Annotated in this window: 51 protein-coding genes and 2 pseudogenes (2 of these 53 cut by a window edge); 25 read left to right on the plus strand and 28 right to left on the minus strand. The window is 58.2% G+C overall.

Annotated features, from left to right (window positions below; all coding sequences use genetic code 11):
- Positions 1 to 755, minus strand: the 5' portion of a protein-coding gene (locus SGN16_RS14545) for an alpha/beta hydrolase (RefSeq protein ID WP_210638731.1). It extends 7 nt beyond the left edge of the window; 755 of the gene's 762 nt are visible here — the first part of the coding sequence; the start codon lies at positions 753 to 755; its stop codon lies beyond the left edge, outside the window.
- 114 nt (positions 756 to 869) lie between these two features.
- Here SGN16_RS14545 and SGN16_RS14550 point away from each other — a divergent pair, with 114 nt between their 5' ends.
- The 8 genes from SGN16_RS14550 to SGN16_RS14585 all read left to right on the plus strand — a co-directional run bounded on the left by SGN16_RS14550 (position 870) and on the right by SGN16_RS14585 (position 8769).
- A complete protein-coding gene (locus tag SGN16_RS14550; RefSeq protein WP_335944824.1) occupies positions 870 to 2303 on the plus strand; it encodes an HD domain-containing phosphohydrolase in 1434 nt (477 codons plus the stop codon).
- Positions 2304 to 2498: 195 nt separating this feature from the next.
- Entirely contained in the window at positions 2499 to 3065 is a 567-nt protein-coding gene (locus SGN16_RS14555) for a response regulator transcription factor (protein ID WP_335944825.1), read from the plus strand.
- A gap of 375 nt (positions 3066 to 3440) precedes the next feature.
- Positions 3441 to 4145, plus strand: coding sequence for a heavy metal response regulator transcription factor (locus tag SGN16_RS14560; RefSeq protein ID WP_210638734.1), 705 nt, complete (start codon positions 3441 to 3443; stop codon positions 4143 to 4145).
- Positions 4145 to 5518 carry a heavy metal sensor histidine kinase gene (locus tag SGN16_RS14565; protein ID WP_210645278.1) on the plus strand — a complete coding sequence of 458 codons (1374 nt, stop codon included), beginning with the start codon at positions 4145 to 4147 and terminating at the stop codon, positions 5516 to 5518. Before SGN16_RS14560 ends, SGN16_RS14565 begins: the two co-directional genes overlap by 1 nt.
- A 160-nt stretch (positions 5519 to 5678) precedes the next feature.
- Positions 5679 to 5939, plus strand: coding sequence for a DUF2790 domain-containing protein (locus SGN16_RS14570; RefSeq protein WP_335944826.1), 261 nt, complete (start codon positions 5679 to 5681; stop codon positions 5937 to 5939).
- A 43-nt stretch (positions 5940 to 5982) separates the two neighbouring features.
- Positions 5983 to 7035, plus strand: a complete 1053-nt coding sequence (locus SGN16_RS14575; RefSeq protein ID WP_335944827.1) for an oxidoreductase — start codon at positions 5983 to 5985, stop codon at positions 7033 to 7035.
- Positions 7036 to 7104: 69 nt separating this feature from the next.
- Entirely contained in the window at positions 7105 to 8427 is a 1323-nt protein-coding gene (locus SGN16_RS14580) for an MFS transporter (protein WP_210638737.1), read from the plus strand.
- 45 nt (positions 8428 to 8472) lie between these two features.
- Positions 8473 to 8769, plus strand: coding sequence for a lipocalin-like domain-containing protein (locus SGN16_RS14585; RefSeq protein ID WP_335944828.1), 297 nt, complete (start codon positions 8473 to 8475; stop codon positions 8767 to 8769).
- A 363-nt stretch (positions 8770 to 9132) separates the two neighbouring features.
- Here SGN16_RS14585 and SGN16_RS14590 read toward each other — a convergent pair whose 3' ends face one another.
- From SGN16_RS14590 to SGN16_RS14605, 4 genes are all read right to left on the minus strand, one after another.
- A complete protein-coding gene (locus tag SGN16_RS14590; protein WP_335944829.1) occupies positions 9133 to 10245 on the minus strand; it encodes a class II histone deacetylase in 1113 nt (370 codons plus the stop codon).
- Positions 10246 to 10279: 34 nt separating this feature from the next.
- Complete coding sequence (locus SGN16_RS14595) at positions 10280 to 11443, minus strand: MFS transporter (RefSeq protein WP_210638740.1); 1164 nt, start codon at positions 11441 to 11443, stop codon at positions 10280 to 10282.
- A 22-nt stretch (positions 11444 to 11465) separates the two neighbouring features.
- Positions 11466 to 12341 carry a transporter gene (locus SGN16_RS14600; RefSeq protein WP_335944830.1) on the minus strand — a complete coding sequence of 292 codons (876 nt, stop codon included), beginning with the start codon at positions 12339 to 12341 and terminating at the stop codon, positions 11466 to 11468.
- Positions 12342 to 12478: 137 nt separating this feature from the next.
- Complete coding sequence (locus SGN16_RS14605) at positions 12479 to 13456, minus strand: helix-turn-helix transcriptional regulator (RefSeq protein WP_210638742.1); 978 nt, start codon at positions 13454 to 13456, stop codon at positions 12479 to 12481.
- A gap of 369 nt (positions 13457 to 13825) precedes the next feature.
- On the opposite strand from SGN16_RS14605, the gene SGN16_RS14610 reads away from it, so the two are divergent.
- Positions 13826 to 14461, plus strand: coding sequence for a hypothetical protein (locus SGN16_RS14610; RefSeq protein WP_210638743.1), 636 nt, complete (start codon positions 13826 to 13828; stop codon positions 14459 to 14461).
- Positions 14462 to 14503: 42 nt separating this feature from the next.
- Here the strand turns inward: SGN16_RS14610 and SGN16_RS14615 are convergent, their stop codons facing one another.
- The 8 genes and pseudogenes from SGN16_RS14615 to glyA form a co-directional block, all read right to left on the minus strand.
- On the minus strand, positions 14504 to 15049 hold the full coding sequence (locus tag SGN16_RS14615) for a hypothetical protein (protein ID WP_135845472.1): 546 nt from the start codon (positions 15047 to 15049) through the stop codon (positions 14504 to 14506).
- A 96-nt stretch (positions 15050 to 15145) separates the two neighbouring features.
- Positions 15146 to 15406: pseudogene (locus SGN16_RS14620) on the minus strand (amino acid transporter); the annotation flags it as partial.
- Complete coding sequence (folK, locus tag SGN16_RS14625) at positions 15400 to 16020, minus strand: 2-amino-4-hydroxy-6-hydroxymethyldihydropteridine diphosphokinase (protein ID WP_335944831.1); 621 nt, start codon at positions 16018 to 16020, stop codon at positions 15400 to 15402. The pseudogene SGN16_RS14620 and the gene folK, both read right to left, overlap by 7 nt.
- A gap of 51 nt (positions 16021 to 16071) precedes the next feature.
- Positions 16072 to 17418, minus strand: coding sequence for a gluconate:H+ symporter (locus SGN16_RS14630; RefSeq protein ID WP_335944832.1), 1347 nt, complete (start codon positions 17416 to 17418; stop codon positions 16072 to 16074).
- Between the two features lie 220 nt (positions 17419 to 17638).
- Positions 17639 to 18532, minus strand: a complete 894-nt coding sequence (purU, locus tag SGN16_RS14635; protein ID WP_335944833.1) for a formyltetrahydrofolate deformylase — start codon at positions 18530 to 18532, stop codon at positions 17639 to 17641.
- Positions 18533 to 18543: 11 nt separating this feature from the next.
- The gene (gene folD, locus SGN16_RS14640) at positions 18544 to 19446 is read right to left on the minus strand and encodes a bifunctional methylenetetrahydrofolate dehydrogenase/methenyltetrahydrofolate cyclohydrolase FolD (RefSeq protein WP_335944834.1); all 903 of its coding nucleotides are present in this window, start codon (positions 19444 to 19446) and stop codon (positions 18544 to 18546) included.
- A gap of 99 nt (positions 19447 to 19545) precedes the next feature.
- A complete protein-coding gene (locus SGN16_RS14645; protein ID WP_335944835.1) occupies positions 19546 to 20877 on the minus strand; it encodes a D-serine ammonia-lyase in 1332 nt (443 codons plus the stop codon).
- A 62-nt stretch (positions 20878 to 20939) separates the two neighbouring features.
- Positions 20940 to 22211 (minus strand): serine hydroxymethyltransferase, encoded by a 1272-nt coding sequence (gene glyA / locus SGN16_RS14650; protein ID WP_335944836.1) that lies wholly within the window; start codon positions 22209 to 22211, stop codon positions 20940 to 20942.
- A gap of 128 nt (positions 22212 to 22339) precedes the next feature.
- Between glyA and SGN16_RS14655 the strand changes: the two genes are divergently transcribed.
- From SGN16_RS14655 to SGN16_RS14685, 7 genes and pseudogenes are all read left to right on the plus strand, one after another.
- The gene (locus tag SGN16_RS14655) at positions 22340 to 23239 is read left to right on the plus strand and encodes a LysR family transcriptional regulator (RefSeq protein ID WP_335944837.1); all 900 of its coding nucleotides are present in this window, start codon (positions 22340 to 22342) and stop codon (positions 23237 to 23239) included.
- Between the two features lie 457 nt (positions 23240 to 23696).
- The gene (locus SGN16_RS14660; RefSeq protein ID WP_335944842.1) at positions 23697 to 24680 is read left to right on the plus strand and encodes an amino acid ABC transporter substrate-binding protein; all 984 of its coding nucleotides are present in this window, start codon (positions 23697 to 23699) and stop codon (positions 24678 to 24680) included.
- A gap of 57 nt (positions 24681 to 24737) precedes the next feature.
- Positions 24738 to 25916: an amino acid ABC transporter permease gene (locus SGN16_RS14665; RefSeq protein ID WP_339101647.1), complete on the plus strand. Its 1179-nt coding sequence runs from the start codon at positions 24738 to 24740 to the stop codon at positions 25914 to 25916.
- Between the two features lie 10 nt (positions 25917 to 25926).
- Positions 25927 to 27024: an amino acid ABC transporter permease gene (locus SGN16_RS14670; protein WP_339101648.1), complete on the plus strand. Its 1098-nt coding sequence runs from the start codon at positions 25927 to 25929 to the stop codon at positions 27022 to 27024.
- A gap of 10 nt (positions 27025 to 27034) precedes the next feature.
- Positions 27035 to 27799, plus strand: coding sequence for an amino acid ABC transporter ATP-binding protein (locus SGN16_RS14675; RefSeq protein WP_003205299.1), 765 nt, complete (start codon positions 27035 to 27037; stop codon positions 27797 to 27799).
- Positions 27800 to 27847: 48 nt separating this feature from the next.
- A pseudogene (locus SGN16_RS14680) lies at positions 27848 to 27979 on the plus strand (hypothetical protein); the annotation flags it as partial.
- A gap of 1084 nt (positions 27980 to 29063) precedes the next feature.
- Positions 29064 to 30611 carry a TerC family protein gene (locus tag SGN16_RS14685; protein WP_335945461.1) on the plus strand — a complete coding sequence of 516 codons (1548 nt, stop codon included), beginning with the start codon at positions 29064 to 29066 and terminating at the stop codon, positions 30609 to 30611.
- Positions 30612 to 30729: 118 nt separating this feature from the next.
- Here SGN16_RS14685 and SGN16_RS14690 read toward each other — a convergent pair whose 3' ends face one another.
- The 8 genes from SGN16_RS14690 to SGN16_RS14725 all read right to left on the minus strand — a co-directional run bounded on the left by SGN16_RS14690 (position 30730) and on the right by SGN16_RS14725 (position 39468).
- Positions 30730 to 31698, minus strand: a complete 969-nt coding sequence (locus SGN16_RS14690) for an oligopeptide/dipeptide ABC transporter ATP-binding protein (RefSeq protein WP_335945462.1) — start codon at positions 31696 to 31698, stop codon at positions 30730 to 30732.
- Complete coding sequence (locus SGN16_RS14695) at positions 31698 to 32687, minus strand: ABC transporter ATP-binding protein (protein WP_335945463.1); 990 nt, start codon at positions 32685 to 32687, stop codon at positions 31698 to 31700. The genes SGN16_RS14690 and SGN16_RS14695 overlap by 1 nt, the downstream gene beginning before the upstream one ends.
- A 2-nt stretch (positions 32688 to 32689) precedes the next feature.
- Positions 32690 to 33571, minus strand: coding sequence for a D,D-dipeptide ABC transporter permease (ddpC, locus tag SGN16_RS14700; protein WP_335945464.1), 882 nt, complete (start codon positions 33569 to 33571; stop codon positions 32690 to 32692).
- 1 nt (position 33572) lies between these two features.
- Positions 33573 to 34589 (minus strand): ABC transporter permease, encoded by a 1017-nt coding sequence (locus tag SGN16_RS14705; protein WP_210638753.1) that lies wholly within the window; start codon positions 34587 to 34589, stop codon positions 33573 to 33575.
- A 76-nt stretch (positions 34590 to 34665) separates the two neighbouring features.
- Positions 34666 to 36246 carry an ABC transporter substrate-binding protein gene (locus SGN16_RS14710; protein WP_210638754.1) on the minus strand — a complete coding sequence of 527 codons (1581 nt, stop codon included), beginning with the start codon at positions 36244 to 36246 and terminating at the stop codon, positions 34666 to 34668.
- A gap of 163 nt (positions 36247 to 36409) precedes the next feature.
- A complete protein-coding gene (ddpX, locus tag SGN16_RS14715; RefSeq protein ID WP_335945465.1) occupies positions 36410 to 36949 on the minus strand; it encodes a D-alanyl-D-alanine dipeptidase in 540 nt (179 codons plus the stop codon).
- Positions 36950 to 36987: 38 nt separating this feature from the next.
- Positions 36988 to 37842 carry a MurR/RpiR family transcriptional regulator gene (locus tag SGN16_RS14720; RefSeq protein ID WP_335945466.1) on the minus strand — a complete coding sequence of 285 codons (855 nt, stop codon included), beginning with the start codon at positions 37840 to 37842 and terminating at the stop codon, positions 36988 to 36990.
- Positions 37843 to 38088: 246 nt separating this feature from the next.
- Positions 38089 to 39468 (minus strand): hypothetical protein, encoded by a 1380-nt coding sequence (locus SGN16_RS14725; protein ID WP_335945467.1) that lies wholly within the window; start codon positions 39466 to 39468, stop codon positions 38089 to 38091.
- A 214-nt stretch (positions 39469 to 39682) separates the two neighbouring features.
- On the opposite strand from SGN16_RS14725, the gene SGN16_RS14730 reads away from it, so the two are divergent.
- Positions 39683 to 40312: a LysE family translocator gene (locus SGN16_RS14730; RefSeq protein ID WP_210638758.1), complete on the plus strand. Its 630-nt coding sequence runs from the start codon at positions 39683 to 39685 to the stop codon at positions 40310 to 40312.
- Positions 40313 to 40361: 49 nt separating this feature from the next.
- On the opposite strand, the gene SGN16_RS14735 is transcribed toward SGN16_RS14730, so the two are convergent.
- Positions 40362 to 41603 carry an OprD family porin gene (locus tag SGN16_RS14735; protein WP_335945468.1) on the minus strand — a complete coding sequence of 414 codons (1242 nt, stop codon included), beginning with the start codon at positions 41601 to 41603 and terminating at the stop codon, positions 40362 to 40364.
- A 123-nt stretch (positions 41604 to 41726) separates the two neighbouring features.
- Positions 41727 to 43010 (minus strand): MFS transporter, encoded by a 1284-nt coding sequence (locus tag SGN16_RS14740; protein WP_335945551.1) that lies wholly within the window; start codon positions 43008 to 43010, stop codon positions 41727 to 41729.
- A 254-nt stretch (positions 43011 to 43264) separates the two neighbouring features.
- Between SGN16_RS14740 and SGN16_RS14745 the strand changes: the two genes are divergently transcribed.
- The 8 genes from SGN16_RS14745 to SGN16_RS14780 all read left to right on the plus strand — a co-directional run bounded on the left by SGN16_RS14745 (position 43265) and on the right by SGN16_RS14780 (position 51580).
- On the plus strand, positions 43265 to 44212 hold the full coding sequence (locus SGN16_RS14745; RefSeq protein ID WP_335945469.1) for a LysR family transcriptional regulator: 948 nt from the start codon (positions 43265 to 43267) through the stop codon (positions 44210 to 44212).
- 91 nt (positions 44213 to 44303) lie between these two features.
- Positions 44304 to 45107: a putative hydro-lyase gene (locus tag SGN16_RS14750; protein WP_210638760.1), complete on the plus strand. Its 804-nt coding sequence runs from the start codon at positions 44304 to 44306 to the stop codon at positions 45105 to 45107.
- A gap of 40 nt (positions 45108 to 45147) precedes the next feature.
- A complete protein-coding gene (locus tag SGN16_RS14755) occupies positions 45148 to 45687 on the plus strand; it encodes a hypothetical protein (RefSeq protein WP_335945470.1) in 540 nt (179 codons plus the stop codon).
- A gap of 77 nt (positions 45688 to 45764) precedes the next feature.
- Positions 45765 to 46685 carry a LysR family transcriptional regulator gene (locus SGN16_RS14760; protein WP_335945471.1) on the plus strand — a complete coding sequence of 307 codons (921 nt, stop codon included), beginning with the start codon at positions 45765 to 45767 and terminating at the stop codon, positions 46683 to 46685.
- Between the two features lie 236 nt (positions 46686 to 46921).
- On the plus strand, positions 46922 to 48301 hold the full coding sequence (locus SGN16_RS14765) for a UDP-glucose/GDP-mannose dehydrogenase family protein (RefSeq protein WP_210638763.1): 1380 nt from the start codon (positions 46922 to 46924) through the stop codon (positions 48299 to 48301).
- A gap of 175 nt (positions 48302 to 48476) precedes the next feature.
- Entirely contained in the window at positions 48477 to 49184 is a 708-nt protein-coding gene (locus SGN16_RS14770; RefSeq protein WP_210638764.1) for an HPP family protein, read from the plus strand.
- 134 nt (positions 49185 to 49318) lie between these two features.
- On the plus strand, positions 49319 to 50425 hold the full coding sequence (locus tag SGN16_RS14775; protein WP_335945472.1) for an enoyl-CoA hydratase/isomerase family protein: 1107 nt from the start codon (positions 49319 to 49321) through the stop codon (positions 50423 to 50425).
- Positions 50426 to 50428: 3 nt separating this feature from the next.
- Entirely contained in the window at positions 50429 to 51580 is a 1152-nt protein-coding gene (locus tag SGN16_RS14780; protein WP_210638766.1) for an acyl-CoA dehydrogenase family protein, read from the plus strand.
- Positions 51581 to 51706: 126 nt separating this feature from the next.
- On the opposite strand, the gene SGN16_RS14785 is transcribed toward SGN16_RS14780, so the two are convergent.
- The 5 genes in view from SGN16_RS14785 to SGN16_RS14805 are tightly spaced (at most 16 nt apart) and all read right to left on the minus strand, a layout consistent with a single transcriptional unit that may run on beyond the window.
- A complete protein-coding gene (locus tag SGN16_RS14785) occupies positions 51707 to 52480 on the minus strand; it encodes an enoyl-CoA hydratase (protein ID WP_014338306.1) in 774 nt (257 codons plus the stop codon).
- 13 nt (positions 52481 to 52493) lie between these two features.
- A complete protein-coding gene (locus SGN16_RS14790) occupies positions 52494 to 53621 on the minus strand; it encodes an acyl-CoA dehydrogenase (protein ID WP_210638768.1) in 1128 nt (375 codons plus the stop codon).
- A 9-nt stretch (positions 53622 to 53630) separates the two neighbouring features.
- Positions 53631 to 54818, minus strand: a complete 1188-nt coding sequence (locus tag SGN16_RS14795) for an acetyl-CoA C-acyltransferase (protein WP_335945552.1) — start codon at positions 54816 to 54818, stop codon at positions 53631 to 53633.
- Positions 54819 to 54830: 12 nt separating this feature from the next.
- Entirely contained in the window at positions 54831 to 55592 is a 762-nt protein-coding gene (locus SGN16_RS14800; RefSeq protein WP_210645284.1) for an SDR family NAD(P)-dependent oxidoreductase, read from the minus strand.
- Between the two features lie 16 nt (positions 55593 to 55608).
- Positions 55609 to 57037: the 3' portion of an AMP-binding protein gene (locus tag SGN16_RS14805; protein WP_335945473.1), read on the minus strand. Its footprint extends 236 nt past the window's final position; 1429 of the gene's 1665 nt are visible here — the last part of the coding sequence; its start codon lies beyond the right edge, outside the window; its stop codon occupies positions 55609 to 55611.

A 57037-nucleotide genomic window follows, 5' to 3' on the forward strand; every position in this document is an offset into this window, starting at 1 on the left:
CTCTTCTGAACAGCCTGGATGATGACTTTTGCAACATCGGCCGGGCGCGATTGTTGCGGCACGTGGCTGGCGTCGATTTCGGTGACCTTGGCACCGATCTTCTTGGCGAAAGCCCGCTGCAGATCAGGCTGGATCATCCGGTCTTCCTTGGCCACGACGTACCAGGATGGCTTGCCTTTCCAGGCGGCGGCGCTGGTTTTGTCATCGAATGCCGAGGCGCGGATCGGCCCTTGCGTCGCCGCCATTACCGCGGTTTGCTGTGCGGAAAGGTCCTGGGCAAAACCGGTGGCCATGCCCTCGGCGGTCATGTACAAGAAACCGTTTTTGTCGGCGGCGATGTCTTTCACGCCGGACGGAGCAGGGTAGTCCTTGCCCAGGTCTTTACTGGCTTGACCGGCATCCGGAGCGAACGCGGCGACGTACACCAGGCTGCGTACTTTCTTGTCGGTGCCAGCCTCGCTGATGACGGTACCGCCCCAGGAATGGCCGACCAATACGACGTCGTTCTCCTGGTTGTTCAGTACACGCTGCGTGGCGGCGACATCGTCAGCCAGCGAGGTCAGCGGATTTTGTACCACGGTGACCTTGATGCCTTCCGCCTGCAGCAGCGGGACGACCTTGCCCCAGTCGGACCCGTCGGCGAAAGCGCCATGGACGATGACGACAGAAGGTTGCTGCGCCGCGGCATGGGCCGCGCCACCGAACAATGAGCAGGTCATGGCGAGTGTGAGGGCAAGGGCCTTGGGTTTGAACATGATGCGATCTCCTGTATGGGGTGAGCGCAGTTTCAGCGATACTCGGCGGCTGAGGTATCGGTCATTTATCCGAGGCCATCAATAATGTTCAAGCGGATGCCCGGAGGAAACGACATGTCGGCAGGTGACTGTATCGAATTGGAAGACGCGATCCTGGCGTTGTCCATGGTGGGTGACCTGAGCATGGGCCAGCCGTTCGATCAGTCGCGCCGCACCGCCCGCTTGGTGCAAATGCTCGCGCAGGCGTGCAACGGTGCTGGCGAGCACACCGAGATCGGACGCCAGGTGGCCTTGCTGCGCTGGTCAGGGTGCACCGCCAATGCGCAGGGTTTCACCCGACTGCTGGGCGATGACGTCGAGGGCCGCAACGCGATGCTGACGCATACCCTCAGTGCGGCGGGCCAGCGAGCGATGCGCAGGTCCACGCCGCTGGCACAGATTCATTGCGAGGTGTCCGGTGATATCGCCCATACATTGGGCTTGAGAAGCGAAGTCGAACACGGGCTGCGTCATGTGTTCGAGCAATACGACGGGGAGGGGAGGCCGTTCGGCCTGCGTCATCCGCAGGTGCCTGAGGTGGTTTATCAGGTGTTGCTGGCAGGGGATCTGGAAATTCTGTCCCGCAGTCACGGTCTGGAGGTGGCATTACAGTGGATCAGCAGCAAGCGTGACCGACGTTATCCAGCAGCGCTCGCCAGCGAAATGTTGAAACACGCTGAGGGCTGGTTGGATCAACTGCGGACGCCACAGTCTGTTGATCCACGGGAAACCACCGCACAGGTGCCGCTGACCCTGGTCGGCGATGTGATCGACCTCAAGCTCCCGTGGCTGTCGGGATATTCGCGCTGCTCCTCAGAACTGGTGCGCGAGGCCGCCAGGCTTTCCGGCCTGTCGGCATCGGCCGTTGACCATCTCGGCCAAGCGGCGCTCATCCATGGCATTGGCCGCGCGGCAGTGCCCAATCGAGTCTGGAACATTGCGGGAGCGTTATTGGAGGGCGATCTTGAGCAAGTGCGGTTGGTGCCTTACTGGACGTCGCGGGCCTGCGGCCAGATACCGGCGCTGGCAGTGTCGGGGCAGATAGCGGCTCACGCGTACGAGCGACTGGATGGCAGTGGTTACTTTCGCAGTCTCAGCGGTAACGCGCTGCAAAGCGAACACCTCTTGCTTGCCGCAGCCCTGGCTTGGCAAGCGTTGCTGAGCGAGCGACCGTGGCGACCGGCCTTCAGTCATGACGATGCCGCCCGCTTGTTGCTGGACGAGTCGGACCAGGGACGCTTTGACCGACGCGCCTGTCAGGCGGTCATCGCGGCGGCGCGCGGGGACACAACGATGACCGCCTGCAAGCCTGGCGGTGGCCTGCTTTCGGAGCGTGAAACCGAAATTCTACGGCGCATCAGCGCAGGGGGAAGCAACAAGGAAGTGGCGCGCCAACTGGGCATCAGTCCGAGCACGGTCCGTACCCATGTGGAAAGCGTGTTTCGTAAACTTCAATGCACCACCCGTGCGGCTGCGACCCTCAAAGCTCTGACACTAAGGTTGATTTGAGACCAAGCGCAATTCGCCGATAGTTGTTTATTGCGCGACATATCATTTATTCGAAACAAAAATAACTTATCCGACTAGCGAAGAAATATTATTTTGATTTTGATCGAAAAGATGCAACGCGCTTTTTAGTAAATCTACTTAAGATTAAGCGACGGACCTGCAAACAAGATTGAATAAAATAACCAGGAGCTGAGCATGATGGACCTGAACGGTTTTAGTTGCCTTTCAAGCAATGCCGAGAGCCATGCCATGGCCGCTCATCATGTCTGGCGCATTCCTGGAGCACTTCCAGACGACGGTTTTGAAAAGAGAGCGGGGGTGCCTCATTGGACGTCGCCTGCCTGCGGCCGGCCTGTTGGACGTTCGTTGGCAGCTCAGGGGGCGGTTCAGTCTTATGAGCGGCTCGATGGCCGCGGTTACATCCGCGGCTTCGAAGGGGACTCAGAACAGATCCACTATCGGCTGCAGGTTGCAACATTGACCTTACAGGCATTGCGCAACCTGCATCCGCGCGAACCCAGCTTGAGCGAGGAGGGCAGCCACGCCATGGCCGCCTCCAGAACAAGCAGCAGCCCGCTCTCCGAGCGTGAGGCCCAAATCTTGCGCTGTATCAGTGAGGGAGGCAGCAACAAGGAAGTGGCACGTCAGCTTGGCATCAGTCCGAGTACGGTGCGCACTCACGTCGAAAGCATGTTCCGCAAGCTGCAATGCACCACTCGCGCAGCGGCCACACTCAAGGCGCTGAGCCTGGGTTTGATCTGACTCAGAGTGGAATATGCGGCCTCGACAGCATCTGGCGCAGCCCCATGATGGACAGATGTGAATCTGTCGAGCCAAGTGAGCCTCGTGCGCGAAGAAGCGAGTTGTACGCTAGACCTGGCCCATTTCAGTCGGTTTTTCCAGCGCTACGCGCAAGTCACTCCTGGAGAGTACCGCCAGCGGCTGCGGGGTTTGCGTTGCGCAGTACTGCGACGGGTTCAGACGCCGGTCAATTCTGACAAGAATGTCAGGAAGCGGTCAGGTTCAGGACACCTTTGTTCTGTAGTCTGGAAAATGGTGCACACAGCCTGTCCAGGATCCTTGAGAGATGGATGAAGTCTGTCTCGACCCGCGCCGATTCTACGGAGGAGTTACCTAATGCGTTTGCTCATCGTCGAGGACGAAGAAAAGACGTCCTCTTATGTGCACCGTGGCTTGAGCGAGCTTGGCTACATCGTTGATGTCGCGACTAATGGCATCGATGGCCTGCACTACGCGCTGGAAATGGATTATGACGTCGTTATCCTGGATGTCATGTTGCCGGGCAAGGACGGCTACGGCGTGCTGCAGGGCTTGCGCCTGTACAAGAAAACCCCGGTCATCATGTTGTCGGCAAGGGGCACGGTGGATGATCGCGTCCGTGGGCTGCGAGAGGGCGCCGATGATTACCTGGCCAAACCTTTTTCATTTGCCGAACTGGTCGCGCGCATCCAGGCATTGATCCGGCGTCTCGCCGATGACACGGCCGACCCGACGCACTTGCGCATCGATGACCTTGAGGTCGACCTGCAAGCGCGCAAGGTTACCCGGGCCGGGTTGCGGCTGGACCTGACGGCCAAGGAGTTCTGTCTGTTGAGCCTGCTGGCGCGGCATCAGGGCGAGATTCTTCCCAAATTGATGATCGCCGAGCAGGTCTGGGACATGAATTTCGACAGTGACGCCAACGTGGTCGAGGTTGCGATCAAGCGTGTGCGAGCCAAAGTGGATGCACCTTATCCTCGCAAGCTGCTGCATACCGTCCGTGGCATGGGCTATGTACTGGAAAGCCGCGAAGCCGATGGCAGGCAAAACGGTACGCCCTGATGAAAGGATCGATATCCAGGCGGCTCGGCCTGATGTTTGCGCTTTCGGTCATGCTGATCACCGCGGTCAGTGCGACGCTGTTGCGCTGTTCCTTGAAGCAGTCGCTCGAAGATCAGATGCAGAACGAGCTGATCCTGCGTCATTCCGTACTCGACCCGGTGCTCGCAAAATACGATTCACCGGCGTTCTGGGTCGGCTTGCGTGAGAAGCTGGATGGCCTGACGCCCGCGGACGAGCGGGTGCGTTATTGGGTCCTGGTTGACGACCCGGCCTACAGTTATGGCGGGGCCATGCCGGACGGCCAGGATTGGTCGAAGCGCCCGGATGGATTCTCCACGGTCGAGATAGCTGACCGGCATCGTCCCATGGTCCTGCTGGTCAAGACCATCGCCGCCATGGGCAGCCGGCCGGAGTTGCGCTTTATCGTGGGGCTCGACTCAACGCCGTTCATGAAGACCTTGGACCAATTCACCAAGACGTTGATCCTGATTTCGGCGCTGGGCGTTGTGCTGGTTGCATTGCTAGGTTACTGGATCGCACGTTTTGGCCTGGGGCCGGTCAGGCGCCTGAGCCGCCAGGCCAACAGCCTGCCGCCGGGGGATTCGAAGCAGCGACTGGACACCGAGGCGCTGCCAAGCGAATTGCAGGAGTTGGCGGTGTCGTTCAACGGCGCCTTGGCTCGCCAGGAAGCAGCCTGGTGCCAGCTCGAAGGGTTCAATGCCAATGTGGCCCACGAGCTGCGCACGCCGCTGACCAATCTGATCGGGCAGACCCAGGTTGCGTTGGCCCACGGGCGGGACGTGAATGAGCTTCAGGATCTGTTGCAGTCCAACCTCGAAGAACTGGAACGGATGGGCACCATCGTCAATGACATGCTGTTCCTGGCGGGCGCCGAGAGTGGGCAGCGGGCAACCGAGCTCAGTGATGTCTCGCTTTATGAAGAGGCGTCGAAGACGGTGGAATACCTTGAGCCTGTCTTGCACGACAAACAGCTGAGCGTGGAGATCGAAGGCGACATGCGCGTATGCATCGACCGACGCCTGTTTCACCGCTCCCTCGCCAATCTGATACAGAACGCGGCGCGATACGCGGTGCCGCAGAGCGTCATCATCGTCCGCCTGGAAAGCCATGGCATGCAGGCCGAGGTGAGCGTTTCCAATGCGGGAGAACCGATCGACAACGTGCATCTGGAGCGTTTATTCGAACGCTTCTATCGCGCCGACGCCGCCAGGGCCCGGAGCGACGCGCACCATGGCTTGGGGCTTTCCATTGTGCGGGCCGTGGCGTCCATGCACGGTGGACGAGTGTTTGCCCACAGCAAGGATGGGCTCAATACCTTCGGATTTTCCCTGACGAACCAAGCGGCGCACTAGTCGCAGGCCCCGGTTGAGGGCTGTTGCGTCTTGACGAACGCCGGTGTTTCCCCAGCATCGGCGTTTGACATCTTCCTGTCAGTCAGCAGTCACCTTGACGTCAGTGTCCCCCTCCTAGAGTGCTACGACCATCCCGGTAAAGGCAGTCGTGGAGTCCATCATGAATATCCAAAACCTGTCGATCGCCAGTCTGCTGGCCGTCATCACGTTGAGCGGTTCGCCTCTGTTTGCCAAAGAAAACACGGAACCACCGGCTTACGAATATGGCATGCCGCTGGACATCGCCCACGCCATTCGCATCGAGGTCCCGAGCTCGCAAGTGTGTGAGGTTGTGCGGGCAAAAATGACCTATGTGGATACGCAAGGGGAAATTCGCCAAGTCAGCTATCTGCAACAGGCTGAGGCGTGCTCCATCCAGTGAGCGCCCACCGTGTTGGTTCATTATTCAAATAGAGGATTCAACCATGTGGAACACAACAATCTCCGCAATCGGCCTTCTGAACACCATAAACCCGCTGAAGAGGCTGGGCCGAGCACTTGTCGCCGGTGTCGCGCTGCTCAGTGCCGTAAGTATCGAAGCGTCGGCTCGTGTCGCACCGAAACCCGACTGGTCGACCAACGACATACCGTCGCAGAAGGGCCGGATCGCCCTGATCACCGGTGGCACCAGCGGCATGGGTTATGAGGATGCGCTGGCACTGGCGCGTGCCGGCGCGCAGGTGATTATCGCCGCTCGCAATCCAGAGCGCGGGGCGCAGGCCATTGCACGCATTCAACAGTCGGTGCCCGATGCCAAGGTGCAGTTCGAGGCCGTGGACCTGGCCAACCTTTCGTCCGTGCGCGACCTGGCCCAACGTCTTAATCAGAGGCTGCCGCGCCTCGACGTGTTGATCAACAATGCCGCCATCATGGCGCCGTCCGAACGAGGTACATCAGCAGATGGTTTCGAACTTCAGTTAGCAACCAATTACCTGGGGCACTACGCGCTGACCGGCCTGTTGGTGCCACTCCTGCGTCAAAGCCAGGACGCCCGCGTGGTGAGCCTTTCAAGCATTGCCGCCACTCGCGGCGCGATGAACTTTGACGATTTGCAGGCCGAGCAGAAATACGACCCCTATCAGGCATACGCGCAATCGAAACTGGCCATCCTGCATTGGGCGTTCGCGCTGCAGCGGCGCAGCGATGCCGAAAACTGGGGCATTCGTAGCATCGCCGCGCACCCCGGCGTTGCCGTAACCGAGTTGGTCGAACGCGGCCCCGGCCTCAACAGTGAATTCGGCCAGCGCTGGGCCCAGGATCGCGACGCCTACCACTCAGCGGCACAAGGGGCGTTGCCCACGCTGTATGCCGCCACCGCTGCGCAGGCCGTCGGCGGCGCCTATTACGGCCCGACCGGAGATCAGGAAAAACGCGGCCCGCTGGGCTTCGCCAAAACGCCTGCTACAGCGACCAGGGAGGCGGATTCCGATCGGCTTTGGACGGTCTCCGAACGGCTTACCGGCGTTACCTACCCCTGATGCAACCGTGGGCGCGGGTGTTCGTCCCGTGCCCACCCTCTGGCCTGTTGCCGTCTTCCCGGAGTTCCCATGAGTACGCCTTCCTATCTGCACCGGCTGAGCCTCGCCCTTAACGCTCGCGACGATGAGCTGCGTCCGGCGCTGTACGGATTCCTGCTGTTCCTGTGCCTCTTTACCGGTTACTTCATGCTGCGCCCGATCCGTGAATCGATGGGCATCGCGGCGGGCGTGGAGAATCTGCAATGGCTGTTCACCGCGACCTTCCTGGTCATGCTGGCGGCGGTTCCGCTGTTTGCCTGGCTCGGTTCCCGGGTGCCGCGCTTGCGTCTCATCGACTGGGTGTACGGCTTCTTCGGCATCAACCTGCTGATGTTCGTCGAGTTCTTCCAGTTCCAGCCGGACAGCGTCTGGCTGGCCCGGGTCTTTTATGTCTGGATCTCGGTTTATAACCTGTTCGTCGTGTCCGTGGCCTGGAGCTTGATGGCGGATGTATTCGACAGCGAGCAGGCCAAGCGTTTATTTGCCTTCATCGCTGCCGGCGCCAGCATAGGCGGTCTGCTGGGGCCGGCCCTGAGCGCGCTGCTCATCGATACCCTCGGCGCTTCTGGGCTGATGCTGCTGGCAGCCTTGTTGCTCGGTGCCACGCTTGTCTTGAAACGGGCACTGATGAGATGGCGCGAAGAGGGTGGGGCTGGCCGCCCCGGCGCCGCGCCGACGCAAAGTACTCGGCAGCCATTGCGCGGCAACCCGTTCAGCGGTTTGACGACCGTGCTCAGGTCACCTTACCTGCTGGGGATCGCCGGGTTCGTGGTGCTATTGGCGACCGTCAGCACCTTTCTTTATTTCGAGCAGGCGCGCCTGGTGGCCGAGCACTATCCGGATCGCGAATCGCAAGTTCGCATCTTTGGCACCATCGACATCATCGTGCAGGCCGGTGCGTTGCTGTCCCAGCTGTTCATCACCGGCCGCATCGCACCGAAGCTGGGGGTGCGTGCGTTGCTGGCCATCGTGCCACTGCTCATGTCCATCGGCTTCCTGGGCCTGGCGTTGGCGCCCGGGTTTGCGCTGCTGACGATGTTGATGATCGTGCGACGAATCGGCGAGTACGCGTTCGTCCGACCGGGCAGGGAAATGCTGTTCGCGCCCTTGGATGCCGAGAGTAAATACAAGGCCAAGAACTTCATCGACACCGTGGTTTATCGCGCCGGTGACGCCATGAGCGGTTGGGCCAAGAGCCTGCTTGACATGCTGGGGCAGGGCGCCGGCCTGGCCGCGATGATTGGCGCGTGTTGCGCGTTGCTGTGGGGTTACTTGGGCTGGCAATTGGGACGGCAGGCCGATGATGCCGCTTCGCGGGAGCTACGCCTGGCAATTATCTCGGCCAGGGCATGAAGATTTTTATTCTCCATCGCGTCCTTACAGTGAGAGGTGATACGGATGACTTTAAAAAGCAGGGTACTGGCAGTCGGTGCGGTCATTGCCTTTTCGGTTTTCTCCACAGCTTTTGCGGGCAAGGAAAATTCGTTGGTCGGCACCTGGCGCATGATCAGCGCAACGGTTGAGCGCCAGGGCAGTAGCTCGGATGCTTATGGACCCAATCCTCATGGCTGGCTCGTTTTCACCCCAGAGTTGACGTTTATTGAAGTGCTCACAGATCCGCGTGTGCCGGCGTTTCGATCCAACGTGCGTGGCGAAGGCACCGATGAGGAAAACCGCGCAGCCATGCTGCGGTAGCATCGGGTTCTTCGGACGATATACCGTTAACCCCAATGGCGAGTTCACGGGCAACACCGTCGAAGGGGCTACGTTTCCAAACTGGGTGGGCGCTGTGCGTACCCAGGATGACTTGCAACTGAAGGTCGACGGCGACCGGATGGTGGAAGATTTCCGGCGCCCGGATGGGGCGAAGATTCACATCGTCTGGGAGCGTGTAAGGTAGCTCCGAAGTATCGTCCATGCTGGCCATGCTTGATTTGAGTGTCCTCATGCATCGTCCGGTCTGGAACCGTGAAGCCGAAAACAAAAATCCGATGCCTATCGTGGCATCGGATTCTGCGTCACGCTCGGGCCGTGGAACTGCCCCCATATTGTCAGCTTTTAGGCCTGGCGCGCTTCGGCCAACTCATCGATCAAGTGCCGCTGAAACGCCGCAAGCGCTTCCTTAGGTTGCTGTAACTGTACAAATTCCAACATGGGATCTGTGACTGCAGTCCTCACGCCCGCCAGCTCCTCAAGGGTCGCCAGCCCGCAAAACGGCACATACGCTTCGGAATACCCACCTTCGTGGACCAGAACGAGACGGCCCTGGCACAGACGTTCAGCGGCTTTGCGCACAAGGCTGGTCATTTGCCGGAACGAGTCGCTGTGCAACAGCATGCGAGCCAGCGGATCGACAGCGTTGGCGTCGTAACCGCAGGCGACAATAATCAACGCAGGCTCGAAGCGCTCTAGCGCCGGTATCACGATGCGTTCCATCGCGTACAAGTAAGCCTCATGACCACTGCCGGGCGGCAACGGAATATTGATATTCGCGCCCAACCCGGCGCCGCGGCCGCGATCAGCTTCACCGCTGTAACCTGCGGGGAAACAGCCATCTTGGTGCAGTGAAATGGTCAGCACGTCACCACGCTCTTCGAAGATGGATTGTGTGCCGTTGCCGTGGTGCACGTCCCAGTCGATCACCGCGACGTTGCCCAGGCTACGGCGGGCTTTTGCAGCTTCAATGGCGATGGCAATGTTGGCCAGGAAGCAAAAGCCCATGGCGTTGTCGGCGAGGCAGTGATGGCCCGGCGGGCGCGACAGTGCGTACGCGTTATCGACTTCCCCAACGAGAACGGCATCGACCGCGGCGATGGCCAACCCGGCAGAGAGCGTGGCTATTTCATAACTACCAGGCCCGATGGGCGCGTGCGGCCCCAACTCACCGCCCCCGGCATCGCTCATCGCCTTGAAGCGTTGCAGGTAATCGGGTGTATGAACTCGCAGCAGATCTTCATCGGTTGCCGCGTTGGCGCTGCGTACCTGCAAATAGCGGGTCAGGCCGGAGACATCCAGCAGGCTCTTCAGACGGCGTTTGGTTTCCGGCGATTCAGCGTGGCCCGCGGCGGCCGGTGGTTGCACCCATCCTCCCACCGGCAAGGTCAAGGCGTGCAGCCCGGCACTATGCCAGAGGCTGAGTTCGTCGAAGAAAAATGCACTTTTTCGGCTCATCGTCTTTCCATTTTCTTTAGGGTAATAAGGCCATTCATGCGTTTGGGCGGCTGCTGAGCATCAACGCCAGGGACAGCAGAGTGATGCACGTCCCGCCAATCAGCAGCGATTGAAAGCCGCCGCTGGCTTCGATCACCCGGCCCGCCACCGTCGGGCCGATAGCCAGGCCAGCGCCGATCACCAGGTTGGAGGCGTTCATCAGTTTTCCGGAGCGGTCAAGGTCGGCCAGGCAGGCCAGGATCAACGGTAGAATGAAGGTCCAGGTGAACTTGAACAGCAGCGCTGCCACGGCAAAACGCATCATTTCGGGTTGGCCCCGCAGTAACAGCACTGAGCCGGCCATCAGCGCGTAACCCAGCAGTAACAGCAGCAAGCGTGGCAGTCGGTCGCCGATCAGAGAGGCACAGCCCGCTCCGACAATGCCCATCACCGTGGCGAGCGCCAGTACCTTGCCACTGGACTCGGCGGAGATACCTGCCTGGGTGGCGATGGAGCCGATAAAGGTCCACACACCGCCCAGGCAAATGTAGAAACTCAAGACCCCCAAAATGCCCAGTGCGCGTTTCCACAGCGAGGCGATGGCGACGTGCTCGGCGGTTGTTTCAGCCGACGGGGAGCCTTGGGGAAAATAGCGCGCCAATGGCAAAAAGACCGCCATCAACCCTGCGAGGATCACGTAGCACGCTGATAGCCCGAAGTGTTCAAAGAGTCGAGGCAGGATGCTCAAACCGATCGCCCCGACGACCAGTTGCCCCAGCACCCATAACCCATAGACTCGGCCGGGATTGGCTGTTGAAGCGGCGCTGGACAGGCAGATGATCATCAACGAACCGCCCGCCAGGGCACTGCAAAAGCGCAATGCCAGGAGTATCGAGTAGTCGGCAGCAAGCCCTGATAGAAGGTTTGCTGCAATGAACACAACACCGGCCAGCAATGCGGCGCGACGCCAGTCGGTACGTTTCAGCCACCACAGAGCGGGCAGGGTGGCCAGGCTCATGGCGCCGAGTTCAGTAGAGAACAGATCGCCGATCTGTGACGGGCTCAACTGCCATTGACTCGCCAGTTGCGCCGCGATGGCCGGTGCGGTCATGAGAATGGTCGGGGTGATGGCGGCGAACAGCACGATGGCTGCCAGCAATGCCAGTCGCGAGGATGCGAGGGAGCGGGGAGTGGTCAGCGGTTTGGTCTGGGTGTTCATGGTCAAACTCCGATGAATGGATTCAGAACACATGGACCAGACGCAGCAGTGCGTCAGTGCCGTGATAGCCGTTATCGGTGGCAACGTTCTGCGAAAGGCCGAACATCACTTGGTTCTGTTTATCCAGCCAGTGGCCGACTTCAAAGCCTATTTGGGTGTAGCGCTTGTGGGTGTCATCGATGCGCTGGTCGTTGATCCGCAGTTCGCCGCCATCGGCGTGGATCAGCCGCAACGCACCATAGGTGCTTGGCGTAAAGTCGTAGGAGGCGAAGGCTTGCAGGCGATACAACGGGTCCTGTTTCAGATCGCTGCCAAAGTAGTCGTCGTTCTTGCCGTAGAGCTGGGCTTCGAGGTTGGCTTCCAACACCCATTTTTCGCCGATGCCCTGGGTGTAGTTGTAAACGAAGGTGGCCCCCCAGCGATTGGCGCCGGGTGATACATCTGGATTGTCGTTGTGGTACTCGCCAATCGGCAGGGTAATCAGCGTCAGCAATCCGCTGTAAGTGCGTGAGGCAGGGTCATTGATGAAGAACAGTGTGCCGCCGACCTGAGGGTCGCCAAAGCCGCTTTCCCCTGTGTGCTGGCTGGCACCCGGCAGGCGCGCGTTGATGTCGGCGAAGGGCACGATGAACTGTGGCGTGCATAGAGTGCCGCAGATGTCGGTGAAAAATACTTGGCGGTAGGCCATGGCGTTGACCTTCAGGTCGGCCTTGCCGGTGCTGTCAGCCGGGCCGTGGAAGTCGTCAGCGCGACTTGCCGGCAGATAAAGCACACCCAGGTTGGTGCCTGAAGGCGCGCCGAAAAAATCCCGGGCGTTGAGGTCGGCGGCACTGGCGTGCAGGCTCGACAAGCCGCCGATCAGGGCCAGCGCTGTATTGCGTGTGAAAGTGGTGGTCATGGGTATTGCGTCTCTTCTTTGAGTTGTTGTTTGGCGAATGGCTCGCCCGTAGGTGGCAGAGGGGCAAAAAAAGGGCAAAGGTGTCCCGTGGCCGTCAAAACGACAGCGAAAAAGTCAGCGCGAGTCAGCGGTGCGGATCAGTCAGGTGGGGCGTGCAGCAGATGGGCGATACGGGCTTTGTCCTTGACCCCGAGCTTGCTGTAGATAGCGCGGATGTGGTGGCGCACGGTATTGGGGGACATGCCCAGGTCGCGGGCGACTTCCTTATAGGTCTTGCCTTCGCCGAAGCCTTGGGCCACGGCGTTTTCCCTTGGACTCAGTTGCATCAGCACCGTGCGGCTGCGGGCGGCCAGCAGGAACAGATCACCGACCGTCGAGGCCTCGACCTGCAAGTGCTTGCCTTCATACCCGTCGGCGTCCATCGCCACCGGCAGGCAAGGACCGGTCCAGTCCGGCCATTCGCTCAACAGCAAGTCGACGAAGCCTCGTTCTGCGCAATGCAGGGTGCCGCGTCGGTCGCACACGGCTAGAGCGAGATTGCGTGGGTGGGTGAGGGCCTCGCGCATGGCTACCAGCGTGCGAATCTGATTGGCGGACACCGCCGCCACCAGGTGCAGCATGAGGTTGTTCAACAGCAGGCAGTCTTGCTCGGTAAAGCGTGCCGCGTCGGTCGCGCGATAGAGCGCGAGGTGATCGCTGAGATGGGTTTGCGGGTCGATGTACACCACGCACAGCAATTCGCCAATGCCGTAGGTCTCACCGAGCCAGTTGAGCCCGGGGCCGCTGGCAGGGTTACGCATGTCGACAATGACCGCTTGCCCAGGAACATCGTGAGCCCTGGCGACGGTCACGTCGATATGACGAATCGACTGCCAGTCCGACAGATAACTACGGGGCAGTTTGTGGAGATAAGAGCTGTGCTCTTCGGGTAACCCGTCAATCAATGCTCCGCGGCCCCACCAGGCGCTGTCGAAGGGCAGCAGCTGGCTGATGCAGCTCAGCGCTGCTTCGTGGAAATGCTCGATGTCTTTGTCCTGCGCCAGGCGCTGAAGCTCCAGTGTCATTGCGCTGAAGGCCTCGAGGAGACGGGCGTGACCATGATCATGACGGCTCATTTGTATGTACCTCTGTGCGACATTTTTATTGTTTTCGTCACGAAGTCATTGAGGGCCGAAACGTCGTTTTGACGTGGGGCAGGGCCTGGGGCGAGTATCGGCGGGTTCAAAGAGGATCGCCATCCTACAGATGCATGAGGGAGCTCTTTCGCCTGTGGACGCCAGGTACGAGAGCCCATGATCCAAATCCGCAAGTCCAAATGGCGACCGGCGTTAGGGGAGGAGGGTGCTGGGTTAAGCCAGCTTGTTCAAGAACGAGGAAATGAGTGTAGGCCGCTAAATGATGGCCTTTTGCTTTTAAGCGGATCCCGCTAGAATCCATCCCCCTCTTTATGAGCGGCATTAGTAAAATCACGCAAGGATGTCGATATGCAATTTGCAAAAGCCATAGGCCTTGCCTTGGCCTTGAGCCTGAGTGGATGTGCCAGTTTCACCAAAGATGAAGTAGCCCCCGTGAATCTGCCTTCGATGGCCAGCTACTCGAACAAGCCGAACGTCTATGTCGATTTCGATTTCTATCAGGGCGATCCCGACAATGCCAAGGCCACCGAGGTACCGCAGGCTCGCGACATGCTCAAGCCCGATCTGAAGCGAACCTTCGATGAGTCAGGGCTTTTTGGGCGCGTGGTATTTGACGAATTCCAGAAGCAACCAGGCGACTACAGCCTTCGATTGAAGGTCTATAACCATGCACCAGGCGGCGGGCAAATGGTCCTGGCGTTCATCAGTGGCTTCACGTTCACGATCATTCCTGCGTTGGCGACCGACCAGTACACCATGAGCCTGGAAACCCTGGACGAGCAGGGTCAGCCGTTGGGCAAGACCAGCAATCATGATGCGATAAACACCTGGATGGGCATCTGGTTCCTGCCCCTGGCAAGTAATACGCCCAAGGCTGCCATCACCGACACCTTCAACCGGCAGGTCAATGCGCTGTTGAAGAACTGGGTCGACAACAACCGCATAAAATACTCCGCTGTCGATACCCGCATTCCACGGGGCTGACACCGATAGAAAAAGAGCCGCAATCGCGGCTCTTTTTTTTGATCACTTCAACGCTTGAGTGAACTGTGGGTCGCTGTACAAGCTCTTGAGCAGGTCTTGAACCATCGGGTTGTAGTTGTTCGCGGCAGCCGGAATGGCGATCGGACCGAAGAAACTACTGTCCCAATCACGCTGCACATCTTTAGTGGTTTCGTATAAAACCTGATCACCCTTACGCAGCGTGAAGCGTGCAGCCACCTCGCCATGGCCGTTGCTCATGCCTGCTGTGAGCTGGCTCTTGACCAACTGAACCTGCAACTGCCGGTCTGCACGAGGGTCCAACAGACCCGCCTGACGAAGCTCATCGTTGATCGCTGCCTGGATGTGCAGTGGAACGCTACCCTCTGGCGACGAAATCGGGTTCAGGCGCACCATCAGCGACCCTTGCCCTGAATCCGCATTCACCTGCGTCTCGCGCAAGGGCTGCATGGGTGCATTTTGCTTGAGCTGCTGAACGTTCTGAAAATTGGGTTCATAGCGAGTCATGGTTACACCACAGCCTTGTAGCAGCAACGCGCAGAACGGTAGAGCCAAGTAGAGCTTCTTCACAGCAAATCCTTATGTGCTTTTTTAGAAGGCGTGATTATCAACAGATGGCCTTAAGCTATCAAGGATGAGTTGAGGTTTACGGTGCTCCCTACCAGCTCAACTGTATTGGCTGGCAGATCCAGCAGCGGTTTTAGGCTTTCTGGAACAGGTCAACTGGTAAGCGATTGCCAACCATATGAACCACCCTGGCATGACCATCAACGCAATATACGAGGTGAGAATGGTCGACCACGTAAAGATCACGAGGATTGCCGATACAGTAGAGACAATGGTGAATGCCGTCATCACTTCTGGAATGATGAAAAGCAACAGCACGCCCACGAGCATTAACAGCGTGGTGAACGCTAGGCTCAGTAAAGATTGGCAGACAGTTGTTTTGATTTACTTTGGCCAGTGGGAAGAGTCGATCCGACGAGCTGGAAGGGAGGAATACCGAACGGGTAGCGAACAGGTATCAGTTCTGGGCCCGGTCTGAGCTTTAGCCATAGCTCTGCCAAGGAGACTTCACACCCAGGTGGATGCAGCTTAGGTGCAAGAAATTGCAGAGGGTAGAGCACGAATGAGCGGGTCAGAATGTCGGCTCTAGGCAGCTGGATACCTTCAAAGTCGCCAGACAGGCCATCAAAGAGGAGTAGATCAATATCGAGAGTGATCAACCGCTGCATCCCGCTCCTTCGACCATGGAGATGCTCGATTCCTTTGATCCATGCGACGAGCTCGCGAATGTTGAGATCAGTGGTCGCAGACATTACCAGGTTGTAAAAAGGCGGGTGGTCTCCGTCTAGGGAGATGCTTTCGTAAACGGGCGAGCAACGGATATTTTCCAGATGCTCTTCCAGCATTGTGAGAGCGATTTCAATGTGTCTTTCACGCTCAACATTGCTGCCCAGGCCGAGATAAATTCTGTGGTTAGTCATGGGGCCTGACTCGTTGATCTGAAACCTATTTGATGACTTCACTCCCTGTGACATCAAATAGGCGATAGTAGTGATGCCTTCATTGGCATGACCTTCAGTATGATTTCAACCGAGGGTGTAATTCAGTAATAGAGTCGCTAGAAGAGCGACGATTGATGCCACTACTGTCCCGCCTGTGAACTTTTTCAAGGCGTCCGAAAGAGATACATTCAGGTACTCCTTCACGACCCAGAAAGCCGAGTCGGTGACATGTGCCCAGCCGATGGAACCGGCTCCGATGGCAATTACAAGGATCTCGGGCTTCAGGTGAGGGTCGGCGGCTAGCATTGGATGGATCATGCCGGCAGCGCTCACCATTGCTACGGTTGCTGAACCCACTGCAAAGTGCATCAACCACGCAACAAACCAGGCAAGAACAATTAAATTAATATCAGATCCTGCGAGAAGCCCCGAGATAGCTTTACCCACCCCACTTTCGATCAGAACAGCATTGAATGCACCGCCCGCGCCGATAACAAAGATGATATTGGCTAAGGCTGGAAAGCTACGCTGAGTGAGTTCTAATAGCTCGACCATGGTGCGACGTTGACGTAAGCCAAGCGACCAGTAGGCAAAGCCCACAGAAATCATGAGAGCGATTAAAGGGTTTCCAACGAACTGTGCGGCCAACTTTAGCCACGTACCATCAGGGAGGCTTGCGGTGGCTGTTTTAAGAACCATGAGGATGAGGGGTAGGCCAATGGTCAGTAGTGTAATCCCGAACCCTGGTAGGGTTCGCGCCGCCCCAACACTTTCTCCTTGAACTTTCAGGAATACTTGCTGACTCGCTGAGGCTTCTCGGCCGCAGTAAAGGTTTACCCAAATAGGCCCTGCAACAATGATTGTCGGAATACCCACCAAAAGTCCGTAGATGATCACACTCCCAACGTCAGCGCCCATCATCACAGTAATAGCCATCGCAGCTGGGTGCGGGGGAAGAATGCAATGGATGGTCATCAAGGAAATGGCGAGAGGTATCCCCAAAAACAAGGTATTTATCTTTGTTTCCCGCGCTACGACATAGACAAGTGGAATCAAAAGAACAAAGCCGACTTCGAAAAACACTGGGATGCCTGCGATGGCCCCAACAATAGCCATTACCCAATGGGCTCGTTTGGAACCTAAATTATCGAGTAAAGTTTTAGCGAGTCGTTCAGCGCCACCGGACTCTTCCAGAATTTTACCAAGGATGCCTCCAAGGCCTATTATCGCAATTAGGAAGCCCAGTGTTCCGCCGATGCCTGATTCAAGTGTACTAATGATTTTTGGAATAGGCATCCCCGCACCAAACCCGACCACGAAGCAAGCGATCACGAGTGCTATGAAGGCATGAAGCCTGACTTTCATAATCAAAATAATAATTAAAGCGATCGACGCAAACAGTACCCCTAACAGCCATGTAGATTCTTGCATTGGTATGCCTCGCACCTTGTTTTTATTAGCGCAGCGTTTAGCGGAATGACAATTAAAGTGCCGAAGCTTTAAATTGTTTTCATGGTATTCGATTTGAAGCTGATCAGATTTTCACATGAGTGCGCCCCCTCAGAAAAACTCCCAAGGGGGCGCCTTCGTATTAAAAATTTGGCCAAATGTCCGAAACTTTATGGGCTGGATGTTGGCCGAAGCACGCGCATCAGCCGATCGTCTCAGACGAATACGAATCTGGCGAAGGCGGAAACACAATCGTCTTAGTGTCGTTTAGAAAAACCCGGCCATGCACATAGGCATGAATCGCGCGCGCCAGCACCTGGCTTTCAACATCACGCCCCAAAGATACGTAATCTTCTGGGCTCTGAGCGTGAGTAATGCGAACGATATCCTGCTCGATGATGGGGCCTTCATCCAAGTCAGCTGTGACGAAGTGTGAGGTTGCACCAATCAGTTTCACACCACGATCAAAAGCCTGCTTGTATGGGCTACCACCTTTGAAAGATGGCAGGAACGAGTGGTGGATATTGATGATCCGGCCCGACATCTGTTGGCACATTTCATCAGAGAGGATCTGCATGTAGCGAGCTAGAACGATGAGCTCTGCGCCGGTTTGGCGAACGATGCGCATTTGCTCCGCTTCAGCCTCTGCTTTGTTTTCCTTGGTTACCTTGATGAGGTGATAAGGAATGCCATGGCCTTCTACTATTTTTTGGAAGTCCAAGTGGTTTGAGATCACGCCAACGATGTCGATTGGCAGGGCACCGATGCTCCAGCGATAGAGCAGGTCGTTCAAGCAATGGCCGAAACGCGACACCATCAAAATGACTTTGCGTTTGGTACGCTCATCAAAGAATTCATAATCCATCTTGTATTTCTCTACAAGTGGTTGGAATTCTCTTTCGAGATCCTGCAGCGAGCAACCTTCCTCAGAACGGAAGGTGATGCGCATGAAGTAGTGATTGGTGCTCTCATCGTCAAATTGGGCGCTGTCACGAATATTGCAACCATGCCCAGACAAGAAAGCAGTAATATCAGCGGTTACGCCCCGGATCGAAGGACAGGTAACACGAAGTACGTTATTTTTAGCTTTGTTCATCTGAGATCACCTTAAACGGCAACTGCTGCCTGGTTGGTAACAATGTGGTGCTGACGCTTGAATGCTGTAACGGTATTGGCCAGCAGGCACGCGATAGTCATTGGGCCGACGCCACCTGGAACTGGGGTAATTGCCGAGGCATGTCCTGCTTCGTCAAATGCAACATCCCCCACAATCCGGGAACGCCCGTCGCGATCAATTCGGTTGATACCGACATCGATAACGACCGCGCCTGGTTTGATCCAGTCACCCTTCACCATCTCTGGGCGGCCTACAGCTACAACCAGGATGTCTGCCGTGCGGCAGAGCGCGGGTACGTCTTGGGTTTTCGAATGCGCCACGGTGACGGTGCAGTTTTCAGCCATCAGGAGCTGTGCCATGGGCTTGCCGACAATGTTGGATTTACCCACCACCACAGCATTTAGCCCTGCGAGACTGCCGAGTCGATCTTTGAGCATCATCAAACAACCGAGGGGAGTGCACGGGACCAAGGCATCTTGACCGGTCGCGAGACGGCCTGCGTTCAAGATGTGGAAGCCGTCAACGTCTTTGTCCGGATCAATGGCGTTAATAACGGCATTTGTGTTCAGGTGTGCAGGCAGGGGAAGTTGCACCAAAATGCCATTTACTTCCGAAGCAGCATTTAGCTTTTCAAGCAGCGCCATCAACTCGTTCTGAGTCGTTTCGACTGGAAGTCGGTATACAAATGACTCCATGCCAATTGCAAGAGTTTGCCGGTGTTTAGCACTTACATATACACCGCTGGCCGGATCCTCACCCACAAGGACAACTGCCAAACCGGGCGTTAGGCCGGTTCTCGATTTAATTTTCGCGACGTCGTCCGTAAGTTTCTCAACCAAGTCAGCGGCATAGCCTTTTCCGTCGATACGGTCAGCCAGGAATGGTTTATTCATGAAGCTTTACCTCAACATCAAAAAAACTGGCGTGGTTATAGTTTTTTGACGCAAGTTAGAGTGAATGGAGTATGAAGTTCATACCCTGGCACAAACGCCTTAATCAACGTTGACTAAGGACGCGCCACGCTCCATAAACTGTTTGAACTGGTCTTCGGGAACAAAGGCGCCACCGGTCGTCCAGATAACGTGAGTAGCTTGGGCAAGTTTTCCCTTCAGACCCTGGGCTTCCTGGTATGCAAGTCCCTGCTTACTTTTGGTAATGAACTCAGGCCCTGCGAATCCTGCGGTTGCCGAGGGTTCGAGACGTATGGACTGAGTCGTCTCAGCCATCCAGAGCCAGCGAAATAAGTCGTCATCAGCCACAGTAAAGACACCGGACAGCATGGGCTTCATTACATCCGCAACGAATGCCGACATGCGCGCTACTGCCATCCCGTCAGCTTCTGTACGGTTGGTCAGCCCAACGTCGTAGACAGATACCAGCTCTTTGGAACCACTCATCATGTGCACCAGTGCGCACGGCGACTGGACAGGCTCAACAAAGAATGCGTGTGCGGCATCACCGAAGATTGCCTTCAAGCCATAGGCTGCGCCACCTGGAGCGCCACCGATACCGCACGGTAGATAGATGAAAAGAGGATGCTCTTCATCTACGGTTACACCTGCTGCATCCAATTGGGCCGCGAGCTCGCTTGCCGCTGCGCTGTAGCCGAAAAACAGCATTTCAGAGCGTTCGTCATCCACAAAGTAGATGCTTGGATCGCCTTCGGCGTCGATACGGGCACATTCAACCGCGGTAGTGTAATCGGCTGTATGCTGAACCACTTCAACGCCAAGACGAGTCAAGCGTTCGACTTTCCACTGTTTGGCATCGGACGACATGTGAACCACGGCTCGGAATCCTAGCGCGCGTGCGGCGATGCCCACGCTCAGGCCTAGGTTGCCGGTACTGCCCACAGCGATGGTGTGCTGTGCGAAAAGTGCTCGCGCCTGCGTACTTGCAAGAACAGTGATGTCGCCACCAGGCGTAAGAACTCCGCGCTTCTCTGCCATTTGCTTGGCGTACATGAACACTTCGTAGACGCCGCCTCGGGCCTTGATAGAACCGGCAACAGGCAAGTCGCCGTCAGCCTTGACGAATACGCGACCATATTCGGCAGCCTCATATCCAACTGCTTTCCGCAGGCTCGTGGCTTCAATCAGCTTGGACTGAATCAGTCCTTTCGACTCAGTTAGCTCAGGGAAGCAGGTCTGCAGCAGCGGTGCCAACAGTTTCCAGTTCTGTTCGGCGTCTTTGACTTGGGAGGCTCGGATCGGCAGAGCTGGATCAGCGATGCCGTTTGCCTTGAGGGCCGGGTTCAGCCAAAGCGCGGGGCGTCCAGCGAGTACATCGTCACGTGCTGGGTCGTTGGGGAGTTGAACGCTCATTTTTCATTTTCCTACTGCATTGAGAGATCGGCGAGCGATGGATTCATGCCCGCCAAATTTCCTCAGGCATAGATTGGGAATTCAGCAACCAGCTTTGCCACAGTTGCGCGGCTCTTCGCGATAACCTCTTCAAGGGCAGCCTCGGCGCCTGCTTGAGCGTCGAAGATGTCAGCGATCAGGTTGCCTATGACTTCGAATTCTTTCGCGCCGAAGCCCCGGGTAGTACCGGCAGACGAACCCAGTCGAAGACCTTTCCATTCCGAAGGTTTTGCACTGTCGAACGGAATCGGATTCTTGTTCGAAGTGATATTGATCGCCGAGAGAGCGTCTTGGGACTCTTGGCCTGTCAATCCTTTCGACGAAACGTCTACCAGAACAACATGAGTATCCGTGCCACCACTGACGATGCGCACGCCGCGCTTTTGAAGAACCTCCGCCAGGAGACGGGCATTTGCTTTGACATTTGCGCCGTAGGTCTTGAACTCATCAGTCAGCGCCTCGCCCAGGCAGACAGCTTTACCAGCGATAGTGGCCAGGTGTGCGCTGCCCTGTACACCTGGGAATACAGCTGGCTGCAGCTTCTTGAATAGATCTTCGCGGTTGGTCATTACCAGACCGCCACGGGCACCGCGTAGGGTTTTAGTAGTAGTGCAGGTGACGATGTCGGCATGCGGAATCGGAGAAGGGTGAACGCCGGCGGCTACGAGGCCAGCAAAGTGGGCCATGTCCACCAAGTAGGTAGCTCCGACTTTGTCTGCAATCTCACGCATGCGCGGGAAGTCGATTTCTCGCGGATAAGACGAGCCCCCCGAGATGATCAGTTTCGGCTTGTGTTCCAAGGCCAGCGCTTCGACATTGTCGTAGTCAATACGGCCAGTTTCGCGATCAACACCATAGGAAACAATGCTGAACCAACGGCCGGACTGGTTTGGTTTGGCGCCATGGCTAAGGTGACCACCAGCAGCGAGATCCAGGCTCAGGACTACGTCACCTGGTTGCAGCAGGGCGAAGAAAACAGCTTGGTTTGCTTGAGTGCCCGAGTGGGGCTGAACATTCACGTATCCACAACCAAACAGTTCTTTCGCACGGTCAATGGCTGCTTGTTCGACAACATCAGCGAAATCGGCTCCGCCGTGGAAGCGTTTACCTGGGTAGCCTTCGACGGTCTTGTTTGTAATAACTGACCCAAGGGCGTCAAGCGACGCAAGGCTTACAGAGTTTTCCGACGCGATGAGTTCAATCTGCCCTTGCTGACGTTTCTTTTCATTTTCAAGCGCGTTGAAGATCAGCGGATCGCGTGCTGCAAGGTGATCGTGGAAATAGGACTTGGTCATTGCTGCGGTTCCCGTCTTGGTTTTTTCATACCCTAATCCTTGGCCAAGATGAGAAAAAGCGAATAATATTTCAATATTACATTAGCATTTCTTACTGATTGGTCTTGTTAGGCGGAGGGAAAAAGCTCATGGATATCGGTAGATTGCGCGCGTTGCGGGAGTTGTCCATTCGCAAAACCATGGCGGCTGTAGCGGAGGCCCTTCATGTGTCTCCATCTGCTGTGTCCCAGCAAATTTCTCTTTTGGAGCAGGAAGTAGGAATCGAGTTGGTCGAACGGCGTGGACGCGGGGTTAACCTGACCATTGCTGGTCGTACGCTGGTTGAACGGGCAAACCGCATTTTTACGGAACTTGAGTCGGCCCGCGCAGACATGGCGGAGCTTAAGGAAGTCGTTGCAGGTGAACTTCGCGTAGCGGCCTTTCCCTCGGTGGCAGCGGCCTTTATCCCTAAGACCATTCGTGCGCTGAGCGCCACACACCCTCAGTTGCTAGTGCAGTTTGACGAGATGGAGCCGGAGGAGGGGTTGAATGCGTTGAGAAGCTGGCAAACGGACGTTGCTTTGATCGATGACCTCAATATTCCACCTGGCCTCCTTGATCCGGGCATCGAAACCATCCCGCTGATTGAGGATGTTTTTAATGTGATGATGTCTCCCAATCATCGGCTGGCACACATGGAGGAGGTCACGCTAGGTGACCTAAGTGGCGAGCGCTGGGTGATTGATACGGCTTCCAGTACCTATACTCGCGTATTGACTGATGCGTGTCAGAACGCTGGCTTCACACCCAACATCATTGCGCGCTGCAAGGGGTTCGAAGTCACTCTCTCCTTGATCCGCGAAGGCTGCGCAATTGCAATCTTCCCCGAGTTACGGGCCAGCTTCGACCTTCAAGATGCACGGGTCTGTCGGTTGGTTCCCGAAATTCGACGCAGGATTTCTGTCGCCTTCCGCAAGGGAGAGAAGAAAAGCCCTGCGCTCCAAGCATTCATCCAAAGTATTTATGCTCATACAACTGATTTTCGCTGATCTTCCAACTACCTGATCCTCTCAGAGGGTCAGTATCTCAAGCCCTATCCCCGCCAAGCGCCAAATGTCTCGACGCACGAACGTCATTCGTGTGTCTGTGCTTCAGACAGAAGCATTAGTTTTACTTACGTAATATTGAAAAAATATTCGCTTTTTCTGACTTTGCTCAGGGGCTACGGTATTTGAAAGCGTTTTGCCCCGTCACACCGGGGCCTTTTTAAAACAATAAAAAGAGGGCCTGCGATGCCACTTTCCATAAGCGCTTACTGCGCATACCGGGTGCCCTGACGGCGTCCATCTTGTTTTCTGCCCTCCACATCGCTGTTCAGAATTCCGTCCGATTTCGGTGCGTTGGCATCGTGCGGCCTGGGTTTACTCGTGCCATTTTTGGAGCATCAAAATGAAAAAAGAAAACAAGCTGATCAAAGTCTGCGGTGGCCTGGTCGGCCTCACCCTGATGACTTTATTGTCCGCTAATGCCAGTGCTGGCGTGACGCTGGATAACGTGAAGAAAAAAGGCTTTGTGCAGTGCGGGGTCAGTGACGGACTTCCAGGATTTTCATTTGTTGATGCTAAGGGCAGCTTTGCCGGTCTCGATGTAGACGTTTGCCGTGCGGTCGCAGCGGCGGTCTTCGGTGATGCGAACAAGGTCAAATACTCACAGCTCACCGCCAAAGAACGCTTCACGGCGCTACAGTCCGGCGAAGTGGATCTGCTATCCCGCAGTACCACCTGGACGTCCTCACGTGACGGCTCCTTGGGCATTCTGTTCACAGGCGTCAGCTACTACGATGGCCAAGGATTTTTGGTCAATAAAAAACTGGGGGTGAAGAGTGCCAAAGAGCTGAATGGCGCAACGTTTTGCATCCAGGCGGGGACCGTTACCGAGCTGAACCTCGCAGATTACTTCCGTGCGAACAAACAGAAATTTACCCCTATCTCATTTGATACTTCTGACGAGAGCTTCAAGGCGCTCGAAGCTGGTCGCTGCGATGTGCTGACGTCTGATCAGTCGCAGCTGTATGGCCAGAGATTGAAACTCGCGACTCCTGATGACTATGTCGTACTACCAGAAGTCATCTCAAAAGAACCGCTTACTCCTGCCGTAAGACGCGGTGATGAGGAGTGGTTTACGGTGGTGCGCTGGACATTAAATGCAATGCTCAACGCTGAAGAGTTGGGTATCACTTCCAAAAATGTGGCCGAGCAAAAGCAAAGCACCAACAATCCTGATGTTGCGCGGCTGTTAGGAGGCGAGGGTACCTTGGGTAAGGATTTGAATCTGCCGAACGACTGGGCTTTCCAGATCGTCAAGCAAGTAGGTAACTATGGAGAGTCGTTCGAGCGAAACCTCGGTGATGGCAGTGACCTGAAGATCAAGCGCGGGCTTAACGCGCTCTGGAACAAAGGCGGCATTCAGTACGCGGCACCTGTTCGCTAAGTCTATTTCGCCCGGTCGTAGGCCGGGCGTTTTCTTATCTGTCCTGCCGGTGTACATATGCAAATGAACAATGGCTCAAAGCGCCTGGCGTCATTTAATGATCCCGTTACGCGCGCGCTGCTCTTCCAGATCCTGATCGTTGCTGCAGTGGTGACGATGGGGTGGACTCTCTACCAAAATACGTACACAAACCTTGTGCATCGCGGAATCACTTCTGGTTTTGCATTCCTTGAAAACAGTGCTGGCTTTGGGGTCGCGCAGCACCTGATTTCTTATAAGGAAGTCGACTCATACGCGCGTGTTTTCGTCATAGGTTTGTTGAACACGCTGCTAGTAACCTTCATCGGTGTAATCCTGGCGACGATCCTCGGGTTCATCATCGGTGTGGCGCGGCTGTCGCAGAACTGGATCATCTCCAAGCTGGCGACTGTTTATGTCGAGGTCTTCCGTAACATTCCGCCGCTGTTGCAAATCCTGTTCTGGTACTTTGCGGTATTCCTGAGCATGCCGGGACCGCGTGCTGCCCATAACTTCGGCGACACCTTCTTTGTCAGCAGCCGGGGCTTGAACATGCCTGCCGCGCTGGTGGCCGAAGGCTTCTGGCCGTTCGTGATCAGCGTGGTGCTGGCCATCGTTGCCATCGTGCTGATGACGCGCTGGGCCAACAAGCGTTTCGAAGCGACCGGCGAGCCGTTCCATAAGTTCTGGGTCGGCCTGGCGCTGTTCCTGGTGATCCCGGCCCTGTGCGCGCTGCTGTTTGGTGCCCCGGTGCATTGGGAAATGCCGAAGCTGCAAGGCTTCAACTTCGTCGGTGGCTGGGTACTGATCCCGGAACTGCTGGCTCTGACCCTGGCCTTGACCGTGTACACCGCGGCGTTCATCGCCGAGATCGTGCGTTCGGGCATCAAGTCGGTCAGCCATGGCCAGACCGAGGCGGCCCGTTCCCTGGGGCTGCGCAACGGCCCGACCCTGCGCAAGGTGATCATCCCGCAGGCCCTGCGAGTGATCATTCCACCGTTGACCAGCCAATACCTGAACCTGGCGAAAAACTCGTCCCTGGCAGCCGGTATCGGTTATCCGGAAATGGTTTCGCTGTTTGCCGGTACGGTGTTGAACCAGACCGGCCAGGCCATCGAGGTGATTGCGATCACCATGAGCGTGTACCTGGCGATCAGTATCAGCATTTCCTTGCTGATGAACTGGTACAACAAGCGCATTGCGCTGATCGAGCGGTGAGGAAACGCGCATGACGACTCATACTTTCAAACCTGAAATGCCCCCGCCGGGCAGCAGCATCGGCGTGGTGGCGTGGATGCGCGCCAACATGTTCTCCAGCTGGATCAACACGCTGCTGACGCTGTTCGCGTTCTATCTGATCTACCTGATCGTTCCACCGCTGTTGCACTGGGCGATCCTCGATGCCAACTGGGTCGGTACCACCCGCGCCGACTGCACCAAGGAAGGCGCTTGCTGGGTGTTCATCCAGCAGCGTTTCGGTCAGTTCATGTACGGCTACTACCCAGCGGACCTGCGCTGGCGTGTAGACCTGACCGTGTGGCTGGCGGTCATCGGTGTGGCGCCGTTGTTCATCTCGCGCTTCCCGCGCAAGGCGATCTACGGCCTGAGCTTCCTGGTGCTGTACCCGATCATCGCCTGGTGCCTGCTGCACGGCGGCGTGTTCGGCCTGGACGCCGTGGCGACCAGCCAATGGGGCGGCTTGATGCTGACCCTGGTAATCGCCACCGTCGGTATCGTCGGCGCTCTGCCGCTGGGCATCGTCCTGGCCTTGGGTCGCCGCTCGAACATGCCGGCGATCCGTGTGGTCTGCGTGACCTTCATCGAGTTCTGGCGCGGCGTGCCGTTGATCACGGTGCTGTTCATGTCGTCGGTGATGCTGCCGCTGTTCCTGCCCGAAGGCATGAACTTCGACAAGTTGTTGCGCGCGCTGATCGGGGTGATCCTGTTCCAGTCGGCCTACATTGCCGAAGTGGTGCGGGGTGGCCTGCAAGCCATTCCCAAGGGCCAATACGAAGCGGCCGCAGCGATGGGCCTGGGCTACTGGCGCAGCATGGGCCTGGTGATTCTGCCGCAAGCCTTGAAGATGGTGATCCCGGGGATCGTCAACACCTTCATTGCGTTGTTCAAGGATACGAGCCTGGTGATCATCATCGGCTTGTTCGACCTGCTCAACAGCGTGAAACAAGCTGCCGCCGACCCGAAATGGCTGGGCATGGCCACCGAAGGCTATGTGTTCGCCGCCCTGGTGTTCTGGATTTTCTGTTTTGGTATGTCCCGCTATTCCATGCATTTGGAACGCAAGCTGGACACTGGCCACAAGCGTTAGGAGTTGACTCATGAGTGAAGCGATCAAACAGCCTGTGAGCCCTGAAGGCATTATTCAGATGCAGGGCGTGAACAAGTGGTACGGCCAGTTCCACGTATTGAAAGACATCAACCTGAACGTCAAGCAGGGCGAGCGTATCGTGCTGTGCGGCCCGTCGGGCTCCGGTAAGTCGACCACCATCCGCTGCCTCAATCGCCTGGAAGAACACCAGCAGGGTCGCATCGTGGTCGACGGTGTGGAACTGACCAACGACCTCAAGCAGATCGAAGCGATCCGCCGCGAAGTCGGCATGGTGTTCCAGCACTTCAACCTGTTCCCGCACCTGACCATCCTGCAGAACTGCACCCTGGCGCCGATGTGGGTGCGCAAGATGCCCAAGCGCAAGGCCGAGGAAATCGCCATGCATTACCTGGAGCGCGTGCGCATTCCAGAGCAGGCGAACAAGTACCCTGGCCAGCTTTCCGGCGGTCAGCAGCAGCGTGTGGCCATCGCCCGTGCCCTGTGCATGAAGCCGAAAATCATGCTGTTCGATGAGCCGACTTCGGCACTCGACCCGGAAATGGTGAAAGAGGTTCTGGACACCATGATCGGCCTGGCCGAAGACGGTATGACCATGCTCTGCGTGACCCACGAGATGGGCTTTGCCCGCACCGTGGCCAACCGCGTGATCTTCATGGACAAGGGCGAAATCGTCGAACAGGCCGCGCCGAACGACTTCTTCGATAACCCGCAGAATGACCGCACCAAGCTGTTCCTGAGCCAGATCCTGCATTGATCCTTTAGGCTGTGAAATGAACCCGGACTTGTCCGGGTTTATTTTTACCTGAATGGTTCTGGGCTTACAGTGGAGCGCACTTTGGTCGCGGTATCGGAAAACCATCAACTGGCGGACGGATCTAACCGTGTGCCAGAGGTGCTCAAGCCCTATATGGGCGGTTTCAATATCATTTGTTAAATACCGACAGCCTGCGCGTAATTAGCGCAGTCAACGTAGATAGGTTTTGCGCCCGACAGCTGAGTAAGCACGGATATATATCCGATGGTGGCAGCAGCTTTCTGGTGAGGGTCACGGTCTACATGGCGTGAAATCTCGCTTGCGGGTCGGGCTGAAGCCTTGAAAAAACGATTTAGCGCAGGATGGGTGAGGGCGCATGCGTTCAAATCTGGACCAGGACTTTCCAGGCTAAGGGTTCGAGACCATGGCCGTGGCTGACTGGCATCAATATTCAGGTAAATAAGGTAGCGATCGAACGCTTGCGGTCAGCGTGCCAGGTACTAATGAAGGTTTCGGGATCAGGTCGACATTGACTGTGGGGAGGAAAGATCGTGAACGGGATAAACGGCCGCGCCATTGGCGAACCCGCGCGCTGAAGTCTTTAAGCGGTGAATCTACGTTTAGTAGGCGTACCGGGTATAGCCAGTCTTCAGAGCGTCAGGTGCGAAAATAGAGGTTCGTGACAGGGCGACTTAAGGGAGAGCGGGGTTTGTGGAAAAGCGACCCAGGGGTTAGTGGCAATGGGCATCAGCGCTGACGGGGATCTTGGAGGTATAAACATGCCGTTTAACATAATATACATTACACGTAACATCATATTTCCATTTCAGCCGGGTCATCCAGCAGATTTGAAGCCAGCAACACCTGGCCTCAGCAGCTCTCGGAAGTAATCTCCTTTCATGTCGAGGGCAAAATCTTGCACGGGTGCTTTATCGTCTCACGTTCAGTTTTGCTCACGGATCACCTGCCCACGACGCTGTGTGAAATCTGCAGCACTCAGCTCGGCATAAGCCCATGCGCGTCGCCCGCGCTGCGCGGGATCAATCGCCATCCTGTCAGATCCTGTAATAAATCGTCTCGTATGAAGCGTTGGAAACCGTTGTAGGATTTCTTCCCCAATTATTTCCAGGTCTGTATGAACACGCTCCAGGAACCTCCCAGTAGCTTTCCAAAGAACAGAATTCACTCCAGCACTCCTGCGCTCTGCCTACGTTCGTTGCAGCCTTCTTCCTTCGCATTGATCGTCCGAGGGAGCGAATAACCCATGGAATGGATCGTGGACCCCACGGCCTGGTTGGGCCTGCTGACCTTGATCGTGCTGGAGCTGGTGCTCGGCATCGATAACCTTGTATTCATCGCCATCCTGGCTGACAAACTTCCGCCCGAGCAGCGCGACCGCGCTCGTATCATCGGCTTGTCCCTGGCGTTGCTGATGCGCCTTGGCCTGCTTGCCAGCATCTCCTGGATGGTGACGTTGACCAACCCGCTGTTCGAGGTCTTCGGCAAGACGTTCTCGGGCCGGGACTTGATCATGCTGTTCGGTGGTGTGTTCCTGTTGTTCAAGGCAACCATGGAATTGCATGAGCGACTCGAGGGCCACGTGGCGCAACGGTCCGGCAATGCCGCCTATGCGATGTTCTGGCCGATCGTTGCGCAGATTGTGGTGCTGGACGCGGTCTTTTCCCTGGATGCGGTGATCACGGCCGTGGGTATGGTGGAGCATCTGTCGGTCATGATGATCGCGGTGATGTTCTCTATCGGCTTGATGATGATCGCGAGCAAGCCGCTGACAAAATTCGTCAATGGCCACCCTACTGTCATCATGCTGTGCCTGGGCTTTTTGATGATGATCGGCTTCAGTCTCACGGCTGAGGGCCTGGGTTTCCACATTCCGAAAGGTTACTTGTACGCCGCGATTGGTTTCTCGATCCTGATTGAATTGTTCAACCAGCTGGCGCGCTCCCGTCGCAAGAAAAGCCTGCAAGGTCTTCGGCCGATGCGCGAGCGTACCGCCCATGCGGTGTTGCGCCTGCTGGGCGGTCAAAAGCTGGGGGCCGATGAGGTCGGTGAGGAAATCGCCGACCTGCTGGAAGGCGACCAGCCGGAGCAGGTTTTCCATCGGCGCGAACGGGTCATGATCAGTGGTGTGCTGCAATTGGCCGAGCGCCCGATTCGCAGCGTGATGACGCCTCGTGCACAAATCGACCACCTCGACTTGGCAGATTCGGCTCAAGAACTCCGTACGGCGCTGATGCATTCTTCGTACTCACGCTTGCCATTGATCCGGGAAGGACGCGTGGATGAGCCGCTAGGCTTTGTCCATAAGAAAGAATTGCTCAAGGAAATACTGGCGGGCAATCAGCCGAATCTGGAAGTCATGGCGCGCAAAGCCATCAACCTGCTCGACAGTTTCACGATCCTCAATGCACTGGAGCAGATGCGTAAGGAGTCGACCCACATCGCGTTCGTGGTGAACGAGTTCGGTGACTTCGTCGGCCTTCTCACTATGACCGACATCCTGCAATCCATTGCAGGCGAACTGCCGGATGCCAGTGAAATCGAAGGACCGAATATTGTCGCCCAGGATGGAGGTTTCCTCGTCAGCGGTGCCCTGAATCTCAGTCAGGTCCGCGAACACACCGGGTTCCAGGCGAAAGCGACGGAAGATTACCAGACGCTTGCTGGGTTAGTGATGAGCCTGCTGGATCGCTTGCCGATGATTGGAGACATGCACAGTTGGCAAGGATGGAGCATGACCGTGATGGAGGTCGAAGAGCGTCGGGTGACCAGGGTGCTGTTGCGTAAGGAATAAGCACAGAATGAGGCCGCATTTGCGGCCTTGTTCATTTTCGCCTTGCCTGCCCCAACGCTTACTCAGTCTTTTGGCTCTTTCCGTTTCTAAGGTGGGGAGGATTGGCGAAACCAGTGACTCAATCCTGTAAATGACATCGCACACACTGCTGCTCATCGCCCAACAAGGCCTGCGGCTTCTCGCAGCCAACGGTGCATAGATTGCAGCGTTCGCGGAAGAAGCAGCCACTGGGTAGTCGACGGTTCCCCGGTAATTCGGTAGGTGCCGCAACTTGCTCGTCGTGGAGTGGCACGCCCAGTCGTGGTACCGCTTCGAGCAATAAGCGAGTATAGGGATGACGTGGCTCATCAAGCACTTGAGCAGCGCTGCCCAGTTCAACGATTTGCCCCAAGTACATGACCGCTACCCGATTAGCTATATGACGCACCACTGATACGTTGTGAGAAATCAGGATGTACGTCAGATTGCGGGCACTTTGCAGCTCTGCCAGCAAGTTGAGAATCTGCGCCTGAACCGAGATATCCAGCGCCGATGTGGGTTCGTCCAGGACAATGATATCCGGGTCTGACGAAAGGGCCCGGGCAATGGCGATGCGCTGACGCTGGCCCCCGGAAAACTGGTGCGCGAAACGGTCCAGATATTCCGGGCGGATGCCGACTTGGGCCGCGACCCTGGCGGCCACATCGCGCATCTGCGCATGGTTGGCATGGCCTCGGGCGTATAACGGTTCGGTAATGATTTTCCAGATAGGCAGGCGCGGATCAAGCGAAGACTGTGGATCCTGGAAAACAATCTGAACGTTGCTACTGCCCTCGCCGCTGCGATTGGCCCAGTTCAGTCCACCGCTGCTGGGCGGCACCAGGCCCATCAGCAATTGAGCCAAGGTGCTCTTACCGCAACCTGACTCGCCGACAATACCCAGGGTCTCCCCTGCCCGCACCTGAAGATCAATACCGTTCAGGGCGTGGGCATAACCGCGCGGCCGCCCCAACCAGTCATGACTCACGGGGAAACGCACGTGAACATCGTTCAGCTGAAGAATCGTGGGTGCCATTTGGGTGATGGGTTGAAAGACTGCACTGTTCATCACGAAAGCTCCTTGACCGGTAACCAGCACGCGCTTTTACGTTGGTCATTACCGTTGATAGTGTTGAGATTCGGACGTTTGGCACACACCGGCATAGCGTACGTACACCGCTCCTGGAAAGTGCAACCTACGGGCAAAGAAGCCAGGTTCGGCACCTGACCGGGAATGGTCAGTAGCGGCTGGCCTGGCTCGACCATTTCCGGCAGACCACTGAGCAACCCTTGCGTATAGGGATGCTGCGGATTCCCCATGACGTCAGCCGTGCGCCCATCCTCGACCACAGCCCCTGTGTACATGACGTACACCCGGTCGCAGAACTGCGAAACCAATGCCATGTCATGAGTGATGAGCAAGATAGCCGTGCCCCGCTGCCTGGCTTTTTCTCGTAACAGCAACAACACCTGGCGTTGCACGGTCACGTCGAGGGCCGTTGTCGGCTCGTCAGCGATCAGCAATTGAGGTTCGCAGGAGAACGCCAGGGCGATCATCACCCGCTGACGCATGCCGCCAGACAGTTCGAAAGGATAGCTCTCCAATACTTGTTCCGGACTGGCTATGTGCATGTCGCGCAACAGTGCGATCGCCTTGAGACGGGCTTGGGCGGCGCTGATCTTCTGGTGATGAATGATCACATCGAGCATTTGCCTACCGATACGCCGGGTCGGGTTCAAGGCAGTCATCGGCTCCTGGAAAATCATCGCGGCATCGCGTCCACGAATCGTCAGTAACTCCTTTTCAGGCGCTGCCAGCATGTCGCGACCGAGCATGCTCAGGCTGCCGGCCGTGATGCGATAGCTGCGCTCGGGCAGCAATCGCATACTGAGCATGGCCGTGACCGACTTGCCCGAACCGGACTCGCCGACGATGCCGACGATTTCGCCGGGATTGACGTGTAGCGACACGCCATTCAGGGCTTTGACGTTGTTTTTGTAAGCCGGGAACTCCAGGCTCAGGTTGTCGATGGACAATACTGGACTCGACGCATGCATGGTCATTTCCCCTGTTGCCGTGGGTCGAGCAGATCGCGTACGCCATCGCCCAGCAAGTTGAACCCGGTGGCCGTGATCAGAATCGCCAGCCCTGGAAAGGTCGAATACCACCAGTTATCGAGAATGTAGTTGCGCCCGGTGGCGACCATCGCCCCCCACTCCGCCGTAGGCTGCTGCGCTCCCAGGCCGATGAAGCCCAGAGCCGAAGCCATGAGGATCGCGCTGCCGATATCCAGGCTCAGTTGCACCAGCAATGGCGGCATTGCATTACGCGCCACGTGCCAGTGCACGACGTGCCAGCGCCCTGCCCCGAAGGTTTGGGCGGCCTTGACATAACCCATTTCGCGGATGCTCAAGGCTTGGCCACGGGCTAGCCGGACATAGGAAGGAATTCGCACAAGCGTAATCGCCAGCATCGCGTTGAACAGGCTCGCGCCCAACGCAGCTGCCAAGGCCATGATCAGTACCAGCGATGGCACCGACAGCATGATGTCCATCAGACGCATGATCAACGCGTCGAAACGACCACCGATGACCCCGGAAAAGCACCCCAGCAAGCCGCCAATAAAGCAGGATGCAAAAGCCACGAACAGACCGACACCCACCGACTGCTGGCTACCGAAGAGCACGCGGCTGAACAAGTCGCGGCCGACTTCGTCGGTGCCGAACCAATGGGTGCTGGATGGCGGTGCCAGGCGCTCGGCCAAGTTCAGTGCGTTAGGGTCGTGACTGGCGAGCCAAGGGGCGAAGATCATGCACAGCAAGACGATAAAAGTGATCGCCAGCCCCGCCATGGTAAGAGGGCTGCGGCGGATGCGGAAGGTCAGATAGGCGAGTTTTTCGTTCCAGCGCGGGCGGCGCTTGGCTATCAGGGTCGCGGACATTTCAACTCACCTCGCCGATGCGTGGGTCGATCACGCGGTAAACGATATCGATGGCCATGTTCAGCAGTACATAAATGAACGAAACCAGAATGGCGAAGCCCATCACCGCCGGGAAATCCAGCGACTGGATCGACTTGACGACATATGCGCCCATACCGGGCCAGGCAAATACCGTTTCGGTCAGCACTGCGCCATACAGCAAATCCCCAAGGGTCAGTCCGAGTACCGTCACCGAAGGAATGAGCGCGTTAGGGAGTGCATGGCGCAGGATCACAGTCCATCGGGACAAGCCGTAGGCGCGGGCGGTGCGGATATAGTCTTCGCCGAGTTGATCGAGCATGGCTGAACGAATCTGTCGTGCGACGACCCCCAAGGTCACGAACCCCAGGGTTGCCGCCGGGAGAATCAGATGCTCCACGGCATCGAGAAACAGCTTGCCATTACCGGCAAGCAGCGAGTCGAGCAGATAGAAACCGCTGATTGTCGGCGGCGGAGCAAGCCCTTCGGACAGCCGCCCTCCTCCCGGCAACCAACCCAGATGACCGTAGAACAGAACGATTGCGCCCAGGCCTAGCCAAAAGGCCGGCGTTGAAATGCCGGTGACTGCAAGGGTACGGGCGATCTGGTCAATCGCCCGATTATGGTAAACCGCTGATAGCACGCCAAGCGGCACACCGGCCAGGATTGCAAGCACCAGCGCTACCAGTGCCAGTTCCAGCGTCGCCGGGAAGAACGTCTGCAAATCCTCCAGAACCGGGCGGCTGGTGCGTATCGAGGTTCCCAGGTCTCCCTGCACCAGGTCCATCAAGTAACGACCGTATTGTTGATACAGCGGCAGATCCAATCCTAATTGATGCCGTATGCCGGCCACCAACGCATCACTGGCACGGTCGCCAGCGATCAATCGGGCAGGATCACCCGGGATCAGATGCGAAATTGCAAAGGTAATCAGCGAAACGCCGAACACGACCAGCAACAGGCCGAGCAGGCGCTTGCGCAACAAAGTCAGGAAGGCCATTTTGGCACCTCAGTCACACCAGCGACGATAATCAGAAGCCGCGCCAGCCACGAATGGCCAGCGCGAAGGAGCCGGTTTATTTGCTCATGCTGCCCAAGTTGAACACCTGTTCGAGCATCGGGTTGAACACGTAGCCCTTGACCGAGTCACGCATCGGCAGGGTGTAGCTCTTCTGATAGAGGTAGGCGTAGACGCTGTCCTTGAGCACCATTTTCTGCGCGCTCTGGTACAGCTCGACGCGCTTCGCGGTGTCGCTATCAGCGGCCGCTTCTCGGATCAACTGGTCGACCTGCGGGTTGCTGTAGAACGAACGGTTGCCTTGCAGGCCCTGCATCTTGGAATCGAACCAGAAGTTCATGAACATGTACGGATCCGCAAAGTCCGGGCTCCAGGAGCCCACCGCGATGTCGTAGTCCGCCTGGCCAACGCGCTCACGCAGGGTGGCGTTGGCGAGCTTTTCCAGCTTGAGGTTGATACCCAGCGGCGCCAATGCTGCTTGCAGGGTCAGGCCGATCGGTTCCCAGTTAGGATCCTTGTCCGAGTACATGTAGCTGAGGTTGGTGATTTTCTGCGGTGTTTTGGCGAGGCTGGCCTTGGCGGCTGCCATGTCTTGCTTCATCGGCGGCAACGAACTGTCATAAGCCCACATGCCGTCAGGGATCGGTCCGTTCATGAGCTTGGCCTTGTCCCTGAGAATGCCTTTGACGATGCCGTTGTAGTCCACCGCTTCGGTGATCGCACGACGAGCTTCGACGCTGGTCAGTGGACCCTTTTTGTTGTTCAGGTAGAGATAAGTGACCCGTAGCGACGGGAACTCCTTCACCGCGACGCCCGGCTTGCTGGCCAGAACGCCGAGCTGGTCTTCGGGCATGTCCTCGATGATGTCCAGGTCGCCCCTCTCCAACTGCAGGCGACGCACGGAGGGCTCACCGATGATCTTGATCACCACGGTTTTAAGCGCAGGTTTGGGACCGGCGAAGTAGGTGTTCGGCTCCATGGTCAACGACTGGCCTTTTTGCCAGTTGCTCAAGCGGAAGGGACCGGAGCCAGCGGTGTGGCTCGACAGCCAGGCATTGACGTCCGCGCTTTTATTGACCACATCGGGGTTGATGATCGAAGCACCATTGTGGGCCAGGGTAAACAGGAACGGCGCGAAAGGCGTCTTCAGGGTGAACCGAATGGTTTGCGGGTCGACAACCGCGACCACCATGTCCTCCGGAAATGCACCGGAAGGTCCTTGCTTGAGGGTCATCAAGCGATCAAAGGAAAACTTAACCGCGGCAGCATCTACTGGGGCGCCGTCATCAAATTTGTTGCCGGGTTTGAGCTTGAATTCCCAGACCAGATTGTCCGCCGAAACGGTCCAGCTCTCGGCCAGGTCGCCCTGAACTTCAGTACTGCTTTTATCGCCTTCGACCTTGTAGCCGACCAGCCGTTGGTACGACGGGTAGGTGATGGTCCAGTCGTTGTTATCAAAGGTCACGGCTGGGTCGAGGGTCTGGGGATCAGCGGGTTTGCCGATGACCAGGGTGTCTTGCGGTACAGCCGCTGTCGCGGCCTGCCAGGCACCGAGGCTCAGTGCGCTGCACAAAACACTCAGCAATAGCTTGCCAGCGCCGGGAAAGGTTTTGCTGGTCACGGTGTTCATTGGGTTCATGCCGGTTTCCTTGATCATTCGATAGAGGGAAGTACGTCAGGTTTTTTATAAAAGCTATAACCGGGCAGTTGCAGGTGAAACGTAAGTAACGCTGTCTTGTTATTTTGTTATCAGCCGCACTGAACGTGGGCTGCACGGCGTTGCAGGGCTATCAATCCGTGATTTAAACGACCTCCAGTAATGGGTAGCCATCAGCATTCGGAAGTTCGTAATGCCACCACTCGGTGGCAATCGCCTGGAAGCCGGCGGCGAGCATGATCCCCACCAGCAGCAATCGATTGCGTTGCACGTCTACTGGCAAGTCGGGATAGAACTGGTGGGATTTTTCTTCCATTGCGTCGAATTCGGTCCCCATATTCAACGGCTCGCCATCAGCACCGACCAGGGTCAGGTCCACCGCCACGCCGCGGCTGTGGTGGGAGCCCAAATGCGGGTCACGCACGTAGTCGTTGTTGGGCAGCGCGTCCCACAACAGGTACTGAGCATATGGCGGCCGATAGGCGTCATAGATGCGAAGGGTAAACCCGGCCTGACGCGCGAGCTGACTGGCCTTGTACAAACAGTCGGCAGCCTGGTGATGTAACAGGCAACGCGCATTTGGATAAATCACTCTTCCTGCCAGGTTGTCTGCACCGGCGTAGATCAAATCGATTTGCACCTGATGGCGCTGGGCATCGATCTCTACAAGGGGGCTGTTGTTCACGCCAATACTCCAGTTGGGATTCGGTGGGACGATAAGGATCAGCCTTCGAACTGACCGAAAGCTTTTTGCAATTGACGGTTCTTGGCCAAGCGCTCATCGAGCCGATCGCCGTATTTTTCAGCGACGGCTGAGACGATGAGATTTAACAGGCAGGCTAATGGCGCGGGGGAATCCCAGAACTGTCCGACATCGGTTTTCAGCTGCAAGAGGTCAAGTGGGTAGTCTCTGGCCCACGGGCATTGCAGGTCGGTGATCAGTGCCAATGGGAGGTTGTTGTCTATTGCCGCGTCGCAGAAGGTCTGAGTGACGCTGGAATAAGCACGGAAATCCGCAATGATTGCGTAGGGATTGGCGAAGCCGGAATTCAGGGTTTCTGCGTAAATGCCTGATAGACCATCGACGTAGTAGACCTTGGGCCGAATATACTCAAGGTGACTATGGAACGCAGTGAGAATCCCTCGAGTGGACTGAATGCCGAGAATGAACACTGCATCGGCTTCGTAGATGCGTTGCACGATATCGGCGAATGCGTCGCTGCGCGCTATGCCGTAGACGTACCGAATGGCCTCGATCTCGCGATTCAGGGATCGATCAAGCGCATCTTGCTGATTGCTTTCGGCACGAAAGGCGCCAATGCGATCGGTGATAAGCCACGACGCTGGCGTTTCAACGCGCAGGCTCTGTTTGACTTCATCGATGTTCTGGTAACCAAGGGACCGAAAAAAGCGCCCTACAGAAATACCAGTGGTGGAGGTCTGCTGCGCGATGCTATCAGCAGACTCGAACGGAAGCTGTTCCGGGTTACCCAACAGATAGCTGGCAATCCGTTTGCCAGTCGGGGTGAGGTTGGAGAACTCTCGCTCCAGCAGCTGCAGGAAGCTGTTCTTTTCCATGGGTCTTCAGAATTCCCGGACGCGAAATGTTATTTGACTGTCATCATTTTTTACCATGTTATGACAATAACATTCCACTTCAAGGCAAAACAATCCCTATTTCAGCAGGCGTCCTGCGATGATCCGCAGGAGCACCTGACCGCAGAGACTGCCTGAGGGGCTGCGCTCCCCGAATTTAGTGACTAGTTAACGACCCAGAAACCGTGTGCCCTTGCGACTCACTACGCCTGGCGACTAATGTCTTGCTCAACGCTGCTTCAGGTACATCCCCGTCAACATGTCCTGGGAGTCCGGTGCAGCGTTGTAATTGATGACCGCAAAATTCTTCACCAGCTGTATGTGATACGGGCCATTTTTCTCGGAAGCTTGCGGCTCACGCACAACGATCAGGTTTTCAGTTTCCATCGGCACGACTTGATGCTCGGTCACGATGCCTTTCAAGGTCACGGTAAACTCCGCGACTTCTTTCCCATTGGCATCCCGATCAGGCAGGATCTTCAAGTCCAAGTCGCCGTCGCGACCCAGAGAATCCTGGCGCATCTGGTAATGGCCGCTGCGCTGGTCGCGGTCGACGCCATCGAGTTTGTCGTAATCCGGTTCATGCTCTTCATCGTGCAGCACTACCGCCAGCTTGTGCTCGTCGCTCTTGGTGCCGCTGATCCACGTACCGGTGACGTTGTAGGGTTCGACTTTTTCCCGGGTGATCCGCCAGGTGCCCGTTTGACGCCCATCGCCAGCAAACTCGTGAAGGCTGATCCAGTCGTCATCGTCTTCCCGAGCTCCCAGTAACTTGATCGGCTCACCTTTGCCAGCCTTGGTGTGGCGCACTTCGCCGATGATGATCGCGCCCTGCTCCTGGTACCAGATCTCTACCGGAATCTTTGCATTGAGAGTACCCGCGAGCATGACGAGGTCTTCTGTGGCCGGGCCTTCCAAGTTCGATTGTTCGTGCCACTGGCCGTCTTTCCATTCGCCGATGGTGTGCAGTGTGTAGCCACTGGGCATGCTGGTGTTTTCACCAGGCTCGGTCGGCTGGATTTGCTCCTCGGTGTCGGAGTGAAGCAGGACCAACTCGTCGCCGCGCATTTTCCATTGAGTGGCGCGGGTCCAGCAGCAGTCACGCTCGGTTTGCGATAGCAGAACGCTGTCCAGCGGGCTGACGGAGAACATGCCTTTGCTGTCCTCCTTCGCCAGGTTCGTCAGGGCAGGATTGAGGACCCATTGGGTTTTCTGCGGGTCTTGCAAGTAGATGTCGAACGTCGGTTTGTAGCTCGCGTCGGGGTCGTTGCCGTTGCGAATTGCCAAGTCCTGGCGGCCATCGAAGTTGAAGTCGTCGAAGTACAGCAGGCTCTGGGGGCCGAGTAGCCAGTTATCGACCTTGCCGTTGCGATCCACTGGCACATTACCGGCCGGGGTCTGCAATTGCTGCAGGGTTTCGTGTGTGCTGTTGTCGCGCACGGTGATGAACGCTTGCGCCAATTGATGCGCATCTTCTGGTGGCTCCGGAATCAGAACTTCAACCAGGTATTGGCCGCTGCGGTCATTGACCGCAAACGAGCGTGGTTCGGCCACGACAGGGCCCGCCAGGGCCATGGAGAGCAGCACACCACTGACGAGCGAACGCATTCAACGCTTCCTGGCTGTAATTCGGGGCCGCAGTTTAACGGCAAGCGCCGGCCTATCGCGATAGCGTCAGGTCGTCCAGCAGGCTCGGCAGTCCGATTCTGTGACGAAGTCGTCTGAGAGAAAACGACTGTTGCTATCAGATAGGCACTGACTGTAGCTAACGCCGCCTGAGCGGTTCACTTACCGTCATGGCTCTACCTACGGAGTGATGCCCATGCCGGACTCAGCCAACCTCTATCTGTTTGTGATCGCCGCCATGCTTTTGTTGATCGTTCCGGGTCCCAACATGGCCTTTGTAACCAGCCATGGGCTGGCCCACGGTTGGCGTGCGGGCTTGGCGGCCGCGCTCGGTATTTCCTTCTCCGACTTACTGATGACCGTTATGGTCAGCGCAGGTATTGGTGCACTGGTGATGAGCTGGGCACCGGCATTCGAATTGCTCCGCCTGGCCGGGGCCGGCTATCTGCTTTGGCTCGCCTGGCAAGCGCTGAGAACACCAACGGTGACTCAGAACACTCAGCCTCAGATGGCGTCCTTTTGGAAAATCTTCGCTCGAGGCGCTCTCAATAGCCTCTTGAACCCCAAGGCGCTCTTATTTTTCATGGTGTTCCTGCCCCAATTCGTCACCGTAACGAAAGGCAATGTCAGCTTCCAATTGGTCTTCCTTGGGGCGTTGCTTGCGTTGATTGCGCTCATCTTTCATTCCCTGCTTGGCGTCTGTGCCGGGCAACTGAAAGGAAAACTGGCCAACGGCCGGATCCAGAAACGCCTGGGGACCTACGGTTTTGCCGCCGTCATGGCAGCGCTGGCGGCACGATTGTTGTTCCTTGACCGCCCGCTTTAAGTGAACAACGTTGCACTCAGCGAGCGGCGTTGTTGCCTGCGCTAAAAACTTACCAAAGCGCAACCGTATAGCTGACGATCAACCGGTTCTCATCCAGGTCATTGCCAAAGTTCGAACGTACCGACGCATTACGCCATTTGAAACCCAGCCCCTTCAACGTGCCGTCCTGCACCACATAGGCGATATCCGTATTGCGTTCCCACTCCTTGCCTTCTCCTGGTGCCGCACGTTGCACGTTGTCGCCTGAAATGTAGCGCGTCATGAAGGTCAGCCCCGGCACGCCTACCGCCGCGAAGTTGTAGTCGTAGCGTGCTTGCCAGGAGCGTTCGTCGATGTTGGCGAAATCGCCGATCTGCACGAAGTTGACCAGGTAGGGATCGCTGCGACTGATGTAGGGAAACGGATCGTCGCCACTCATGCGTTGATAGCCCAGGCCCAGCGCATGGCCGCCGAGACTGTAGGTAAACAGCGCGCCAAAGGCCTGGTTGTCGATATCACGGAAGTTGCCGTCTTCAGTGCTGCGCGAATAACGTACGTCGCTCTTGAGCGACTGCCCTGCCCCCAGGTCCAGGGTGTGGACGAACCCAAGGTAGTTCTGCTGGTAGATGTTTTCCAGCTTGCCATATCGATACTGCGCCGTGAGGTTGGGCAGGAACTGATAGTCGGCACCGGCGAACTGGAACTTGTCGCTGGTTCCACCGATGCGGTTGGCAGTCATGTCCTGATAGTCGGTGGAATCGACAAAGTTGATCTGGGTGAGTTGCCCACCAGTCAACTTCAAACGATCGATTTCCTGCACGCTCAGCAGGCCGCCCTCGAAGGTACCTGGAAGCAGACGGGTGTCGTTGGAGCTGACCACCGGGTCTTTGATTTGCAGCGTCCCCAACTTCAGGGTGCTATTGGAGAGGCGCGCTTTGGCGGTCAAGCCCAGTTCGCCGTAGCGATCCTGAGAACCACCCGACAGGTCCGGCGGTAACAGATTAGTGCCTGCGGTGCCGCCACCGGAGTCCAGCTTGAAACCGGCCATGCCCAAGGCATCCAGGCCAAACCCCACGGTCCCGGCGGTGTAGCCCGACTCTATCCGCAACAGGAAGCCCTGTGCCCACTCTTCGGCCTTGTCCCGCGCACCTTCCTGGCGGAAGTCGCGATTGAAGTAGAAGTTGCGTGCTTCCAGGCTGCCTTTACTGTCGGCGATGAAGTCCGCCTGGGCGCTCGGCACACCGATCAGGCTCAAGCCGAGCAACGTACTGACCGGGGTGCAGACCCATTGGGTGGATGTGAAATGTCGCATGGTGTGCTCCTTTTGTGGACGCGAGCGAACCCTCTCGGGGGCGTTTGCGGGCGCGTCCGATGGTTGTTGTTCTAAAAGGTTGTTGGCGACGTCCGGGCCATGCAGCCCGAACGTTCTGGACGGTCAGGACTCGAGCTGTCTGCCGCGGGTTTCTGGCAGGCTCAACGCTGCCAGGATCACCACGCCATAGGCGCCGGCAGCAAAGACGCCGATGCCGATTCCGATCGGCAAAGTGTTGCTCAGCATGCCGATGAACAATGGGAACAGTGCGGCAATGGAGCGCCCGGCGTTGTAACAGAACCCCTGCCCCGACCCACGCATACGCGTTGGAAACAGCTCGGTCAGGAACGCCCCCATGCCGGCGAAAATGCCCGAGGCAAAGAAGCCCAGAGGAAAGCCCAACCAGAGCATCCAGGTGTTATCGATGGGCAATTGGGTGTATGCCAGGACAATGGCCATGGAGCCGACAGCGAACAGGATGAAGTTCTTCTTTCGGCCGATGGCGTCGGTCAGCAGCGCACTGCTCACATAGCCGATGTAGGAGCCGACGATGACCATCGCCAGATAACCACCCGTGCCGAGCACACTCAGGCCACGCTCGGTTTTCAGGTACGTCGGCAACCAAGTGGTAATTGCGTAATAGCCCCCCAGCGCACCGGTGGTCAACAACGAGGCGCGCAACGTGGTGCTGAGCATCCGCGGCGCAAAGATTTCGAAGAACGCCCAGCGCGAATCCTGCTCCGGCTTGGCCGTGCGCTCACGCACAGCGTGTTCGAAGGTGTCCGACTCCTTGACCAGCCGACGGATCACCAATACAAACAGCGCTGGCACCAGACCGATCATGAACAATGCGCGCCAGGCGTCTTCCGGCGCAAGGATGCTGAACAATCCGGCATAAAGCAGCGCCGTCACGCCCCACCCCAACGCCCACCCCGCCTGCACCATACCCACCGCTTTGCCACGGTCCTGAGAGCGGATCACCTCCCCGATCAGCACCGCACCTGCGGTCCATTCACCGCCGAAGCCAAACCCCATCAGGGTCCGGGCCACCAGCAATTGTTCGTAGTTCTGCGCCAGCCCACACAAAAAGGTGAAGAACGCGAACCACAATACCGTCAGTTGCAGGGTTCTAACCCGGCCGATACGGTCGGACAAAATCCCGGCAATCCAGCCACCTGCAGCCGAGGCCAGCAGCGTACAGGTGCCAATCATCCCGGCATCGCCCTTGGAAATGCCCCAGGTCGCGATCAGGGTTGGAATGACAAAACTCAGCATTTGCGTATCCATGCCGTCCAGGGCATAGCCGATCTTGCAGCTCCAGAACGTACGCTTTTCATTTTTCGACAAGGGGCCATACCAACTGAACGGGCCAGTGCGGCCAGTCTCTGTCGGTACGCAGTCAGTCATGGTCTTTTCCATGGGAGGTTCCTGCGGCAGCAAGCGAAGATGACGGACACGCCTCGTTATTTTTGTGTGAAGGCGTTGTCGTTGGGGATGCGGACACAGTGGCCTGTGTCGTGGAGCGGATTCTTTGCGCCGAATCCGGACAGCGTCAAACGGGAAAAAAGCCAGATCGGGCATAAGAAAATTTGATGCGCCCGATGAGGCGATCTGGAGTAACAATTGCAACCATAAGAACCACAAGCGCCAAGAGAGCCCCCATGAACCTCAAGTTCCTCGAAACCTTCGTCTGGGTTGCCCGGCTGCAAAGCTTCAGCCTGACCGCCGAAAAAATGTTCAGTACCCAGGCGGCGATCTCCAGCCGGATTGCTTCGCTGGAAGAGGAGTTGGGCCTGCGCCTGTTCGTGCGCGATTCGCGCGGGGTGTCGCTGACGCCCGAAGGTCTGAAGGTGCTCGACTACGCCGAGCAGATGCTGGAGGTCCAGCGGGCGTTGAAGCAGTCACTGGACACCACCAGCCCGCAGCAAGGCCTGGTGCGCATCGGCGTGATGGACACGGTGATCCACACCTGGCTCAGCCCGTTGATGTCGATGCTGATGCAGGCCTTCCCCGCCGTGGAAATCGAAATCACTGCTGACGCAGCGCGTAATCTTTGCGAACAGTTGCAAAAGGGTTACCTGGACATCGTGTTCCAGACCGACCTGGTTCGCCACGAAAGCGTGCGCAACCTTGAACTCGGGCACTATCCCATGCACTGGATCGCCGCCAGCCACTCGATCTATGCCCGCCCCTATGCTTCGCTGGTCGAGATGGCCAGCGAGCGGATTATCACGTTCGTCAAGCATTCCCGACCGCATCAGGATGTGCTCAACCTGCTGTATGCCCATGGTGTCGGGGCGCCACGGGTCAGTTGCGTCAACTCGGTCTCGGCCATGACCCGGCTGATTCGCGACGGTTTTGGTATTGGTGCCTTGCCGGCCGCGCTGGTGGCCAAGCCCCTGGCCAGCGGCGAACTGATTCAGCTGGACCCCGGCACCGCCCTGCCCCAACTGGACGTCGTCGCCTCGTGGCGCGCGGGCGTAGGCCTGGAGCTGATCGAGAGCATCGTCCAGATGAGCCGCCAAGTGGTCGGCCAATACGCCGCTGACGTTGGCTCGCGACACATGGTGGCGGCTCCCGGCCTGAACAGCCAGGCACTTGTCGAATAACTTTTATTTGTCTGGGGGTACCAACATTCCTTGTTGGACGTCATTGCCACGCTTCTCTACAAAAGACCCACGAACCTTTGGAGACGTCGTGATGATTCAACCTGCCCTGACTTTCGAGCAATTGCAGCAATGCACGCCGCAGGCCCTGCGCCAAAACATCGCCGCTGGCCAATATCAGGGCCATACCAGCGGCCTGGGCCAGGGTCGGGTGCAGGCCAACATCGTGATTCTGCCCAGCGACTGGGCCAACGAATTCCTGCGCTATTGCACCCTTAACCGCCAGGCCTGCCCGCTGCTGGATGTGACAGAGCCAGGGGACCCATTCTTCCGTAACCTGGGCGCCCCCATCGATATCCGCCATGAGGTGCCTCAATACCGAGTCTATCGCCACGGCGAACTGAGCGAAGAGCCGCTGGACATCGAACACCTGTGGCAAGACGACCTCGTGGCCTTTGCCCTCGGCTGCTCGTTCTCCTTTGAACAACCCCTGCTGGAGGCGGGAATCCGTCTCAGGCACATCGATCTGGGGCGCAACGTCGCGATGTTCCGGACCAACATCGACACCCGCCCGACCGCGCGCCTGTCTGGCAAAATGGTGGTGACCATGCGACCGATGAAAGCCGCCGCGGCGATCCAGGCGATCCAGATCACCGGGCGCATGCCCAACGTCCACGGCGCGCCGGTGCACATCGGTGACCCCGCGCTGATCGGCATCCATGCCTTGGACAAACCGGATTACGGTGACGCTGTACCCGTCGAGGCGGACGAAATCCCGGTGTTCTGGGCCTGCGGCGTGACGCCTCAATCGGTGGTCCAGGCCTCGCGCCCACCACTGTGCATCACCCACGCCCCGGGCTGCATGCTGGTGACGGATTTATGCAACAGTGACTTGTGAGCCTCGGACGAGGCCATTTTCAAACTGATAAGGACATGCGATGAACACAGCGCAACGCTCGATTCAACAGTACATCAATGCCAAGGACGGTAACCGCCCTCACCTGTTGGACCGGGCCTTCACACCAGATGCCGTTCTGGACATGAACGTGCGCACGGGCACCATTTCGTTTCCCGGCCACGTTGAAGGCCGGGCCGCCATTGGCGACGTGCTGGTCAGGCGCTTTGGCCAGACCTTCGAAAACGTCTACACGTTTTGCCTGGGCACCACACCGGCGGCAGACGCCAATGCGTTCCAGTGCAAATGGCTGGTGGCGATGTCAGACAAGAGCAGCGGCGAGGCGCGGGTCGGCTGTGGCGGGTATGACTGGCGGTTCAATCCGCAGTCCAGACTGGCCGAGCACCTGACCATCACCATTGAACACATGAAGACCCTGCCGGCGACTGATCTGCCAGCGATCATGGCGTGGGTATCGGGACTGGACTATCCGTGGTGCAGCCCCGAAGCGGCCATCAACGAGGTACCGGATCTGGGTGAGCTTCATGAGGTGATCCAATATGTGACGAGCATGGCTGTTTAACTGGCCATCGCTGCCGCCCTTGGCACTTGACCTAAGCTTCCAGCAACCCTCATGACCGTTTCAAGGAACCGACCCAAATGAACATCAAGTTTCTCGAAACCTTCGTCTGGGTCGCCCGCCTGAAGAGCTTTCGCCTCACCGCCGAAAAGCTGTTCACCACCCAGGCGTCCATTTCCAGCCGGATCGCCGCCCTGGAAGACGAAATGGGCGTGCGTCTGTTCGTGCGCGACTCCAAAGGGGTGTCGCTGACATCCGAAGGACAGCGCGTGCTGGAATACGCCGAGCGCATCATGGACACCGTGCAAAGCATGAAAGCGGTGATCAAGGACCCGCGCCAGGTCCGTGGTCGCATCCGCATCGGGGCGATGGACACGGTGATCCACACTTGGCTCAGCCCCTTGGTCACCCGGCTGATGGCATGTTATCCGGCATTGGAAATCGAGCTGTCGGCCGACACCGCAAGCAATCTGTGTTCACAGTTGGAAAAAGGTTATCAGGACATCATTTTCCAGACTGACATCCTGCGCCTCGACAGCGTGCGCAACGCCCTGCTGACCCGTTACCCGATGCATTGGGTGGTGCGCACCGGCTCTGCGTACGACCGGCACTACGCATCGCTGGAGGAGCTTTCCCAGGAACGCATCGTGACGTTCTCGCGCAACTCGCGCCCTCACCAGGACATTCTCAACCTGCTGCATTCAGCCAACATCGTCTCACCGCGCATCAACTGTGTGAACTCGGCATCGGCCATCACTCGCCTGGTGCGCGACGGCTTTGGCATCGGCGCCATGCCCGCCGCGTTGGTCCTGGGCGAATTGGCCCAAGGCACCTTGACCCTGGTCGACGGCGTGCCGCTGCCATCGGTGATGGACATCGTTGCCAGTTGGCGGACCGGCGCGGGCATGGAACGGGTGGAAGACATCGTCAGCCTGACGCGGGAAGTGGTTGGCGAATTCGTCGCACAATTGCCCGCAGGCTACAGCCTGGGTGCCAGCTAGGCGCTCCCTGCTCCCTATTCATTTCCTCATCAGTCCTTCACCCAGGCGCCCTCCAAAGAGCCGAACCATGGGTAAAGCACCTGGGCCGGACAGCTTACTTCCTTGCGCTGAGCCCCCATAAAGCTACGGACTGTAAGTGAATTGCAACATCCCCGACTTATTCTCGAAGCAACGCACTGCGGCGAATGGCTGGTTGTGCATGTCCGCCCGCTCGGAAATGATCCAGGGAGTCCGCCATGAAAATCAGTGTATTCGGAAGTGGTTACGTCGGGTTGGTGCAAGCCGCCGTGTTGGCCGAGGTGGGCCATGACGTGGTGTGCATGGACATCGACGAACGTAAAGTCGATAACCTGCGCCAAGGCCAGGTGAGCATCTTCGAGCCTGGCCTCGCAGCGCTGGTGCGCGAGGGGCTGGAGGCCGGGCGGTTGCATTTCACCAGTGACGAACAGCTCGCCGTGCAACACGGCCAGGTGTTGTTCATTGCGGTGGGCACGCCGTCCAGCGAGGACGGATCGGCAGACCTGTGCCAGGTCCTGGCGGTCGGTGAAGCGGTCGCCCGTTATCGCGAGCAACCGGTCCTCGTGGTGGAGAAATCCACCGTGCCGGTAGGCACTGGTGATGTCCTGCGGGCGCACATCGACAAATGCCTGCTCAAGGCCGGGCGCTTGTTGCAGTTCGATATCGTCTCCAACCCGGAATTTCTCAAGGAAGGCTCGGCGGTTGCCGATTGCCGCCGGCCTGATCGCATCGTGATCGGCTGCGAGCGCGATGAAGTGCGGGAAATCATGCGTGACCTGTACGCACCGTTCAATCGCAACCACGACCGGGTCCTGTTCATGGACCTGCGCAGCGCCGAACTGACCAAATACGCGGCCAACGCCATGCTGGCGACGAAGATCAGTTTCATCAACCAGATCGCCGAACTGGCCGAACACCTGGGGGCCGATATCGAATCCGTGCGCCTGGGCATCGGTGCAGATTCGCGCATTGGCTATCACTTCATTTACCCGGGGTGCGGCTACGGCGGCTCGTGTTTCCCCAAAGACATGCGCGCACTGATTCACACCGCCGAGCAGGCACACTGTTCCAGCGATCTGCTGCAAGCGGTAGAAACCATCAACCAGCGGCAGAAGCACAAGTTGTTCGAACGCATCAACGCGTTCTACAAGGGCGACCTGCGCGGCAAGACTTTTGCGCTGTGGGGCCTGGCCTTCAAGCCCAACACCGATGACATGCGCGATGCGCCGAGCCGCGCGCTCCTGGAATCGCTGTGGGCCGCCGGCGCCAGCGTGCGCGCCTTCGACCCGGAGGCGATGCAACAGACCCAATTGCTTTACCCCAACGAGTCGAAACTCATGCTGATGGGCACGCCGGAATCCGTGCTGCCAGGCGCTGATGCGCTGATCATTTGCACTGAATGGCAGCCGTTCAAGGCACCGGACTTCGAGCTGATCCAGCAACGGCTCAAGGCTCCGGTGATTTTCGACGGCCGTAACTTGTATGACCCGGAACGCATGGCAGACAAGGGCTTTACCTATTTCCCGATGGGCCGTGGCCAATCGCGCCACCTACCCATCGCCCCACAAACCTGGTTCCAAGCCTCCAAGAGTGCATGAGCGTTATCTTTACCTCAAAATAAATGCACTCAAGCAGCATTAATATGAATTTGTAAGCGAGGGTGGCGAACGTCACACTGTGTGCCGTTCCTCCCCCAATTGTTGGAACACTTAAAGGGCTTTCAGGGTTTATCCCGTAAGCCCCTTTTTTTGTTCGTTTTTTGGATTTCGCTTAATGCTTGCTCGCTGGTTCCCCGCTGCCATCAATACCCGTCCCACCGAATGGAGCCGCGCCGCCGTCGGCATGGCCCTGGGGACCATGTTCAGTGTCTGGCTCTGTAGCCAGGTCTATGGCCTGGAGGTGGCACAACATCTGATCGGTCCCCTGGGAGCTTCAGCCGTGCTGCTGTTTGCAGTGTCCTCAGGCGCCCTCGCCCAGCCCTGGTCGATTTTCGGCGGTTACCTGTGCGCCTCCGTCGTGGCGCTGCTAGTGGCCCATGTCCTGGGGCGCACGCTGGGCAGCGCATGCCTGGCCGCCGGCATGGCGCTGGTGTTGATGTGCTGGCTGCGTTGCGTGCACCCACCGGCGGGGGCGGTCGCCGCGACGTTGGTGCTGGCAGACTCCTCCATCATCGCCCTGGACTGGCAGGCCGTCGGCGCGGCCATGCTGGCCGGTTCCGGCCTGCTGGTCAGTGCGCTGGCCTACAACAACCTGACGCGAGTGCGCTATCCAAAGCGCGCCAATGAACCGGTGGCCGTCATACCAGCGGACCATGCCCCTGTAGACCGCCAGGCCATCACCAGCGAAGACTTGAAACTGGCCCTGGCGGAGATGGAAGCGTTCTTCGACGTAACCCCCGAAGATCTTGAGCAGTTGATCCACATCAGCGAGCGAAATGCCAAGCGCCGGAGCATCACGGAGGTGCTTTCGGGTCGCGGCTGATCCTGTGGCTGCTATAAATATGCAAACAGGACCTGCACGTATCCCGGTTGTGCAAGGCAAATTTGCACTGTTACGATCCCGGCCAGGTACGCGCGACACAATTTATAAAGAACAATAAAAGCAGGGAGTTAGCGATGACTGCTCAGGTTTCATCCCAAGCCACAGGGACCGTCGAAGCCATGGCCCATGAGGTTTTGGTGGAAGTCCGCAACCATATCGGCCACTTGACCCTGAACCGCCCCGCCGGCCTCAATGCCCTCACCCTGGGCATGGTGCGCAGCTTGCAACAACAACTCGATACCTGGGCCCTCGACCCACAGGTCCGTGCGGTGGTACTGCGCGGCGCAGGCGACAAGGCGTTTTGCGCCGGCGGCGATATCCGCTCGCTGTACGACAGCCACAAGCAGGGCGATACGCTGCATGAAGATTTTTTCGTCGAGGAATACGCCCTCGACCTGACGATCCATCATTACCGCAAACCGATTCTCGCCCTGCTGGACGGCTTCGTCCTGGGTGGCGGCATGGGGCTGGCCCAAGGCGCCGACCTGCGGGTGGTGACCGAACGCAGCCGCCTGGGCATGCCGGAAGTCGGCATCGGTTACTTCCCGGACGTGGGCGGCAGTTACTTCCTGCCGCGCATTCCTGGCGAACTGGGGATCTACCTGGGCGTCAGCGGCGTGCAGATCCGCGCGGCTGACGCCTTGTATTGCGGACTGGCCGACTGGTACCTGGACAGTCGCAAGCTTGAACAGCTCGAGGCGCGCCTCGATCGCTTGGAGTGGGGCGATACCCCGCTCAAGGACTTGCAAAGCCTGCTGGCGAAACTCGGTGTGCAGCAACTGCCCGCCCCGCCCCTGGCTGATCTGCGCCCGGTGATCGACCACTTCTTCGCCCTGCCCGATGTCCCCAGCATGGTCGAGCAACTGCGTCAGGTCACGGTCGCCAACAGCCATGAATGGGCGGTGAAAACCGCCGACCTGATGGACACCCGCTCGCCTCTGGCAATGGCCGTGACCCTGGAGATGCTGCGGCGCGGGCGGCACTTGAGCCTGGAAGACTGTTTTGCCCTGGAACTGCACCTGGACCGGCAATGGTTCGAACGCGGCGACCTGATCGAAGGCGTACGCGCCTTGCTGATCGACAAAGACAAGAACCCGCGCTGGAACCCGCCGACCCTGGAGGCGTTGGACGCCCGCCACGTGGCGAGTTTCTTCGACGGCTTCAACGACCACGGGAATTGAACCATGCATGACCTCGAACTGACCGAAGAACAAGTGATGATCCGCGACATGGCCCGGGATTTCGCCCGCGGCGAGATCGCGCCCCACGCCCAGGCCTGGGAAAAGGCCGGCTGGATCGACGACGGCCTGGTGTCGAAGATGGGCGAACTGGGCCTGTTGGGCATGGTGGTGCCGGAGGAATGGGGTGGCACCTATGTCGATTACGTAGCCTACGCCCTGGCGGTGGAAGAGATCTCCGCGGGCGACGGCGCCACTGGGGCGCTGATGAGCATTCACAACTCGGTGGGTTGCGGGCCGGTACTCAATTTCGGCACCGACGAGCAGAAACAGACTTGGCTGACCGACCTTGCCAGCGGCAAAGTCATTGGTTGCTTCTGCCTGACCGAACCCCAGGCGGGCTCCGAGGCCCACAACCTGCGCACCCGCGCCGAACTGCGGGACGGTCAATGGGTGATCAACGGCGCCAAGCAGTTCGTCAGCAACGGCAAGCGGGCGAAACTGGCGATTGTCTTTGCCGTGACGGACCCTGAACTGGGTAAAAAAGGCATCTCGGCGTTCCTGGTGCCGACCGATACGCCGGGTTTCATCGTTGATCGCACCGAACACAAAATGGGCATCCGCGCTTCGGATACCTGTGCCGTAACCTTGAACAACTGCAGCATTCCCGAAGCCAACCTGTTGGGGGCTCGCGGAAAAGGCCTGGCAATCGCCCTCTCCAACCTGGAAGGTGGCCGCATCGGCATCGCCGCACAAGCCTTGGGCATCGCCCGTGCAGCGTTTGAGGCGGCCCTGGCTTACTCGCGGGATCGGGTGCAGTTCGACAAGCCAATCATCGAGCACCAGAGCATCGCCAACCTGTTGGCCGACATGCACACCCGCCTGAACGCTGCCCGCTTGCTGATCCTGCACGCCGCCCGGCTACGCAGTGCCGGCAAACCGTGCCTGTCCGAGGCCTCCCAAGCCAAGCTGTTCGCCTCGGAAATGGCCGAGAAGGTCTGCTCCTCGGCGATACAGATTCATGGTGGGTACGGCTACCTCGAGGATTACCCGGTGGAGCGCTACTACCGCGATGCGCGGATTACCCAAATCTATGAAGGGTCGAGCGAGATACAGCGGATGGTCATTGCCCGAGAGTTGAAACACTACCTGGTGTGATGGCTGCAAAAGCATCGCGAGCAAGCCCGCTCCCACAGGGGCTGGTGGCGTACGCAGATGTTGCGTACACCACAAATCCTATGTGGGAGCGAGCTTGCTCGCGATGGCGGCAGTCAGGACGCCGCCTTACTTGTCCTGGAACTCCGCCGCCCGCTTGGCCACGAATGCCGCCATGCCTTCCTTCTGATCCTGCGTCGCAAATGCCGCGTGGAATACCCGGCGTTCGAAGCGCACGCCTTCGGACAGGCTGACTTCAAAGGCGCGGTTGACGCTTTCCTTGACCATCATGCTGATGGGCACTGACTTGGAGGCGATCAACGCCGCTGTTTTCAGCGCCTCATCCAGCAGCTCATCGGCCGGTACAATGCGCGCGACGATGCCGCAACGCTCAGCTTCCACCGCGTCAATGAAGCGCCCGGTCAAGCACATTTCCATGGCCTTGGCCTTGCCGACCGCCCGGGTCAAGCGTTGGGTGCCGCCCATGCCCGGCAGTACCCCGAGGTTGATTTCCGGCTGGCCGAACTTGGCGTTGTCGCCGGCCAGGATGAAGTCGCACATCAACGCCAGCTCGCAACCGCCACCCAAGGCAAAGCCGTTCACCGCAGCAATGATCGGCTTGCGGCGGTTGGCCACGCGGTCGCTGTCGCTGAACAGGTCGTCCAGGTAGATCTGTGGGTAGGTCAGCTCGGCCATTTCCTTGATGTCCGCCCCGGCGGCGAAAGCTTTTTTCGAGCCAGTCAGCACGATGCAGCCAATCTTCGGATCGGCTTCCAGGCTGTCCAGCGCCTGGTTCAACTCGCTGACAATCTGCGCGTTCAAGGCATTCAACGCTTGGGGACGGTTGAGGGTGATCAGACCGACGCGGTCCTTGATCTCCAATAAAATCGTTTCGTAGCTCATGCAGGACTCCTGTTCAAAGATTGCGCGAAATGACCATGCGCTGAATGTCGCTGGTGCCTTCGTAGATCTGGCAGACCCGCACGTCGCGGTAGATGCGTTCCAGCGGGAAGTCGTTGAGGTAACCGTAGCCACCCAGGGTTTGCAACGCCATGGAGCAGACTTTTTCGGCCATTTCCGAGGCGAACAGCTTGGCCATGGACGCTTCCACCAACGCGGGCTGGCCGTTATCCCGCAGGGCCGCGGCGTAGTGCACCATTTGCCGGGCCACAGCGATCTGGGTGGCCATGTCCGCCAAGCGAAACGCTACGGCCTGGTGCTCGATGATCGGCTTGCCGAAACTTTCCCGCTCCCGGGCATAGTCCCGGGCGGCCTCGAACGCGGCGCGAGCCATGCCCACCGATTGTGCCGCAATACCGACGCGCCCGCCTTCCAGGTTCGCCAGGGCGATCTTATAGCCCTCCCCCTCCTCCCCCAGGCGATTGCCCAGCGGCACCTTCACATCCTCGAACAGGATCTGGCAGGTGTCGGAGGCGTGCTGGCCGAGCTTGTCCTCGACCCGCGCCACGCTGTAGCCCGGTGAATCAGTGGGCACGATGAACGCGCTGATACCGCGCTTGCCAGCGTCCGGATCAGTCACCGCGAACACAATCACTACCCCGGCATTCTGCCCGGACGTGATGAATTGCTTGCAACCGTTGAGCACGTAATGGTCATCCTCCCGGCGTGCCCGGGTCTTGAGGCTGCTGGCGTCCGAGCCGGCCTGGGGCTCGGTCAGGGCGAAAGCACCGAGCATTGCACCGCTGGCCAACGGCATGAGGAAGCGGGCCTTTTGTTCATCATTGCCGAACTTGAGGATCGGCACGCAGCCCACTGAGTTATGCACGCTCATGATGGTCGAGCACGCCCCATCGCCCGCCGCGATTTCTTCCAGGGCCATGGCATAGGTCAGGTAGCCGGTGTCGCAACCGCCCCATTGCTCCGGCACGAGCATGCCGAAAAAACCCAGCTCGGCCATTTCATCGATGGCCTCCCGGGGAAAGCGGTGCTCGCGGTCCCATTCGGCGGCGAACGGTTTCAAGCGCTCCTGGGCGAACTGCCGGGCCACGTCACTGATTTGAATCTGTTCTTCAGTCGGGAGCATGCTGATTCCTTAATACAGGCATTCAACGGCCATGGCCGTGGCTTCGCCGCCGCCGATGCAAATCGCCGCGACGCCGCGCTTGAGACCTTTCTGGCGCAGGGCCGAGAGCAACGTCACCAGGATCCGCGCACCGGAGGCGCCAATGGGATGGCCCAGGGCACAGGCACCGCCATGAACATTGATCTTTTCATGGGGAATTTCCAGTTGGCTCATGGCGACCAACCCCACCACGGCAAAGGCTTCGTTGACTTCGAACAGATCCACCTCATCCAGCGCCCAACCGGTTTTGTGCAGCAGTTTTTTCACTGCGCCAATCGGTGCCGTTGGAAACAGGCTCGGCGTGTCGGCAAACGCTGCATGGCCGTGAATCACTGCCAGGGGCTTGAGGCCACGCTGGGCCGCCTGGCTCTGGCGCATCAGCACCAGGGCAGCGGCGCCGTCGGAAATGGAACTGGCGTTGGCCGCGGTCACGGTGCCGCCCTCGCGGAACGCCGGTTTCAGCGCGGCGATCTTGTCGATCCGCGCCTTGGGCGGTTGCTCGTCGTGGCTAATGGTCACCTGTTCCTTACCGACCATGACCTGCAGCGGCACGATCTCGGCATCGAAACGGCCCTCCTTGATCGCCTGCTGGGCGCGGGTGGTGGAGGCAATGGCGAAGGCATCCTGGGCTTCGCGGCTGATACCGTTGGCTTCGGCGCAATCCTCGGCAAAGGTGCCCATCAGCCGACCTTTGTCGTAGGCGTCCTCCAGGCCGTCGAGGAACATATGGTCGAGCACCCGGCCGTGGCCCATGCGGTAACCGCCGCGGGCACGGTCGAGCAGGTATGGCGCGTTGGACATGCTTTCCATCCCCCCGGCCACGACCACCTCGGCACTGCCGGCGATGAGCATGTCGTGGGCGAGGATCGTCGCTTCCATGCCCGAACCGCACATTTTGTTGAGCGTGGTGCAACGGGTCGACCTGTCCAGCCCGGCCCCCAGCGCGGCCTGACGGGCCGGGGCCTGGCCCAGGCCGGCGGCGAGCACACAACCGAACAGCACTTCTTCGACCGCACCAGGCGCGATGCCGGCACGTTCTACCGCTGCCTTGATCGCGGCAGCCCCCAATTGCGGGGCCGTGAGGCTTTTCAATTCACCTTGAAAGCCGCCCATGGGGGTGCGGACGGCACTGACGATGACAATCGGATCGTTGGACATCATGAATCCTCCTTATTTGGCAGCCATACGCAAGGCGCCGTCGAGACGGATCACCTCGCCGTTGAGCATGCTGTTTTCAATGATATGCCTGACCAGCGCCGCGTACTCGGTCGGTTTGCCCAGGCGCGGTGGAAATGGCACACCGGCAGCCAGGGAATCGCGTACTTCAGGCGTCATGCCGGCCATCATCGGGGTTTCGAAAATGCCTGGGGCGATGGTCATTACACGAATGCCGAAACGCGCCAGTTCGCGGGCGGCTGGCAGGGTCAGGCTGGCGATGGCACCTTTGGAGGCTGCATAGGCTGCCTGGCCGATCTGGCCGTCGAAGGCAGCCACCGAAGCGGTGTTGATGATCACGCCACGCTCGCCGTCGGCATCGGCCTCGGTTTCACTGATGGCGGCAGCGGCCAGACGCAGCAAGTTGAAGCTACCGATCAAGTTGACGTTGATCACCTGGCTGAAGCTGGCCAGCGCATGGGGGCCGTTCTTGCCGAGGATCTTCTCGCCGCGCACGATGCCCGCGCAATTCACCAGACCATTGAGGCCACCGAACGCAGTGACAGTGGCCTTGACCGCCGCTTCAGCCGCCGCCTCGTTGCTGATGTCCGCCACCACGCTCTGGCAGCCGAGTTTTTGCGCTTGGGCAACCACGGCGTCGGCATTGAGGTCCACCAGCATCACCTTGGCGCCGGCCTTGACCAGCATTTCGCCGGTGGCCGCACCGAGGCCGGAGGCACCGCCGCTGACGAGGAAAATCTTGTTGTCGATGTGCATCATGGTTTCCTTGGGTTCAAGCTGAAACGTTATGCGCCGCGGCTTCTTGGGCCTTGGCGATCTCTTGGTTGCGCAAGATAAAGCGCTGCAATTTGCCGCTTGGGGTTTTCGGCAAGTCGCTGACAAATTCGATTTCACGGGGATAGGCATGGGCCGCGAGGCGTTTGCGTACGTGCTGGCGCAGTTCTTCAGCCAGCTCCGGCGCGGCACGGTATTGGCCGCTGAGCACCACGAAGGCTTTCACCAGCTCGGTGCGTTCCGGGTCAGGTTTGCCGATTACAGCCGCTTCCACCACGGCGGGGTGTTCGATCAGCGCGCTTTCCACGTCGAACGGGCCGACGCGATAGCCCGAGGTAGTGATGACGTCGTCGCTGCGGCCGACGAAGCTGATGCTGCCATCGGGGTTGAGTTCGACGGTGTCACCGCTCAGGTAATAGTCGCCGACGAAAGCTTTGGTCGGGCCACCTTCGTAACCGGCAAACCAGCACATCGGCGACTGGCTGCGGTCGACAGCAAGTATCCCGGGCTGACCGATGCCCAGTTCCCGATGGTTTTCATCCAGCACCACGACCCGATGGCCTGGCGAAGCGAAACCGGCCGCCCCCAGATGCACCGGATGCGCTAGCCCATGATGGTTGCACAGCACCATGCCCAGTTCGGTCTGGCCGTAATGGTCATGGATCACCACGTCCAGGTTGTCGGCGAACCAGCGGATTACCTCCGGGTTCAACGGCTCGCCGGCACTGCTGACGATGCGCAGCTTGCCCTTGATCGACCGAGCGAACTGCTCACCCCCGGCAATCAGCAAACGATAGGCCGTGGGTGAACCGGTGAGGTTGGTGATGCCGTATTTATTGATCACCCGGCAGGTACTTTCCAGGGTGAACGGGCCATCGTAGAACGTGATGGGATGCCCCATGGCCAACGGCCCGGTGACGCCGAAGTAGATGCCGTAGGCCCAACCCGGGTCAGCCACGTTCCAGAAGGCGTCTTCGGGGCGCAGGTCCACGGCATCACGGGTGTAGCTCTGGAACGCGACGATGGCCTTGAGTGGCACCGACAGCGCCTTGGCCGGTCCCGTAGTACCGGAGGTGAACATCAGCAGGAACGGGTCTTCGCCGGTAAGCATCACAGGCTCACACTGGCTGGAGTGGTTCGCCACTTCGGCCCAGAAACTGTAGTCGCCGCGGACGATGCCCTGGCCTTTGTCGCCGCCGACCGTGACCACGGTGGGGCAACCGGCGACTTCGTGGAGCTTGGGGCGGTTGACCGCATCAGTGACGACCATACGCGCGCCGGAGCTGCCGAGGCGGTGCTCGATGGCCTTGGGCCCGAACGCGGTGAACAGCGGTTGATACACCGCCCCGATGCGCCAAGTGGCGAGCACCACGATCAGCAGTTCAGCGTTACGCGGCAGCAGGCCGGCCACTTTGTCACCCTTGCCG

It is taken from the genome of Pseudomonas sp. G166 (assembly GCF_037027455.2).
Taxonomy (GTDB): domain Bacteria; phylum Pseudomonadota; class Gammaproteobacteria; order Pseudomonadales; family Pseudomonadaceae; genus Aquipseudomonas.

What these genes read in the sequence shown, in the direction of transcription:
- SGN16_RS14550 (WP_335944824.1), top strand. Translation starts at nt 870, where the DNA reads ATGTCGGCAGGTGACTGTATCGAATTGGAAGACGCGATCCTGGCGTTG.
- SGN16_RS14555 (WP_335944825.1), top strand. Translation starts at nt 2,499, where the DNA reads ATGATGGACCTGAACGGTTTTAGTTGCCTTTCAAGCAATGCCGAGAGC.
- SGN16_RS14560 (WP_210638734.1), top strand. Translation starts at nt 3,441, where the DNA reads ATGCGTTTGCTCATCGTCGAGGACGAAGAAAAGACGTCCTCTTATGTG.
- SGN16_RS14565 (WP_210645278.1), top strand. Translation starts at nt 4,145, where the DNA reads ATGAAAGGATCGATATCCAGGCGGCTCGGCCTGATGTTTGCGCTTTCG.
- SGN16_RS14570 (WP_335944826.1), top strand. Translation starts at nt 5,679, where the DNA reads ATGAATATCCAAAACCTGTCGATCGCCAGTCTGCTGGCCGTCATCACG.
- SGN16_RS14575 (WP_335944827.1), top strand. Translation starts at nt 5,983, where the DNA reads ATGTGGAACACAACAATCTCCGCAATCGGCCTTCTGAACACCATAAAC.
- SGN16_RS14580 (WP_210638737.1), top strand. Translation starts at nt 7,105, where the DNA reads ATGAGTACGCCTTCCTATCTGCACCGGCTGAGCCTCGCCCTTAACGCT.
- SGN16_RS14585 (WP_335944828.1), top strand. Translation starts at nt 8,473, where the DNA reads ATGACTTTAAAAAGCAGGGTACTGGCAGTCGGTGCGGTCATTGCCTTT.
- SGN16_RS14590 (WP_335944829.1), bottom strand. Translation starts at nt 10,245, where the DNA reads ATGAGCCGAAAAAGTGCATTTTTCTTCGACGAACTCAGCCTCTGGCAT.
- SGN16_RS14595 (WP_210638740.1), bottom strand. Translation starts at nt 11,443, where the DNA reads ATGAACACCCAGACCAAACCGCTGACCACTCCCCGCTCCCTCGCATCC.
- SGN16_RS14600 (WP_335944830.1), bottom strand. Translation starts at nt 12,341, where the DNA reads ATGACCACCACTTTCACACGCAATACAGCGCTGGCCCTGATCGGCGGC.
- SGN16_RS14605 (WP_210638742.1), bottom strand. Translation starts at nt 13,456, where the DNA reads ATGAGCCGTCATGATCATGGTCACGCCCGTCTCCTCGAGGCCTTCAGC.
- SGN16_RS14610 (WP_210638743.1), top strand. Translation starts at nt 13,826, where the DNA reads ATGCAATTTGCAAAAGCCATAGGCCTTGCCTTGGCCTTGAGCCTGAGT.
- folK (WP_335944831.1), bottom strand. Translation starts at nt 16,020, where the DNA reads ATGTCACAGGGAGTGAAGTCATCAAATAGGTTTCAGATCAACGAGTCA.
- SGN16_RS14630 (WP_335944832.1), bottom strand. Translation starts at nt 17,418, where the DNA reads ATGCAAGAATCTACATGGCTGTTAGGGGTACTGTTTGCGTCGATCGCT.
- purU (WP_335944833.1), bottom strand. Translation starts at nt 18,532, where the DNA reads ATGAACAAAGCTAAAAATAACGTACTTCGTGTTACCTGTCCTTCGATC.
- folD (WP_335944834.1), bottom strand. Translation starts at nt 19,446, where the DNA reads ATGAATAAACCATTCCTGGCTGACCGTATCGACGGAAAAGGCTATGCC.
- SGN16_RS14645 (WP_335944835.1), bottom strand. Translation starts at nt 20,877, where the DNA reads ATGAGCGTTCAACTCCCCAACGACCCAGCACGTGACGATGTACTCGCT.
- glyA (WP_335944836.1), bottom strand. Translation starts at nt 22,211, where the DNA reads ATGACCAAGTCCTATTTCCACGATCACCTTGCAGCACGCGATCCGCTG.
- SGN16_RS14655 (WP_335944837.1), top strand. Translation starts at nt 22,340, where the DNA reads ATGGATATCGGTAGATTGCGCGCGTTGCGGGAGTTGTCCATTCGCAAA.
- SGN16_RS14660 (WP_335944842.1), top strand. Translation starts at nt 23,697, where the DNA reads ATGACTTTATTGTCCGCTAATGCCAGTGCTGGCGTGACGCTGGATAAC.
- SGN16_RS14665 (WP_339101647.1), top strand. Translation starts at nt 24,738, where the DNA reads ATGCAAATGAACAATGGCTCAAAGCGCCTGGCGTCATTTAATGATCCC.
- SGN16_RS14670 (WP_339101648.1), top strand. Translation starts at nt 25,927, where the DNA reads ATGACGACTCATACTTTCAAACCTGAAATGCCCCCGCCGGGCAGCAGC.
- SGN16_RS14675 (WP_003205299.1), top strand. Translation starts at nt 27,035, where the DNA reads ATGAGTGAAGCGATCAAACAGCCTGTGAGCCCTGAAGGCATTATTCAG.
- SGN16_RS14685 (WP_335945461.1), top strand. Translation starts at nt 29,064, where the DNA reads ATGGAATGGATCGTGGACCCCACGGCCTGGTTGGGCCTGCTGACCTTG.
- SGN16_RS14690 (WP_335945462.1), bottom strand. Translation starts at nt 31,698, where the DNA reads ATGAACAGTGCAGTCTTTCAACCCATCACCCAAATGGCACCCACGATT.
- SGN16_RS14695 (WP_335945463.1), bottom strand. Translation starts at nt 32,687, where the DNA reads ATGCATGCGTCGAGTCCAGTATTGTCCATCGACAACCTGAGCCTGGAG.
- ddpC (WP_335945464.1), bottom strand. Translation starts at nt 33,571, where the DNA reads ATGTCCGCGACCCTGATAGCCAAGCGCCGCCCGCGCTGGAACGAAAAA.
- SGN16_RS14705 (WP_210638753.1), bottom strand. Translation starts at nt 34,589, where the DNA reads ATGGCCTTCCTGACTTTGTTGCGCAAGCGCCTGCTCGGCCTGTTGCTG.
- SGN16_RS14710 (WP_210638754.1), bottom strand. Translation starts at nt 36,246, where the DNA reads ATGAACCCAATGAACACCGTGACCAGCAAAACCTTTCCCGGCGCTGGC.
- SGN16_RS14720 (WP_335945466.1), bottom strand. Translation starts at nt 37,842, where the DNA reads ATGGAAAAGAACAGCTTCCTGCAGCTGCTGGAGCGAGAGTTCTCCAAC.
- SGN16_RS14725 (WP_335945467.1), bottom strand. Translation starts at nt 39,468, where the DNA reads ATGCGTTCGCTCGTCAGTGGTGTGCTGCTCTCCATGGCCCTGGCGGGC.
- SGN16_RS14730 (WP_210638758.1), top strand. Translation starts at nt 39,683, where the DNA reads ATGCCGGACTCAGCCAACCTCTATCTGTTTGTGATCGCCGCCATGCTT.
- SGN16_RS14735 (WP_335945468.1), bottom strand. Translation starts at nt 41,603, where the DNA reads ATGCGACATTTCACATCCACCCAATGGGTCTGCACCCCGGTCAGTACG.
- SGN16_RS14740 (WP_335945551.1), bottom strand. Translation starts at nt 43,010, where the DNA reads ATGACTGACTGCGTACCGACAGAGACTGGCCGCACTGGCCCGTTCAGT.
- SGN16_RS14745 (WP_335945469.1), top strand. Translation starts at nt 43,265, where the DNA reads ATGAACCTCAAGTTCCTCGAAACCTTCGTCTGGGTTGCCCGGCTGCAA.
- SGN16_RS14750 (WP_210638760.1), top strand. Translation starts at nt 44,304, where the DNA reads ATGATTCAACCTGCCCTGACTTTCGAGCAATTGCAGCAATGCACGCCG.
- SGN16_RS14755 (WP_335945470.1), top strand. Translation starts at nt 45,148, where the DNA reads ATGAACACAGCGCAACGCTCGATTCAACAGTACATCAATGCCAAGGAC.
- SGN16_RS14760 (WP_335945471.1), top strand. Translation starts at nt 45,765, where the DNA reads ATGAACATCAAGTTTCTCGAAACCTTCGTCTGGGTCGCCCGCCTGAAG.
- SGN16_RS14765 (WP_210638763.1), top strand. Translation starts at nt 46,922, where the DNA reads ATGAAAATCAGTGTATTCGGAAGTGGTTACGTCGGGTTGGTGCAAGCC.
- SGN16_RS14770 (WP_210638764.1), top strand. Translation starts at nt 48,477, where the DNA reads ATGCTTGCTCGCTGGTTCCCCGCTGCCATCAATACCCGTCCCACCGAA.
- SGN16_RS14775 (WP_335945472.1), top strand. Translation starts at nt 49,319, where the DNA reads ATGACTGCTCAGGTTTCATCCCAAGCCACAGGGACCGTCGAAGCCATG.
- SGN16_RS14780 (WP_210638766.1), top strand. Translation starts at nt 50,429, where the DNA reads ATGCATGACCTCGAACTGACCGAAGAACAAGTGATGATCCGCGACATG.
- SGN16_RS14785 (WP_014338306.1), bottom strand. Translation starts at nt 52,480, where the DNA reads ATGAGCTACGAAACGATTTTATTGGAGATCAAGGACCGCGTCGGTCTG.
- SGN16_RS14790 (WP_210638768.1), bottom strand. Translation starts at nt 53,621, where the DNA reads ATGCTCCCGACTGAAGAACAGATTCAAATCAGTGACGTGGCCCGGCAG.
- SGN16_RS14795 (WP_335945552.1), bottom strand. Translation starts at nt 54,818, where the DNA reads ATGTCCAACGATCCGATTGTCATCGTCAGTGCCGTCCGCACCCCCATG.
- SGN16_RS14800 (WP_210645284.1), bottom strand. Translation starts at nt 55,592, where the DNA reads ATGCACATCGACAACAAGATTTTCCTCGTCAGCGGCGGTGCCTCCGGC.